Annotated in this window: 50 protein-coding genes and 4 pseudogenes (1 of these 54 only partly in view); 37 read left to right on the forward strand and 17 right to left on the reverse strand. The window is 62.0% G+C overall.

Annotation, left to right across the window (positions count from 1 at the left end; genetic code table 11):
- Positions 1–184: 184 nt before the first annotated feature.
- From DIE03_RS33745 to DIE03_RS33760, 4 genes are all read right to left on the reverse strand, one after another.
- Entirely contained in the window at positions 185–901 is a 717-nt protein-coding gene (locus DIE03_RS33745) for an O-methyltransferase (protein ID WP_124456477.1), read from the reverse strand.
- A gap of 105 nt (positions 902–1,006) precedes the next feature.
- Positions 1,007–1,303, reverse strand: a complete 297-nt coding sequence (locus DIE03_RS33750; protein WP_124456478.1) for a 4Fe-4S dicluster domain-containing protein — start codon at positions 1,301–1,303, stop codon at positions 1,007–1,009.
- Between the two features lie 2 nt (positions 1,304–1,305).
- Positions 1,306–1,614 carry a hypothetical protein gene (locus tag DIE03_RS33755; protein ID WP_124456479.1) on the reverse strand — a complete coding sequence of 103 codons (309 nt, stop codon included), beginning with the start codon at positions 1,612–1,614 and terminating at the stop codon, positions 1,306–1,308.
- A 12-nt stretch (positions 1,615–1,626) separates the two neighbouring features.
- Positions 1,627–2,208 carry an RNA polymerase sigma factor gene (locus tag DIE03_RS33760; protein WP_185658277.1) on the reverse strand — a complete coding sequence of 194 codons (582 nt, stop codon included), beginning with the start codon at positions 2,206–2,208 and terminating at the stop codon, positions 1,627–1,629.
- Between the two features lie 278 nt (positions 2,209–2,486).
- On the opposite strand from DIE03_RS33760, the gene DIE03_RS33765 reads away from it, so the two are divergent.
- Positions 2,487–4,316: a methyl-accepting chemotaxis protein gene (locus DIE03_RS33765; protein ID WP_124456480.1), complete on the forward strand. Its 1,830-nt coding sequence runs from the start codon at positions 2,487–2,489 to the stop codon at positions 4,314–4,316.
- Between the two features lie 96 nt (positions 4,317–4,412).
- On the opposite strand, the gene DIE03_RS33770 is transcribed toward DIE03_RS33765, so the two are convergent.
- Positions 4,413–4,784, reverse strand: a complete 372-nt coding sequence (locus tag DIE03_RS33770; protein WP_124456481.1) for a nuclear transport factor 2 family protein — start codon at positions 4,782–4,784, stop codon at positions 4,413–4,415.
- A 311-nt stretch (positions 4,785–5,095) separates the two neighbouring features.
- A complete protein-coding gene (locus DIE03_RS33780; protein ID WP_124456482.1) occupies positions 5,096–6,100 on the reverse strand; it encodes an AraC family transcriptional regulator in 1,005 nt (334 codons plus the stop codon).
- A gap of 145 nt (positions 6,101–6,245) precedes the next feature.
- On the opposite strand from DIE03_RS33780, the gene DIE03_RS33790 reads away from it, so the two are divergent.
- The 3 genes from DIE03_RS33790 to DIE03_RS33800 are packed head-to-tail and all read left to right on the forward strand — an operon-like array spanning position 6,246 to position 9,903.
- Positions 6,246–7,913: an acyl-CoA synthetase gene (locus tag DIE03_RS33790; RefSeq protein WP_124456483.1), complete on the forward strand. Its 1,668-nt coding sequence runs from the start codon at positions 6,246–6,248 to the stop codon at positions 7,911–7,913.
- A gap of 13 nt (positions 7,914–7,926) precedes the next feature.
- A complete protein-coding gene (locus DIE03_RS33795) occupies positions 7,927–8,694 on the forward strand; it encodes a 3-hydroxyacyl-CoA dehydrogenase (RefSeq protein ID WP_124456484.1) in 768 nt (255 codons plus the stop codon).
- Positions 8,695–8,712: 18 nt separating this feature from the next.
- Complete coding sequence (locus tag DIE03_RS33800; RefSeq protein WP_124456485.1) at positions 8,713–9,903, forward strand: acetyl-CoA C-acyltransferase; 1,191 nt, start codon at positions 8,713–8,715, stop codon at positions 9,901–9,903.
- Positions 9,904–9,984: 81 nt separating this feature from the next.
- On the opposite strand, the gene DIE03_RS33805 is transcribed toward DIE03_RS33800, so the two are convergent.
- Positions 9,985–10,683: a TetR/AcrR family transcriptional regulator gene (locus tag DIE03_RS33805; protein ID WP_124456486.1), complete on the reverse strand. Its 699-nt coding sequence runs from the start codon at positions 10,681–10,683 to the stop codon at positions 9,985–9,987.
- Between the two features lie 320 nt (positions 10,684–11,003).
- On the opposite strand from DIE03_RS33805, the gene DIE03_RS33815 reads away from it, so the two are divergent.
- The 8 genes from DIE03_RS33815 (at position 11,004) to DIE03_RS33850 (ending at position 21,544) form a co-directional block, all read left to right on the forward strand.
- Positions 11,004–12,284, forward strand: a complete 1,281-nt coding sequence (locus tag DIE03_RS33815; RefSeq protein ID WP_124456487.1) for a Zn-dependent hydrolase — start codon at positions 11,004–11,006, stop codon at positions 12,282–12,284.
- A gap of 127 nt (positions 12,285–12,411) precedes the next feature.
- Complete coding sequence (locus DIE03_RS33820; protein WP_124456488.1) at positions 12,412–13,749, forward strand: NAD(P)-dependent oxidoreductase; 1,338 nt, start codon at positions 12,412–12,414, stop codon at positions 13,747–13,749.
- A gap of 53 nt (positions 13,750–13,802) precedes the next feature.
- Positions 13,803–15,119 carry an NAD-dependent dihydropyrimidine dehydrogenase subunit PreA gene (gene preA, locus DIE03_RS33825; protein WP_124456489.1) on the forward strand — a complete coding sequence of 439 codons (1,317 nt, stop codon included), beginning with the start codon at positions 13,803–13,805 and terminating at the stop codon, positions 15,117–15,119.
- 103 nt (positions 15,120–15,222) lie between these two features.
- Positions 15,223–16,731 (forward strand): NCS1 family nucleobase:cation symporter-1, encoded by a 1,509-nt coding sequence (locus tag DIE03_RS33830; protein WP_124456490.1) that lies wholly within the window; start codon positions 15,223–15,225, stop codon positions 16,729–16,731.
- Between the two features lie 63 nt (positions 16,732–16,794).
- Positions 16,795–18,252 (forward strand): dihydropyrimidinase, encoded by a 1,458-nt coding sequence (gene hydA / locus DIE03_RS33835; RefSeq protein WP_124456491.1) that lies wholly within the window; start codon positions 16,795–16,797, stop codon positions 18,250–18,252.
- 254 nt (positions 18,253–18,506) lie between these two features.
- Entirely contained in the window at positions 18,507–19,781 is a 1,275-nt protein-coding gene (locus tag DIE03_RS33840) for a NupC/NupG family nucleoside CNT transporter (RefSeq protein ID WP_124456492.1), read from the forward strand.
- Positions 19,782–19,813: 32 nt separating this feature from the next.
- The gene (gene deoA / locus DIE03_RS33845) at positions 19,814–21,130 is read left to right on the forward strand and encodes a thymidine phosphorylase (RefSeq protein WP_124456493.1); all 1,317 of its coding nucleotides are present in this window, start codon (positions 19,814–19,816) and stop codon (positions 21,128–21,130) included.
- Between the two features lie 24 nt (positions 21,131–21,154).
- Positions 21,155–21,544: a cytidine deaminase gene (locus tag DIE03_RS33850; RefSeq protein ID WP_124456494.1), complete on the forward strand. Its 390-nt coding sequence runs from the start codon at positions 21,155–21,157 to the stop codon at positions 21,542–21,544.
- Between the two features lie 18 nt (positions 21,545–21,562).
- Here the strand turns inward: DIE03_RS33850 and DIE03_RS33855 are convergent, their stop codons facing one another.
- From DIE03_RS33855 to msrB, 4 genes are all read right to left on the reverse strand, one after another.
- A complete protein-coding gene (locus DIE03_RS33855) occupies positions 21,563–22,678 on the reverse strand; it encodes an aromatic ring-hydroxylating dioxygenase subunit alpha (protein WP_124456495.1) in 1,116 nt (371 codons plus the stop codon).
- A gap of 204 nt (positions 22,679–22,882) precedes the next feature.
- On the reverse strand, positions 22,883–23,626 hold the full coding sequence (msrA, locus tag DIE03_RS33860) for a peptide-methionine (S)-S-oxide reductase MsrA (protein WP_124456496.1): 744 nt from the start codon (positions 23,624–23,626) through the stop codon (positions 22,883–22,885).
- 58 nt (positions 23,627–23,684) lie between these two features.
- Positions 23,685–25,574, reverse strand: coding sequence for a cytochrome c biogenesis protein DipZ (locus DIE03_RS33865; RefSeq protein ID WP_124456497.1), 1,890 nt, complete (start codon positions 25,572–25,574; stop codon positions 23,685–23,687).
- A gap of 35 nt (positions 25,575–25,609) precedes the next feature.
- Positions 25,610–26,140, reverse strand: coding sequence for a peptide-methionine (R)-S-oxide reductase MsrB (gene msrB, locus DIE03_RS33870; RefSeq protein ID WP_124456498.1), 531 nt, complete (start codon positions 26,138–26,140; stop codon positions 25,610–25,612).
- Between the two features lie 301 nt (positions 26,141–26,441).
- Between msrB and DIE03_RS33875 the strand changes: the two genes are divergently transcribed.
- Entirely contained in the window at positions 26,442–27,809 is a 1,368-nt protein-coding gene (locus DIE03_RS33875; protein WP_181461640.1) for a site-specific integrase, read from the forward strand.
- Between the two features lie 123 nt (positions 27,810–27,932).
- On the opposite strand, the gene DIE03_RS38485 is transcribed toward DIE03_RS33875, so the two are convergent.
- The gene (locus DIE03_RS38485) at positions 27,933–28,091 is read right to left on the reverse strand and encodes a hypothetical protein (RefSeq protein WP_166677957.1); all 159 of its coding nucleotides are present in this window, start codon (positions 28,089–28,091) and stop codon (positions 27,933–27,935) included.
- Here DIE03_RS38485 and DIE03_RS33880 point away from each other — a divergent pair.
- Both DIE03_RS33880 and DIE03_RS33885 read left to right on the forward strand, forming a co-directional pair.
- A pseudogene (locus DIE03_RS33880) lies at positions 28,068–28,334 on the forward strand (transposase); the annotation flags it as partial. The gene DIE03_RS38485 and the pseudogene DIE03_RS33880 sit on opposite strands and share 24 nt — an antisense overlap.
- A 710-nt stretch (positions 28,335–29,044) precedes the next feature.
- Positions 29,045–29,830 (forward strand): helix-turn-helix domain-containing protein, encoded by a 786-nt coding sequence (locus DIE03_RS33885; protein WP_059623622.1) that lies wholly within the window; start codon positions 29,045–29,047, stop codon positions 29,828–29,830.
- 290 nt (positions 29,831–30,120) lie between these two features.
- Here DIE03_RS33885 and DIE03_RS33890 read toward each other — a convergent pair whose 3' ends face one another.
- Both DIE03_RS33890 and DIE03_RS33895 read right to left on the reverse strand, forming a co-directional pair.
- Complete coding sequence (locus DIE03_RS33890) at positions 30,121–30,894, reverse strand: IclR family transcriptional regulator (RefSeq protein ID WP_059623624.1); 774 nt, start codon at positions 30,892–30,894, stop codon at positions 30,121–30,123.
- Between the two features lie 212 nt (positions 30,895–31,106).
- Positions 31,107–31,523: pseudogene (locus DIE03_RS33895) on the reverse strand (transposase domain-containing protein); the annotation flags it as partial.
- A gap of 186 nt (positions 31,524–31,709) precedes the next feature.
- Between DIE03_RS33895 and DIE03_RS33900 the strand changes: the two are divergent.
- Positions 31,710–32,836 (forward strand): IS3 family transposase gene (locus tag DIE03_RS33900; RefSeq protein WP_124456500.1). Its coding sequence is split into 2 segments (ribosomal slippage): positions 31,710–31,950 and positions 31,950–32,836, totalling 1,128 coding nucleotides; the frame shifts between segments, so codons are not numbered across the junction.
- A gap of 165 nt (positions 32,837–33,001) precedes the next feature.
- Positions 33,002–33,259, forward strand: a pseudogene (locus tag DIE03_RS39115) (hypothetical protein); the annotation flags it as partial.
- Here DIE03_RS39115 and DIE03_RS33910 read toward each other — a convergent pair.
- A complete protein-coding gene (locus tag DIE03_RS33910; RefSeq protein ID WP_111442854.1) occupies positions 33,240–34,196 on the reverse strand; it encodes an NmrA family NAD(P)-binding protein in 957 nt (318 codons plus the stop codon). The pseudogene DIE03_RS39115 and the gene DIE03_RS33910 overlap by 20 nt on opposite strands.
- Before the next feature lie 358 nt (positions 34,197–34,554).
- Between DIE03_RS33910 and DIE03_RS33915 the strand changes: the two genes are divergently transcribed.
- From DIE03_RS33915 to DIE03_RS33945, 7 genes and pseudogenes are all read left to right on the forward strand, one after another.
- Positions 34,555–35,565 (forward strand): 2Fe-2S iron-sulfur cluster binding domain-containing protein, encoded by a 1,011-nt coding sequence (locus tag DIE03_RS33915; protein WP_111442855.1) that lies wholly within the window; start codon positions 34,555–34,557, stop codon positions 35,563–35,565.
- A 26-nt stretch (positions 35,566–35,591) separates the two neighbouring features.
- Positions 35,592–36,998, forward strand: coding sequence for an aromatic ring-hydroxylating dioxygenase subunit alpha (locus tag DIE03_RS33920; RefSeq protein ID WP_059623631.1), 1,407 nt, complete (start codon positions 35,592–35,594; stop codon positions 36,996–36,998).
- A complete protein-coding gene (locus DIE03_RS33925; RefSeq protein WP_221623707.1) occupies positions 36,995–37,552 on the forward strand; it encodes a 3-phenylpropionate/cinnamic acid dioxygenase subunit beta in 558 nt (185 codons plus the stop codon). The genes DIE03_RS33920 and DIE03_RS33925 overlap by 4 nt, the downstream gene beginning before the upstream one ends.
- A gap of 195 nt (positions 37,553–37,747) precedes the next feature.
- Positions 37,748–38,419, forward strand: coding sequence for a fumarylacetoacetate hydrolase family protein (locus DIE03_RS33930; protein WP_124456501.1), 672 nt, complete (start codon positions 37,748–37,750; stop codon positions 38,417–38,419).
- Positions 38,416–39,182: pseudogene (locus DIE03_RS33935) on the forward strand (fumarylacetoacetate hydrolase family protein). Before DIE03_RS33930 ends, DIE03_RS33935 begins: the two are co-directional and overlap by 4 nt.
- Positions 39,183–39,327: 145 nt before the next feature.
- Positions 39,328–39,666 carry an aldolase/citrate lyase family protein gene (locus tag DIE03_RS33940; protein ID WP_241308746.1) on the forward strand — a complete coding sequence of 113 codons (339 nt, stop codon included), beginning with the start codon at positions 39,328–39,330 and terminating at the stop codon, positions 39,664–39,666.
- A 26-nt stretch (positions 39,667–39,692) separates the two neighbouring features.
- A complete protein-coding gene (locus tag DIE03_RS33945; protein ID WP_124456502.1) occupies positions 39,693–41,144 on the forward strand; it encodes an NAD-dependent succinate-semialdehyde dehydrogenase in 1,452 nt (483 codons plus the stop codon).
- 78 nt (positions 41,145–41,222) lie between these two features.
- On the opposite strand, the gene DIE03_RS38490 is transcribed toward DIE03_RS33945, so the two are convergent.
- Entirely contained in the window at positions 41,223–41,519 is a 297-nt protein-coding gene (locus DIE03_RS38490) for a hypothetical protein (protein WP_185658278.1), read from the reverse strand.
- Between DIE03_RS38490 and DIE03_RS33950 the strand changes: the two genes are divergently transcribed.
- On the forward strand, positions 41,429–42,697 hold the full coding sequence (locus DIE03_RS33950; RefSeq protein ID WP_124456503.1) for a nitrate/nitrite transporter: 1,269 nt from the start codon (positions 41,429–41,431) through the stop codon (positions 42,695–42,697). The genes DIE03_RS38490 and DIE03_RS33950 overlap by 91 nt on opposite strands.
- Before the next feature lie 233 nt (positions 42,698–42,930).
- Positions 42,931–44,526: a methyl-accepting chemotaxis protein gene (locus DIE03_RS33955; RefSeq protein WP_166677955.1), complete on the forward strand. Its 1,596-nt coding sequence runs from the start codon at positions 42,931–42,933 to the stop codon at positions 44,524–44,526.
- A gap of 348 nt (positions 44,527–44,874) precedes the next feature.
- Here the strand turns inward: DIE03_RS33955 and DIE03_RS33960 are convergent, their stop codons facing one another.
- Positions 44,875–45,519 (reverse strand): TetR/AcrR family transcriptional regulator, encoded by a 645-nt coding sequence (locus DIE03_RS33960; protein WP_230948488.1) that lies wholly within the window; start codon positions 45,517–45,519, stop codon positions 44,875–44,877.
- A gap of 721 nt (positions 45,520–46,240) precedes the next feature.
- Between DIE03_RS33960 and DIE03_RS33970 the strand changes: the two genes are divergently transcribed.
- The 11 genes from DIE03_RS33970 to DIE03_RS34020 all read left to right on the forward strand — a co-directional run.
- Positions 46,241–46,459, forward strand: coding sequence for a hypothetical protein (locus tag DIE03_RS33970; RefSeq protein WP_111442869.1), 219 nt, complete (start codon positions 46,241–46,243; stop codon positions 46,457–46,459).
- Between the two features lie 383 nt (positions 46,460–46,842).
- The gene (locus DIE03_RS33975; RefSeq protein ID WP_063808307.1) at positions 46,843–48,111 is read left to right on the forward strand and encodes a cytochrome P450; all 1,269 of its coding nucleotides are present in this window, start codon (positions 46,843–46,845) and stop codon (positions 48,109–48,111) included.
- A gap of 2 nt (positions 48,112–48,113) precedes the next feature.
- A complete protein-coding gene (locus DIE03_RS33980; RefSeq protein ID WP_111442870.1) occupies positions 48,114–49,535 on the forward strand; it encodes an aldehyde dehydrogenase family protein in 1,422 nt (473 codons plus the stop codon).
- Complete coding sequence (locus DIE03_RS33985; protein ID WP_059623653.1) at positions 49,532–50,644, forward strand: alcohol dehydrogenase catalytic domain-containing protein; 1,113 nt, start codon at positions 49,532–49,534, stop codon at positions 50,642–50,644. Before DIE03_RS33980 ends, DIE03_RS33985 begins: the two co-directional genes overlap by 4 nt.
- Before the next feature lie 20 nt (positions 50,645–50,664).
- Entirely contained in the window at positions 50,665–51,627 is a 963-nt protein-coding gene (locus tag DIE03_RS33990; RefSeq protein WP_111442871.1) for a PDR/VanB family oxidoreductase, read from the forward strand.
- A gap of 340 nt (positions 51,628–51,967) precedes the next feature.
- A complete protein-coding gene (locus DIE03_RS33995) occupies positions 51,968–53,197 on the forward strand; it encodes a dienelactone hydrolase family protein (protein WP_059623655.1) in 1,230 nt (409 codons plus the stop codon).
- 60 nt (positions 53,198–53,257) lie between these two features.
- A complete protein-coding gene (locus DIE03_RS34000; protein WP_059623657.1) occupies positions 53,258–54,046 on the forward strand; it encodes an SDR family oxidoreductase in 789 nt (262 codons plus the stop codon).
- 30 nt (positions 54,047–54,076) lie between these two features.
- On the forward strand, positions 54,077–55,318 hold the full coding sequence (locus tag DIE03_RS34005) for a styrene monooxygenase/indole monooxygenase family protein (protein ID WP_059623659.1): 1,242 nt from the start codon (positions 54,077–54,079) through the stop codon (positions 55,316–55,318).
- A 1-nt stretch (position 55,319) separates the two neighbouring features.
- Entirely contained in the window at positions 55,320–55,814 is a 495-nt protein-coding gene (locus DIE03_RS34010; protein ID WP_081057362.1) for a flavin reductase family protein, read from the forward strand.
- Between the two features lie 317 nt (positions 55,815–56,131).
- Positions 56,132–57,049, forward strand: a complete 918-nt coding sequence (locus DIE03_RS34015; protein ID WP_059623661.1) for an SDR family oxidoreductase — start codon at positions 56,132–56,134, stop codon at positions 57,047–57,049.
- A 9-nt stretch (positions 57,050–57,058) separates the two neighbouring features.
- On the forward strand, positions 57,059–57,186 hold the 5' end (the start) of the coding sequence (locus tag DIE03_RS34020) for a MaoC/PaaZ C-terminal domain-containing protein (RefSeq protein ID WP_111998760.1). The gene runs 739 nt beyond the window's last position; 128 of the gene's 867 nt are visible here — the first part of the coding sequence; its start codon is at positions 57,059–57,061; the stop codon falls past the right edge of the window.

A 57,186-nucleotide genomic window follows, 5' to 3' on the forward strand; every position in this document is an offset into this window, starting at 1 on the left:
GACCGTGAAACGACTCTACGCCGATGATAGTGCGGATTCCCGTGTGAAAGTAGGTAATCGTCAGGCTCCCTAAGCCAGAAACCCCCGCCCGAAAGGCGGGGGTTTTTGCATTGGCGCGAAGGAAATGCGCGCCGAATGGCTGGTGACGACGCATCCAGCACCCACCTTTTGACGACACCTCCACTCAAGAAACGACAACCGTAAATTCGATGCCCGATTCAAAGTCCAGCGTCGTGGTCGAAAATCGCGGATCGTCGTCGAGGTAGTGCTTGTACGGTCGAACGGCGTCCTCGGCTGTATACATGTTGTCGGCCAGTACCACCGATCCCGGGCGCAGCAGTCGCTCGATCTGCTTGAACAGTTTCAGATAGGCGTCGGCCCATACGTCGATAAATACCAGGTCGAACGTACCGTCCAGCTCGGCAACGGTGTCGAATACGTTGCCCTCCCGCATGTCCACATAGGCGTCCAGGCCCGCTGTTCTGACGTGCGCGCGCAGATGTGCACACTTCAGCGCATCGCACTCGGTCGCCACGACCACGCCTCGGCCCAAGGTACGCAGCGCCTCGGCGAAATACAGGGTGGACACGCCGCGGGAGCTGCCGAGTTCGAGGATTCTCGCCGGCCGTCGCGAAAGCACCATGTTGCGCAAGAATCTTCCCGTTTCCGCCGACACGGCCAACGATAGCGGACTGCCTTCCGAGGTCGCGAAGTCGTCGGTGGACAGCCCGAGATTCTCGAGAAACCGTCCACGCAGCCGAGGCGCAAGCGCCTCGTATTCATCGCCAAGCGACAGGAACGCTTCGTCCGATCCCTCGAACTGCGCGCGGGCGCGCGCGATGATTTCCGCGCGGCTCTCCTCATGAAGCCGTTGCAGAAGAGCAATGGTGGATGAAGCCATAAGTTTCCCTTGAAGAGATTGATGAAGTCGACGCGGTATCCGGCGATCGCCCGCTCCGCCAGGCTTCCTGTACTGTCGTTCCGTCATCGATGCGCCCAGGCGGCGCTACGACCTGCGGGCGAGCGTGATGGCGCGTTCGGGACACGCCGTCACGCAAAGTCCGCATGAACGGCAGGCTTGCGCATTCGGCGTGTAGGCGACTGTCATTCCGTGCACGCGCTGCTTCAGGCGATGCATCAAACCGAGGCCGAGGTAATCGGCGTTGTCGATGCGCCGGATCTCGAACACGTTCTCGGGGCAAACGGCAACGCAATCCCCCTTGCCCTCGCAACGTTTCAGATCGACGATCGGCGCAATCACCCCCGGCTTCTGCTTGCAGTCGCCTGTCGAGTTCTCGCGCATGCTCACTCTCCCGCACGCGGGTTGCTGTCCGATCGCCATGCGGCCCGAAAACGCTCGCGTTCTTCCGGCGTCATCGATTCCCACTTGCGCCAGTGGCGCCGGCCGTGCCAGCCGCGGTGCCCGCGGAATCCGCCGAACAGAATGCGGCTCAACACGAGCAGGCCCAGCGCATGGGCAAAGTCGATCGTACGGGCGCCGACGAACAGGGCCGGCATCACCCAGTTCCACAGCATCATGACGACCCATCCGAGCACGCCTATGGCGATCACCACGAGCAGCGCCTTGCCGGCACATCTGATTCGAAAATTCATCCGTCGACTCCGTTAGTTATCCAGTTCGTCATAAATGGGCTGCAGTCGGGCGCGCAGATGCAAGACCGCATAACGTTTGCGCGCGAGCAGGGTATTGAGCGCGATACCGCTTTGCGCGGTCATCTCCTTGAATGACTGCCCTTCCAGTTCATGCGCGATGAAAACCTCACGCTGATTGGGTGGCAACTCGTCGAGTGCATCCTGCAAGGCCTTGAGCACCAGCGTGCGCGCGTAGCGTGCTTCGGGGCCGGCATCGTGCGCCGGGAGCGCGAGGTCCAGTCGATACTCGCTGTTCGCTTCGTCCTCGGCGTCGAGCAATTCGGTCAGCGGCTGCTCTTTCTTCTTGCGAAAACGATCGATGATGCGGTTGCGCGCAGTACGGAAAAGCCACGCGCTCGCCTGTTCGATGGGGGCAGGCAGGCGATAGGCCTGCACGAATTCATGAAACACATCCTGCAGGATGTCTTCGGCATCGTCCGGGTCGCGGATCCGGCGCCGGATGAAATTCACTAGTCTCGTTCGTTCACGCATCACCGTCGCCGTGATGTCGCGGTCTGGGTCGGTCATCATGTGCGAAGTGGGTGGCGATTCCATGCCTGTGAAGACGTTTCAGGCGCCGGAATATTGTGGCGCGTGTGAAAATTCGCTGCCGGGCACATCTCTGCCATGCGCCACCGACAGTCGGCACGGTAGCCCGGTCTTGCCGAATCGGTCCCGTCTTCCTCCCGCGACTCCGCAACCCGGCCGGTCCCTTATCCGAACTGGTCTGGCCAGTCAGGCCTTAAGTTCTCCCGACCGCTGTCGTTAAACAGGACGTTGCCGGCCTCCGGCGACCCCATTCAAATAACGCGGTAATGGAGATCGAAGTCATCATGCTGTCCTCGATTCGTGCTCGGATACTTGCGACCTGCGTCGCCATCGTGGTCACGGCGCTGGCCGTGACGGGGGGGCTGGTCTATTACGTCGTCAAGAACCACAACGACGAGGCCATCGACCAGAATCACAAGTCGATCCTCGCCGGTCACGCGCTGGCGATCAACGAATGGGTGGCCAGCAGAGCACGGGAAACCCAGGCACTCGCCGACACGATCGCGATCGGCGAAGGCGACCCGCTGCCGGCGTTGAAGCTGCTCGGCAAGTCGGGCGGTTTCGAGGTGCTGACGCTCGGCCTGCCGGACAAGACCGCGTTCTCGAACGTCCCGCTCGCGCCCGGCTACGACCCGACCGCACGCCCCTGGTACAAGCAGGCCGTCAGCGCGGGCCAGCTGGTCGTGACGGCGCTCTACCGTGATGCAACGACGGGCAAGCCGGCGGTTGCGTTTGCGGTGCCCGTGGTACGCGACGGCACGGTGAAGGGCGTACTGGCCGCCAGCCTGTTCATGGAGAGCGTGAGCGCGATCGTCACCTCCGTTCACCCGACACCGGCGAGCTTCGCATTCCTGGTGGACAAGAGCGGCCGCGTGATCGCGTCGGCCAAGACCGACCTGATCATGAAGCCCGCGACCGGTCTTTCGCCGGTGCTCGATTCCGAACACCTCGGCGCGCTGCAGTCGGCATCCGCGCCCGTCGCGGTCGACGTCGACGGGGCCACCAAGCTGGTGCGCGCACAGCCGATCGCCGGCACCGACTGGTCGCTGGTGCTCGCGCTCGACAAGGCGGACGTGACGGCCGGCATGCGTGCGGTCGCGACGACGACGCTGGCTGCCATCCTGATCGTTGCCGTCATCGCGGCGGCACTCGTCGGCGCGATGACGAACGCGGCCTTCAAACGCATTCTGCTGGTTCGCGATGCGCTCACGGACGTCTCGAGCGGTAGCGGCGACCTGACGAAACGCCTGCCTGCCGACGGCGCGGACGAAGCTGCGCAGATCGCGCATGCGTTCAACCTGTTCGCCGAAAAGATCAGCACGATCCTGCTGCAGATTCGCGAGTTCAGCGAGTCCGTCAACCTGGCGAGCGCCGAGATTGCGCAGGGCAACCAGGATCTGTCGAGCCGGACCGAACATGCGGCGTCGAGCCTTCAGGAAACGGCCGCCGCGCTCGAGGAAATCGCCGGCACGGCCCGCAACTCGGCCGATGCGGCAAGCCAGGTGAGCCGTCTGGCGGAATCCGCGTCGAACGTCGCGCTGCGCGGCGGCTCGGTCGTGAGCGAGGTCGTGTCGACGATGAACGACATCACGCAAGCGTCCGGCGAGATCGCCAATATCGTCGGCGTGATCGACGGCATCGCGTTCCAGACCAACATCCTCGCGTTGAACGCCGCCGTCGAGGCAGCACGCGCGAACGAGCACGGCCGTGGCTTCGCGGTCGTCGCGGGCGAGGTGCGTGCACTCGCGCAACGTAGCGCGCAGGCCGCCAAGGAGATCAAGCAACTGATTCACTCGTCGGTCGAGAAGATCGAAGGCGGCTCCGGACTCGTCCAGACGGCCGGCGCGACGATGGACGAAATCGTCGCGGGCGTGCGCAGCATCACGGGCGTGATCGCCGAGATTACCGTCGCGGCAAAGGAGCAGAGCACGGGTCTCGAACAGGTGAATCAGGCCGTGTCGCATCTCGACGATGCGACGCAGCAGAATGCGGCGCTCGTCGAGCAGTCGGCCGCCGCGGCGACGTTGCTGCGCGAGCAGGCCGCCAGGCTCGCGCAGACGGTCGGCGAGTTCAAGCTCGAGGACCATCGTGCATCGACGTCGCAGCCGGCCTGACGAGGCGCGATACCGGCTGCGTCCATCCGCGACATGGGCGGGCGCAGCGTCCTTCGCGCGTGCGTGACTGTCCGGTCAGCCGGAATCGCGCGCAGCCTACATGACCTGCGAAGCATGTCCGGCGACGACGCGCCAGCCGGCGCCCGAGCGGCGCCAGAGACGCGTATAGGCGAACGTGCCGTTGAACGCCGCGCCATCGAAATGGCCGGCGAGTGTCGCTTTCGTCGTGGTCAGGATCATCGCTTCGATCGCGCATGCGCGCATCTCGTGGACGTCGAGCTTCTCCAGGCGCAGAAGCTTCGAGCGATGCGCGGACAGATCGTCCTCCTTCGAGATGACCTGGCCGGTCGGGACGGTGAACACCAGCTCGTCGTCCAGCAGCGCGTCGAGCGCGTCGATATCGTTGACCAGCATCGCCGCGCGTAACGCGGTTTCAAACGGTTCGATGACGGTACGGATTGCTTCCATGTCGGATCCTCGCTGGGTTGTGACTGCACACGCAATGGCGACGGACAAAGCCTACCGCGCATTCGACAGTGCCTGGCTACGGACGAACCGGCGAGCCGGCTCGGCGGTGCGGACGTGTCGCGGATCGTTGGCCTGTCGCTGACGTCGCTCGTCCATGACGCGGGCCGCAAGCCGTTCTCGCGGCCGCTGCGAGGTGCCGCGGCGAGCGTCGACCGGATTGCCCGGAGAGTCGGCGCCCGGTTGACGTTACAGCGTGAGCGTCCGCAGGCGTTCGACTTGTGCTTCGAGCCCGAGGTCATGGGCGGCGTGCTTCACGGCTCCGCCTTCGCCGCATGCACGTCACGCCGGAACGCGCCGGGGCTCGTGCCCGTCCATTTGCGAAACGCGCGATGGAACGCGCTCGGCTCGGTGAAACCGAGTTCGGCCGCGATCTCCGCGACGCTGAGCGCGTGCCCGCGCAGCAGCGACTGGGCCAGCGCGCCGCGCAGCTCGTCCTTGATCGCCGCGAAGCTTTGTCCTTCGCTGCGCAAGCGCCGCCGCAGCGTCGCCGGCGTCGTGCCGAGGCGAACGGCCAGCGCATCGAAGTCGGGCCACTCGGCGGCTGGCAGCGCTTTCAGGTGCGCGCGCGTCTTCGCGACCCAGCCGGTATCGTGCCGGTAGCGGACCAGCAGGTTGCCGGGCGCGCCGCGCAGGAAGGCTTTCAGCGCCTGCGCGGAGCGGATCGTCGGCAGCGCGAGGTACGCGGCGTTGAACGCGAGCCGGCTGTCGGGCCGGTCGAAATGCACGGGCACGCCGAAGAACTGGTGATAGTCGCTGCGCTGATCGGGGCTCGGGCACGCGAAATCGATACGCTGCAGCGGAATGCGCCGGCCGGTCAGCCAGCACGCCACGCCGAGCAGGATCAGCCAGAACGTCCGGTACGCGAACGCCGGATACGGCGCGCCCGACTGCGTCAGCACGATCTGCGCCTGCCCGTCGGCCACGACGAGCTCGCCATGCGGCTCGTCGAGCACCACGCGCATGAACTGCAGCGCACGCCGCAACGCCTGCTCGAGCGTGCCGGCGTGCAGCACCGCGTGGCAGAGCAGCGTGAAGCTGCCTTGCCGCATCGGGCGCGCGGCGAGGCCGAAGAATTCGTCGTCGAGCGTGCCGGCGATCGCCAGCCACAGCCGGCCGTACTGCTGCGGCGTGACGGGCTCGTGCACGGTGGCCGGCAGGCCGGCGGCGCGCAGCACCGGTTCCGTCGGCAACCCGCGCCGGCGCAGGCACGCGAGCGCATCGTCGACGAAATCCGGCGAAATCATCTGCGGCCCCATTTTTTTGCATCCTCCCGACATGGCAAAAGCGATCACGATTCTAGATTCTGTTTGTCATTGATTGCAATGTGCGGGCTGTCTACTATCGAGATATCCCCCGTCGCGCCCCTGGCTCGCCGGCGGCTATAACACACAGGAGACACGCATGCCTGATGGAGCTACCGCCCGGGCGGTGCCGGCCTACGCCGACGCCGTGGCCCGGTTCAGTATCGAGACCGCCGCCGCGCAGTTGCACGGCGACCTGGAGCGCGGCCTGAACGCGTGCGTCGAATGCTGCGACCGGCACGCGACGGCGGACGCGGTCGCCCTCGACTGGATCGACATCGGCGGGCAGCACCACCGCTTCACGTTCGCGCAGATGCAGGCGCTGTCGGCCCGGGTCGCGAACCTGCTCGTCGCGCAGGGCGTGAAGCCGGGCGACGTCGTGGCCGGCATGCTGCCGCGCACGCCCGAGCTCGTCGCGACGATCCTCGGCACGTGGCGCGCGGGCGCCGTCTATCAGCCGCTGTTTACCGCGTTCGGCCCGAAGGCGATCGAGCACCGGCTGCGTATGAGCCATGCACGCGTCGTCGTGACCAACGTCGCGAATCGCGCGAAGCTCGACGAGATCGCCGATTGCCCGCCGGTCGCGACGGTGCGCGAAGCAGGCGAGACGCTGCCGGCGCACGACATCGATTTCCGCGCGGCGCTCGATGCGCAGGCCGATACGTTCGAACCCGTGCTGCGCAAGGGCACGGACCTGTTCATGATGATGTCGACGTCGGGCACGACGGGCTTGCCGAAGGGCGTGCCGGTGCCGTTGTACGCGCTGCTCGCGTTCGGTGCGTACATGCGCGAGGCGGTCGACCTGCGCGCCGGCGACCGGTTCTGGAACATCGCCGATCCGGGCTGGGCGTACGGCCTCTATTACGCGATCACGGGCCCGCTGCTGCTCGGCCATGCGACGACGCTCCACGAGGGCGGCTTCACGGTCGACAGCACGTACGACGTGATCGAGCGGCTCGGCATCACGAGCCTGGCCGGCTCGCCGACCGCGTACCGAATGCTGATGGCCGCCGGGCCGGAGGCGGCCGCGCGCGTGAAGGGCAAGCTGCGCGTGGTGAGCAGTGCGGGCGAACCGCTGAATCCGGAAGTCGTGCGCTGGTTCGACGCGGCGCTCGGCGCGCCGATCTACGATCACTACGGCCAGACCGAACTCGGGATGGTCGTGAACAACCATCACGGTCTTGCGCACGCGGTGCATGTCGGTTCGGCCGGCTTCGCGATGCCGGGCTACCGCGTCGCGGTGCTCGACGAGTCGGGTCGCGAGCTCGGCCCCGGCGAACCCGGCAACCTCGCGATCGACATCGCGCGCTCGCCGCTGCTGTGGTTCCACGGCTACTGGCAGCAGGACACGCCGGCGATCGCGGGCGGCTACTACCGGACCGGCGACAACGTCGAGCTGGAGCCGGACGGCACCGTGAGCTTCATCGGCCGCGCGGACGACGTGATCACGTCGTCCGGCTACCGGATCGGCCCGTTCGACGTGGAAAGCGCGCTGATCGAGCATCCGGCCGTCAGCGAAGCCGCGGTGATCGGCGTGCCCGATCCGGAGCGCACGGAGATCGTGAAGGCGTTCGTCGTCCTGTCGAAAGGCTTCGACGGCACGCCGGAACTGGCCGAGGAATTGAGCCTGCATGTGAAGCGGCGGCTGTCCGCTCACGCGTATCCGCGCGCGATCGACTTCGTCGACGCGCTGCCGAAAACCCCGAGCGGCAAGATCCAGCGCTTCGTACTGCGCAAGATGGAAGCCGAGAAGGCCGCTCAACCCTGAATACGGACTGCGAATGAATATCAAGGATCGCGTTTTTCTGATTACGGGCGCCGGTTCGGGCCTCGGCGCCGCGGTGGCGCGCATGGTCGTCGAGCAAGGCGGCAAGGCCGTGCTGCTGGACGTCAATGACGATGCGGGCACGAGCCTCGCGCACGAACTCGGCACGGCCGCACGCTTCGTGAAGACCGACGTGACGAGCGAGGCCGACGGCCAGGCGGCCGTCGCCGCCGCGCGCGACGCGTTCGGCCGCATCGACGCGCTGGTCAATTGCGCGGGCGTCGCGCCGGGCGAGAAGGTCGTCGGCCGCGACGGCCCGCACTCGCTCGACCGTTTCGCGCGTGCGGTGTCGATCAACCTGGTCGGCACCTTCAACATGATCCGGCTGGCCGCCGAAGCGATGTCGAAGCAGGACGCCGATGCGGAAGGCGAGCGCGGCGTGATCGTCAACACCGCATCGGTCGCGGCGTTCGACGGGCAGATCGGGCAGGCGGCGTATGCTGCGTCGAAGAGCGGCGTGGTGGGCATGACGCTGCCGATCGCGCGCGAACTCGCGCGCTTCGGCATTCGCGTCGTGACGGTCGCGCCGGGCATCTTCGCGACGCCGATGATGGCCGGCATGCCGCAGGACGTGCAGGACGCGCTCGGCAAGAGCGTGCCGTTCCCGCCGCGGCTCGGCCGCCCGGAAGAATTTGCGGCGCTGGTGCGCCACATCGCCGAGAACACGATGCTGAACGGCGAAGTCATCCGTCTCGATGGCGCGTTGCGCATGGCACCGCGCTGACACTGGAGGAAGCGAATCATGACGACTCAGGATCCGATCGTAATCGTTGGCACGGCGCGTACGCCGATGGGTGGCTTTCAGGGCGACCTGGCGGCAGCCAGCGCGAGCGACCTCGGCGCGGTGGCGATTCGTGCGGCGCTCGAACGCGCGAACGTGCCGGCCGAACGCATCGACGAAATCGTGTTCGGCTGCGTGCTGCCGGCCGGCCAGGGCCAGGCGCCGGCGCGGCAGGCCGCGCTGAAGGCAGGGCTGCCGCTCGGCGCGGGCGCGACCACGGTCAACAAGATGTGCGGTTCGGGGATGAAGGCCGCGATGTTCGCGCATGACCTGCTGCTGGCCGGTTCGGCGGCGGTAGCCGTCGCGGGCGGGATGGAGAGCATGACGAATGCGCCGTACCTGCTGCCGAAGGCACGCGCGGGCATGCGCATGGGTCACGGACAGGTGCTCGACCACATGTTCCTCGACGGGCTCGAGGACGCGTACGAGAAGGGCCGCCTGATGGGCACGTTCGCCGAGGATTGCGCGCAGGCGTACCAGTTCACGCGCGAGGCGCAGGACGCGTTCGCGATCGCGTCGCTGACGCGCGCGCAGCGCGCGATTGCCGAAGGGCGCTTCGTGTCGGAGATCGCACCGGTGACCGTGAAGGCCGGCAAGACGGAAAGCGTCGTGTCGATCGACGAGCAGCCGGGCAACGCGAAGCTCGACAAGATTCCGACGCTGAAGCCGGCGTTTCGCGAAGGCGGCACGGTGACGGCAGCGAACGCGTCGTCGATCTCGGACGGCGCGGCCGCGCTCGTGATGATGCGCCGCTCGGAAGCCGAGAGCCTCGGCCTCACGCCGAAGGCCGTGATCGTCGGGCATTCGACGTTTGCGGACAAGCCCGGCCTGTTCGCGACCGCGCCGATCGGCGCGCTGCGCAAGCTGTCGGAGAAGACCGGTTGGAGCCTGCGCGACGTCGACCTGTTCGAGATCAACGAAGCGTTCGCGGTGGTGCCGATGGCCGCGATGCGCGACCTCGACCTGCCGCACGAGAAGGTCAACGTGCACGGCGGCGCGTGCGCGCTCGGGCATCCGATCGGCGCATCGGGTGCGCGCGTGATGGTGACGCTGCTGGCCGCGCTCGAAACGTATGGATTGAAGCGCGGCGTCGCATCGCTGTGCATCGGCGGCGGCGAGGCGACGGCGATCGCGATCGAGCGCATCGCGTAACGCATCGCGGATCACGCACGCTGCAACGCGGGCGACGGGTATCGTGCAAGGCGGACTTGCGCGATACCCGTCGCCCGATTTTCATTCCGGAGAACCAGGCTTCGGCGACACCGCGCCGCACGCACGAATCACGAGCTGCACGACCTGCTCGGTCTTCTCGTCGAACGTCTTCTTCGTGAACGTGCGCTTGCCGCTCAGCGCGCGGATCTGCGCATCGAAATCCGCGTAGTGCTGCGTGGTTGCCCAGATCAGGTACATCAGCGCATGCGCGTCGATCGGCGCGAGCAGCCCACGTGCGATCCAGCCGTCGATCACGCTCACGCGCGTGTCGAACCACGGCTTCACGCGTTCCGACAGGATGTCCTGCATGTGCTCGGCGCCGTGGATGATCTCGTTGGCCCAGACCTTCGAGCCGAGCGGGCGCCGCTGCGACAGCGCCATCTTCGCGCGCACGTAGCCGCCGATCGCCTCCACCGGATCGTCGCCGCCTTCGAACGAGCCGGCCGCGCGATGCCAATCCTCGAACAGGTCTTCGAGCACGCGGCGGTACAGCGCGAGCTTCGTCGGAAAGTAGTAATGCAGGTTCGCTTTCGGCAGGCCGGCGCGCTCCGCGATCATCGCGGTGCTTGCGCCGTCGAGCCCGCGTTCGGCGAACACGGCCTCCGCACAGGCGAGCAGATGCGCCTCGTTGGACTCGCGGATGTGTGCCTTGCGTCGCCGCATCGGGGCGGACGTTTCGTCGCTGTCGGTGGCTTCGGCTGCCGCCTCGTCATGTCTCATCGTTACCCTCGCGCGGCGGGCATGCCGCGTTGGGCTTCATTCTAGCTGCTGATCCGCGTCGAACGCACGCGTGCGGATACCGCGCATCCGCTGCGATGCTGCGTTGCGATGGCACGTTTCTCGCTCTGTCGATTCCCTGAAGAAAGACATTGCGCTGGTCATTTTGATCGTCTAAAACCTGTCCAATCGGACAGGATTCAACGTACTTCGCGAGCGACCGCGGCATGCACCACCCAAGGGCGGGCGTGCGCCGAAACAGGCATGACATGCACCGGCACAGACCGGCTGACGACATCACCGACCCCACAGGAGCGATACGAATGAATGCGGTATCGGAAACAGTGAAGCGGGCAGTGTTCGACACGTCGATCAAGGTCGACGGGAAGCGGTTGTGGGACAGCCTGATGGAGGTGGCGAAGATCGGCGCAACGCCGAAAGGCGGCGTGTGCCGCCTCGCGCTGACGGATCTCGACAAGGCCGGCCGCGACCTGATCGTCGGCTGGGCGAAGGACGCCGGCTGCACGGTGACGGTCGATACGATGGGCAACGTGTTCATGCGGCGCGCAGGCCGCGTGGCCGACGCGGCGCCGGTCGTCACGGGCTCGCACGCGGATTCGCAGCCGACCGGCGGCCGCTTCGACGGCATCTACGGCGTGCTTGGCGGCCTCGAGGTGATTCGCAGTCTCAACGATCGCGGGATCGAGACCGAGCATCCGGTCGAGGTCGTGATCTGGACCAACGAGGAGGGCTCGCGCTTCGCGCCCGCGATGGTCGCATCCGGCGTGTTCGCCGGCGTGTTTTCGCTCGAATACGGGCTGTCGCGCAAGGACGTCGACGGCAAGACGATCGGCGAGGAGCTGGCGCGCATCGGCTACGCGGGCGAGGTGCCGTGCGGCGGGCGCAAGCTGCATGCGGCGTTCGAACTGCATATCGAGCAGGGGCCGATTCTCGAAGCGGAATGCAAGACGATCGGCGTCGTGACCGACGCACAGGGGCAGCGCTGGTACGAGGTCACGTTCACTGGCCAGGAAGCCCATGCGGGGCCGACGCCGATGCCGCGTCGACGTGACGCGCTGCTCGGCGCGTCGCGCGTGGTCGATCTCGTCAACCGGATCGGCCTCGATCATGCGCCGTTCGGCTGCGCGACGGTCGGCATGATGCAGGTTCACCCGAACTCGCGCAACGTGATTCCGGGCCGCGTGTTCTTCACCGTCGATTTCCGGCATCCGGACGACGCGGTGCTCGCGAAGATGGATGCCGCACTGCGCGACGGCGTCGCGCGCATCGCGGCCGACATCGGGCTCGAAACGGCACTCGAGCAGATCTTCTATTACAAGCCGGTCGCATTCGATGCCGCCTGCGTTGAGGCCGTGCGCGGCGCGGCCGATCGCTTCGGCTACTCGCATCGCGACATCGTATCGGGCGCCGGGCACGACGCGTGCTATCTCGCGCAGGTCGCGCCGACGTCGATGGTGTTCGTGCCGTGCGTCGACGGCATCAGCCACAACGAGATCGAGGACGCGACGCCTGCATGGATCGAGGCCGGCGCGAACGTGCTGCTGCACGCGATGCTGTCGCGCGCATGCGAGCCGGCTTCATGACGCATCGACCGTAGCAGCCGTAAGGCTGCGTATCGCCTGATTGCAGGATTCCTCAGCATGACCGCCCCGACTGTGCATTCGCAGCCGGCGGGGACGGCTTTGTCTCCACTCAGTCGAAGGAACGCGTATGACCACCAAGCCAACCGGCGATATCGCCGCGCATCGCCTGTCGTCCACGCAACTCTCGTGCGAATTCGCCGATATCGCGCCGCTGCTCGATCCGACTGCCGCTGCCGCCGCTGCAAGCCGCTGCCACTACTGCTACGACGCGCCGTGCGTGCAGGCGTGCCCGACGCAGATCGACATCCCGAGCTTCATCCGCAAGATCGGCAACGGCAACCTGAAGGGTGCCGCGACCGACATCCTGTCCGCGAATCCGCTCGGCGGGATGTGCGCACGCGTATGCCCGACCGAGATCCTGTGCGAAGGCGCATGCGTGCGGAATCACCAGGATGCGCAGCCCGTCGCGATCGGCGCGCTGCAGCGGCATGCGACCGACTGGGCGATGGAAACCGGTGCGGTGCAGTTCCGGCGCGCGCCCGACACGGGCCGCCACGTCGCGGTGGTCGGCGCGGGGCCGGCCGGGCTCGCGTGCGCGCACCGGCTCGCGCTGGCCGGGCATCGCGTCACGCTGTTCGACGCGCGCCCGAAGGCCGGCGGCCTCAACGAATACGGGATCGCCGCGTACAAGACCGTCGACGATTTCGCGCAGCGCGAAGTCGAGTGGCTGCTGTCGGTGGGCGGCATCACGCTGGAAACGGGTGTCGCGCTCGGCCGCGACGTGACGCTCGACGCGCTGCGCGAGCAGCACGATGCGGTGTTTCTCGCGATGGGCCTCGGCGGTGTGCGGGCGCTCGCGATCGACGGCGAGCAACTGGGCGGCGTGATGAACGCGGTCGACTTCATCGAGCAGGTGCGGCAGGCCGACGGGCTGGAGAACGTGCCGGTCGGGCGGCGCGTGGTCGTGATCGGCGGCGGCAATACGGCCATCGATGCATCCGTGCAGAGCCGCAAGCTCGGCGCCGAGCGCGTGACGATGGTGTATCGGCGCGGCGTCGACGCGATGAGCGCGACGTGGGCCGAGCGCGAATTTGCGCAGAAGAGCGGCGTGGCGCTCGTCACGCACGCGAAGCCCGTGCGCATCGCGGGCGCGAACGGGCAGGTGACGGGCGTCGAATTCGAGACCGCATCGGGCGAGTGCTTCACCGTCGATGCGGACATGGTGCTGAAGGCGATCGGCCAGACGCTGGCGCCGGACGGTGCCGCGGCCGCGTTGCTGACGGCCGACGGCACGCGCATCGCGGTGGCCGCGGACGGGCGCACGGCGCTGCCCGACGTATGGGCCGGCGGCGACTGCGCGGCGACGGACGGCATCGACCTCACGGTGCAGGCCGTGCAGGACGGCAAGCGCGCGGCCGCGTCGATCGACGCGGCGCTCGCCGCCCGCGACGCGAAGGCGGCCTGAACGCGCGGCGTACCACGCACACCGAACACGACCCCATTCTCACGGAGCCGACCATGGCCGACCTTCGCTGCACCATCGCAGGCATCACTTCGCCGAATCCCTTCTGGCTGGCGTCGGCACCGCCGACCGACAAGGCCTACAACGTCAACCGCGCATTCGAGGCGGGCTGGGGCGGCGTCGTCTGGAAGACGCTCGGGCTCGATCCGCATGTCGTCAACGTCAGTTCGCGCTACGGCGCCGTGCAGTGGAACGGCCAGCGCATCGCGGGGCTGAACAACATCGAGCTGATCACCGACCGTCCGCTGGACGTGAACCTGAGGGAGATCGCGCAGGTGAAGCGCGATTGGCCGGACCGCGCGCTGATCGTATCGCTGATGGTGCCGTGCAACGAACGCGACTGGAAGTGGATCCTGCCGCTCGTCGAGGATACCGGGGCCGATGCGGTCGAACTCAACTTCGGCTGCCCGCACGGGATGAGCGAGCGCGGGATGGGTGCGGCCGTCGGGCAAGTGCCCGAGTACGTCGAGATGGTCACGCGCTGGGTGAAGGAAGGCACGAAGCTGCCGTGCCTCGTGAAGCTCACGCCGAACATCAGCGACATCCGGATGGGGTCGCGCGCCGCGTACAAGGGCGGCGCGGACGGCGTGTCGCTGATCAACACGATCAACTCGATCGTCGCGGTCGATCTCGACCAGATGGCGCCGATGCCGACCGTCGACGGCAAGGGCACGCACGGCGGTTATTGCGGGCCGGCCGTGAAGCCGATCGCGCTGAACATGGTCGCCGAGATCGCACGCGATCCGGAAACGCCGAACCTGCCGATCTCGGGCATCGGCGGCATCTCGTCCTGGCGCGACGCGGCCGAGTTCATGGTGCTCGGCGCCGGCAGCGTGCAGGTGTGCACCGCGGCGATGCATTACGGATTCCGGATCGTATCGGACCTTGCCGACGGGCTGTCGAACTGGATGGACGAGAAGGGCTATGCGACGCTCGACGACATTCGCGGCCGCGCAGTGCCGAACGTGACCGACTGGAAATACCTGAACCTGAAGTACGACATCAAGGCGCGCATCGACCAGGACCGGTGCATCCAGTGCGGGCTGTGCCATATCGCGTGCGAGGACACGTCGCACCAGGCGATCACCGCGACGAAGGACGGCGTGCGGCACTTCGAAGTAGTCGATTCGGAGTGCGTCGGGTGCAATCTTTGCATGCATGTGTGTCCGGTCGAGCAATGCATCACGATGGAGCGTGTCGATTCGGGCGACTACGCGAACTGGACCACGCATCCGAACAATCCGGCGAGCGCGGATGCCGGAGCCGGTGCGGGCACCGCGGCGCCACCGGAGAAACACGCGAAGGCGGCCTGACCGGCGTTCGGCGGCGCGGGAGATCCGGTGCCGCCGCTTTTCGTTGTCCCCTGGGCCGGCATCAGGCGATGCCGGTACTGACGTTTCTCGTGGAGTGCGATCGATGACATCCGCAGCGAATCCCGCCGATCCCGACAGCGCCGCGGCGCCGGGCGGCAGCCTGTACAACGACGACCTCGCGCCGACGACGCCGGCGCAGCGCACGTGGAAGTGGTATCACTTCGCGGCGCTATGGGTCGGGATGGTGATGAACATCGCGTCGTACATGCTCGCGGCCGGGCTGATCCAGGAGGGCATGTCGCCGTGGCAGGCGGTGATGACGGTGCTGCTCGGCAACCTGATCGTGCTCGTGCCGATGCTGCTGATCGGCCATGCGGGTGCGAAGCACGGGATTCCGTACGCGGTGCTCGTGCGTGCGTCGTTCGGCACGCAGGGCGCGAAGCTGCCTGCGCTGTTGCGCGCGATCGTCGCATGCGGCTGGTATGGCATCCAGACCTGGCTCGGCGGCAGCGCGATCTACACGTTGCTGAATATCCTGACCGGCAACGCGCTGCACGGTGATGCGCTGCCGCTCGTCGGCATCTCGTTCGGGCAACTCGCGTGCTTCCTCGTGTTCTGGGTGCTGCAGCTGTACTTCATTTGGCACGGCACCGATTCGATCCGCTGGCTCGAAAGCTGGTCCGCGCCGATCAAGGTCGTGATGTGCGTGGCGCTCGTGTGGTGGGCGACGTCGAAGGCAGGCGGCTTCGGCTCGATGCTGTCGGCGCCGTCGCAGTTCGCGGCGGGCGGCAAGAAGGCCGGGCTGTTCTGGGCGACGTTCTGGCCGGGCCTGACCGCGATGGTCGGTTTCTGGGCGACGCTCGCGCTGAACATTCCCGATTTCACGCGCTTCGCGCATTCGCAGCGCGACCAGATGATCGGGCAATCGATCGGGCTGCCGCTGCCGATGGCGCTGCTGTCGGTGGTGTCGGTCGTCGTGACGTCGGCGACCGTCGTGATCTACGGCAACGCGATCTGGGATCCGATCGACCTGACGAGCCGGATGACGGGTATCGGCGTGGGCATTGCGCTCGTGATCCTCACGCTCGACACGATGTGCTGCAACCTCGCCGCGAACCTCGTCGGCCCGGCATACGATTTCTCGAGCCTGTGGCCGAAGGCCATCTCGTACCGCGCGGGCGGGATGATCACCGCGACGATCGCGATCGTGATGATGCCGTGGAAGATCCTCGCGACGACGGACGGCTATATCTTCACCTGGCTCGTTGGCTATTCGGCGCTGCTCGGGCCCGTCGCGGGCATCCTGATGGTCGACTACTTCCTGATTCGCGGCACGCAGCTCGATACGCGCGCGCTGTTCGACGAACGCGGCGGCTTCAGCTACGCGCGCGGCTGGAACCCGGCCGCGCTGGCCGCGCTCGCGGTCGGCGTGCTGCCGAACCTGCCCGGCTTCCTGCACACGGCATTCCCGGCGTCGTTCCCGAACGTGCCGGCGTTCTTCAACACGCTTTATACGTACGCGTGGTTCGTCGGCCTCGTGCTGGCATCCGGCGTGTACGGCACCTGGATGAAGTGGCGCGCCGGACAGCGCGCGCAGATCGCGAGCGCATGACGCACACGGCATGCGATGCAGGCGCGGCATGCGGCACCCGACAGTCAACGAGGAGGCAACCAAATGGCAATCCTGATTCGCGGCGGCACCGTGGTCGATGCGGACCGCTCCTATCGCGCGGACGTGCTCTGCGCGGACCCGCAGGACGGCGGCACGATCCTGCAGATCGCCGAGAAGATCGACGCGCCGGCCGGCGCGACCGTCGTCGACGCGCACGACCAGTACGTGATGCCGGGCGGCATCGATCCGCATACGCACATGGAACTGCCGTTCATGGGCACGAGGGCGAGCGACGATTTCTACTCGGGCACGGCCGCCGGGCTGTCGGGCGGCACGACGAGCATCATCGATTTCGTGATCCCGAGCCCGAAGCAGCCGTTGATGGACGCGTTCCTCGAATGGCGCGGCTGGGCCGAGAAGGCGGCGTCCGACTACGGTTTCCACGTGGCCGTGACATGGTGGGACGAGAGCGTGCACCGCGACATGGGCACGCTCGTGCGCGAGCACGGCGTATCGAGTTTCAAGCACTTCATGGCGTACAAGAACGCGATCATGGCCGACGACGAGATTCTCGTGAACAGCTTCACGCGTTCGCTCGAACTCGGCGCGCTGCCGACCGTGCATGCGGAGAACGGCGAGCTCGTGTTCCAGCTGCAAAAGGCACTGCTCGCACGCGGGATGACGGGGCCGGAGGCGCATCCGCTGTCGCGCCCGCCGGAGGTCGAGGGCGAGGCCGCGAATCGCGCCATCCGCATCGCGCAGGTGCTCGGCGTGCCCGTGTATATCGTGCACGTATCGGCGAAGGACGCTGTCGACGTGATCACGCGGGCGCGCAGCGAAGGGCTGCGCGTGTTCGGCGAGGTGCTGCCGGGCCACCTGGTGATCGACGAGGCCGTCTATCGCGATCCGGACTGGACGCGCGCGGCCGCGCACGTGATGAGCCCGCCGTTCCGCTCGGCCGAGCATCGCGAGGCGCTGTGGCGCGGGCTGCAGTCGGGGCAGCTGCATACGACGGCGACCGATCACTGCGTGTTCTGCGCGTCGCAGAAGGCGATGGGTCGTGACGATTTCACGAAGATCCCGAACGGCTGCGGCGGTGTGGAGGATCGCATGTCGGTGCTGTGGCATCACGGCGTGAATCACGGGCGCATCACGCCGAACGAGTTCGTGCGGATCACGTCGACGAACGCCGCGCAGATCTTCAACCTGTATCCGCGCAAGGGCGCGGTGCAGGTCGGCGCCGATGCCGATCTCGTCGTCTGGGACCCGGCCGCGACGAAGACGATTTCGGTGAAGACCCATCACCAGCAGGTCGACTTCAACGTGTTCGAGGGGATGACCGTGCAGGGTGTGGCGACGCACACGCTCACGCGCGGTGCGCTCGCATGGGCCGACGGCGAGTTGCGCGCGGTGCGCGGCGCGGGCCGCTACCTGAAGCGCCCGCCGGCGGCCGGCTACTACGAGGCCGCGCGGATCGCGAACCGGCTGCGCGAGCCGCATCCGGTCGAGCGCGCGGGCTGAACGACGCGTGTCATGCGGGGCGTGTCCGTTCGGGCGGAGAACGGCACGCCCCGCGTGCGTTCATACATGGTAGATAGAACAACTGAACAAGCTGGAAAAGCGCGAAAGAAGCAACGATCGATGCAATTGGACGCCGCGATTTTGACGTCATTGCAGGCGTGCGTATCGAGCGAGTAACATCCACCAACCCCACGCCGGGGCCGCGGGCCAGGGCCGCCCGCCGGACAGTTCAAATAGTGAGAAAGGAGCACAAGGTGGATATTCTGCGCAGTCTCCTCGGTATGCTGTTCCTGTTGCTGGTTGCTTATCTGTTGTCGAACAATCGCCGTGCGGTCAGCGGCCGGACCATGATCGCCGCGCTGCTCACGCAGTTCGCGATCGGCGCGCTGGTGCTGTTCGTACCGTCGGGCCGCGCGGTGCTGGCTGCGGCCGCGAACGGCGTCAATCGTGTGCTCGACATGGGCAATCACGGTATCGCGTTCGTGTTCGGCGGACTGGTCGACGCCCGCATGTTCCAGCTGTTCGGCGACGGCGGATTCGTATTCGGCCTGCGCGTGCTGCCGATGATCATCTTCGTCACCGCACTGATCTCCGTGCTGTACTACATCGGTGTGATGAAGTGGATCGTCGCGATCCTCGGTGCGGGGCTCGCGAAAGTGCTCGGCGTGAGCCGCATCGAGGCATGCTCGGCCGTCGCGACGATCTTCCTCGGGCAGAGCGAGATGCCCGCGCTCGTGAAGCCGTTCGTGCGGAACATGACGAGCGCCGAGATCTTCACGGTGATGGCGAGCGGCATGGCGTCGGTCGCGGGCTCGGTGCTGGTCGGCTACGCCGGCCTCGGCGTGAAGATGGAGTACCTGCTCGCCGCGTCGTTCATGGCGGTGCCGGGCGGGCTGCTGTTCGGCAAGCTGCTGTTTCCGACCGTCGAGCCGAGCCGCGTGGTGGTCGACGGTCTCGATTTCGATGACAAGCGGGCTGCCAACGTGATCGAGGCGGCGGCGTCCGGCGCGTCGGTCGGCCTGCGGATCGCGATCAACGTCGGCGCGATGCTGATCGCGTTCGTCGGGCTCATCGCGCTGATGAACCTCATCGTCGGCGGCGCGGCCGCGTTCGCGGGCTTTCCGCAGGTCACGCTGGTGGGCATCATCGGCCACCTGTTCGCGCCGCTGGCGTGGATCATCGGCGTGCCCTGGCACGATGCGACGCTCGCCGGCAACTTCATCGGCGAGAAACTGATCTTCAACGAGTTCGTCGCGTACGGCGACCTGTCGCCGTACCTGAAGGGCGGCGAGCACGTCGCGGCGGCCGGCCTGCAGGTGCTCGACCCGAAGACGCTCGCGATCGTGTCGTTCGCGCTGTGCGGCTTCGCGAACTTCTCGTCGATCGCGATTCTCGCGGGCGGCTTCAGCGCGGTGGCACCCGAGCGCCGCTCGGACGTCGCGCGGCTCGGCTTGCGCGCGCTGACGGCCGCGACGCTGTCGAACCTGATGAGCGCGGCGATTGCCGGCCTGTTCTTTTCGCTGCATTGACGTAGACTGCGACCGTTCGAAGAGAGGCAACGATGTTTCTACCGCAGGAATTCATTCGCAGGAAGCGCGACGGGCAGCCGCTCGATCGTGACGGGATTGCCGCGTTCGTGCGCGGCGTGACCGACGGCAGCGTGACCGAGGGCCAGGTGGCGGCGTTCGCGATGGCCGTGTTTTTCAACGACCTGAGCACCGACGAGCGCGTCGCGCTGACGCTCGCGCAGCGCGATTCGGGCGACGTGCTCGACTGGCGCGCGCTCGATCTCGACGGGCCGGTGATCGACAAGCATTCGACCGGTGGCGTCGGCGATGTGGTGTCGCTGATGCTCGGGCCGATGGTGGCCGCCTGCGGCGGCTATGTGCCGATGATCTCCGGGCGCGGGCTCGGCCATACGGGCGGCACGCTCGACAAGCTCAGCGCGATTCCCGGCTACGACGTGATGCCCGCGACGGATGCGTTTCGCCGCACGGTGCGCGACGTCGGCGTCGCGATCATCGGGCAGACCGCGCGGCTCGCGCCGGCCGACAAGCGCATCTATGCGATTCGCGACGTGACGGCGACCGTCGAGTCGGTCGCGATGATCACCGCGTCGATCCTGTCGAAGAAACTCGCGGCGGGGCTCGACGGGCTCGTGATGGACGTGAAGGTCGGCTCCGGCGCGTTCATGCCGACCGCGGAGAAATCGGCGGAACTGGCCCGCAGCATCGTCGACGTCGGCAACGGCGCGGGCATGAAGACGACCGCGATCCTCACCGACATGAACCAGTCGCTCGCGCCTTGCGCGGGCAATGCGCTCGAGGTCGCATGCGCAATCGACTACCTGACCGGCAAGGCGCGCCCGGCGCGCCTGCATGACGTGACGATGGCGCTGTCGGCGGAACTGCTCGTCACCGGCGGGCTGGCACGCGATGTCGCCCACGCGCGCGAGAAGCTGCAGCAGGCGCTCGATTCGGGCACGGCGGCCGAACGCTTCGCGAGAATGGTCGTGGCGCTCGGTGGCCCTGCGGACCTGATCGACGTGCCGTCCCGGCACCTCGCGCGGGCGGCGGTGATCGTGCCGGTTCCGTCGCCTTCGACCGGCGTGGTGCAGCGGGTCGATTGCCGCGGGCTGGGGCTGACGGTCGTCGCGCTCGGCGGCGGCCGTACGCGCGCGGAGGATGCGATCGACGTCAGCGTCGGCCTCACGGCGCTGGCGGAGATCGGGCAGCGCGTCGAGGCCGGCGAGCCGCTCGGTTACGTGCATGCGCGCGATGACGCGTCCGCGGCGCATGCGGTGGACGCGGTCCGGCGCAGCTACGTGCTCGGCGAGACGGGCGACGTGCCGCCGACCCTTTACCAGCAGATCAGCTGACCCTACTCCGGAGGCACCTTCTCGATGGAACGAGACGAACTGATCGAACAGGCCAAGGCGGCGCGCGAACGCGCGTATGCGCCGTATTCGCGCTTCCAGGTCGGCGCGGCGCTGCAGGCGCGTGACGGCACGGTTTTCCACGGCTGCAACGTCGAGAACGCGTCCTACGGATTGTGCAATTGCGCGGAACGCACGGCGATGTTTTCGGCGATCGCCGCCGGCTATCGTCCGGGCGACTTCGCGCGGCTTGCGGTCGTCGGCGACACGGATGACCCGATCGCGCCGTGCGGCGCGTGTCGTCAGGTGATCATCGAAATCGGCCTGCCGGATATCGAAGTGATCCTGGCCAACCTGAAGGGGGCCGTCGAAGTCACGACGGCCCGCGCATTGCTGCCGGGCGCATTCAGCCTGTAACGGCGCGCGCCGCACGCGTCATGCGCCGTCGCGCGTTTCGCGGATCGGGATCACGGTGCGCGCGCCGCACTGGCGCAGCAGGTCGCGCAGCTCGTTGATGACCGGAAACACCTCGTGGTTCCAGTCGGCGCCTTGGGCGTCGTGTGCTTCCTGCTCGCGCTCGACGATCCAGCGATCCTCGCGGAAGATGCGCTCGGTGAACCACACGAGCAGCGGCCACGCGAGATCGAGTGCGAACGGGATGCCGGGCTTGTGGATCGACAGCAGTCCGAACGTGCGGTTGGTGCGCTGTTCGGCATCGAGCGGCACGTAGACGATCCACAGGTCCATCACGAGCGTGCCTTCGCTCGAGCGGATCTGCAGCGTCTGGTACGGGTAGCCGGTGCGTACCGTCATCACGCTCTTGTCGGACTGGTCGGCCGGCTTCTTGCTCGCGCCGAACACGAGCGCCTCGCCGACCGGCTGCTTGCCTTCCATCCGCGCGAACGTGTAGTCGACCTCGACCCAGTCGTCGCCGCGGCGCCGGCCGACCGAGCGCGCGCGCATTTGCCCCATCTGCTTGCGGTGCAGGAACTGATGGTTCATGTCCATCAGGTTCTCGTGCATGAACGAGTAGTGGCACTTGACCTCGCGGCCGAAGCGGCGTGTCTTGTACGCGCGGTTGTCCGCCGATTCGAGCGCGGGGAACGGCCGCGAGTCGGCAAGTGTCGCGTCGCCCGGAAACACGAAGATCAGCCCGTGCGCCTCGCGGCACGGATATGCACGCACGCCGTTGGGCAAGCGCTCGCGGCCGAGGTAGGGCACGTCGACGCAGCGGCCGCTGTCGCACGCGTAGGTCCAGCCGTGATAGCAGCAACGCAGCGTTTCGCCGCTGACGACGCCCGCGTGCAGCGGCACCTGGCGGTGCGCGCAACGATCCTCAAGCGCATACACGGCGCCGGACTCGGTGCGTACTAGCACGATCGGGTCGCCGGCGAAGCGCACGCCGAGCGTCTTGCCGCGCTTGAGCTCGCGCGACCATGCGAGCGGATACCAGTGATCGGGGTGAATCGGCACGCGGCGCAGATCGCGCACGGTCGCGCCGGAGGACGATTCTCCAACGGTGTTGCTGTCAGGCAAGGGTACTGCGAGCATGCGTGACGCCTCCTGGCTGGGCGGGTGGTCCGGACGCCGCAAGAAGCGGCGGGGGATCAGGAGAAGTCTACGCGAAGTTGCCCGCCGCGGCGGCCGCGATGCGGGTTTGCCCCGGCATCGCGGCCGCGGTTTCGTTGATGCGGCGCAAACGGGGCCGCAGGCGGCGCGCGCCGGGCGATAACCCGTCGCGCGGCGGGTGGGCGCTCAGGAGCGGGCGTCGCGCCACAGCACTGCGTCGGAACGGTACAGCGCCGGGAAGCGCTGCTTCAGCCCGGCGACCTTCGGCAGGTCGTTGAACGCGATATAGGGCGCGTCGGGATGCAGCTCGAGGTAATTCTGGTGATAGGTCTCGGCCGGATAGAACCCCTTGTAGTCCTCGACGCGCGTGACGACGGGCGCCGCAAACACGTGCGCGGTGCCGAGCTGCGCGATGTACGCGGTCGCGACCGCGCGCTGCTGCGCGGTGGTCGGGAAGATCGCAGACCGATATTGCGACCCCTCGTCGGGACCCTGCCGGTTGAGTTCGGTCGGATCGTGCGCGACCGAGAAGAACACCTGCAGCAGCCGGCCGTACGTGATCTGCGTCGGGTCGTAGACGATGCGCACCGATTCCGCATGCCCCGTCAGCCCCGAGCCGACGAGCGCGTAGTGCGCGGTTTCGGAGGCGCCGCCCGCATAGCCTGCCGTGACCTGCTTCACGCCCTTCACGTGCTCGAACACGCCCTGTACGCCCCAGAAGCAGCCACCGGCGAGCACGGCTGTCTCTTCGTGCGACGCGCCGGCGGTTTCGTCGAGCGTCGGCGCGGGCACGGTGCGCATCGGCTCCGCCGAATTGACGATGCGCTGGTAGCCGAACACGGCGGCGGCCGCGACGGCGACGGCGCCGATGCGGCGCAGCAAAGTCGCGCGCCGTTGCGCTGCGGCATCGCGGGTGGAGATCGGGATCATCTTCTGCTCCTTTTTGAACGGGTCGGAGAACGCGGCGGCCAGGTGGCGGCGCACGCGATCAACCGAAAGTGAATGCGTACGCATCGACACCGGCATCGAGAAACTCGATCGCGAACGTGCGATCGGCGATCGCCCCCGGCTGCCGGACGAGCTGGTAAAGGCGCTGGCCGGTGACCGTGCCGTAGCCCTGCGCGTCGACGTCGGCGCCGTGCGCGGCACCGGGCGCCGCGCCGTCGAGCGTCACGCGAAAGCGCACGGGCTGGCCGTTCGCGCCCGGGCCGAGCACGAGGTGCAGGTCGCGTGCATGGAACCGGTAGACGATCCGGCCGTCGGGGGCGGCGAGCGACGCACGCTCGCCGCCGACATTCCAGGTGCCCGCGAGGCCCCAGTCGTTGAGGTCCGGCCGGGCCGGCGCGTCGTAGCGGTGCACAGCATCGCGCACGGCGCCCCCCGGCGACGCGAAGCTTTCTGCGCGCGCATAGCCGACATAGGTTTCGGGCGAGCGGACGTCCGCGCTGTCGGCTGCCGCGAGCGCGCCCTTCGCAGGCGCTCCGGCGAGCCCGAGCGGCACGTTCAGCGCTTCCGGATGGCCGGCTTCCGCGAGCAGCGACTGGATCGCGCGCTCCGACTGCGCGTATTCGCCTTCGCCGAAGTGGTGATGGCGAACGCGTCCTTGCGCGTCGATGAAGTAGTGCGCCGGCCAGTATTCGTTGTTGAAGGCGCGCCAGATCGAATAGCCGTTGTCGATCGCGACCGGGTAGTCGATGCCGAGGTCGTGCACGGCCTTCTTCACGTTGCCGATGTCGCGTTCGAACGCGAACTCCGGCGCGTGCACGCCGATCACGACGAGCCCGTACGGCGCGTACTTGCGTGCCCACGCGTTCGTGTACGGCAGCGTGCGCAGGCAGTTGATGCACGAATACGTCCAGAAATCGACGAGCACGACCTTGCCGCGCAGGCCGGCTGCGGTCAGCGGCGGCGAGTTCAGCCACTGCACGGCGCCGTCGAGCGACGGCAGCGTGCCTTCGACGGGCAGCGCGGACGGCGTCGTGACGGCCGCGCGCATCATCGCGCTGCCGGCCATCGCACCGCCGCCGGCCGGTGCCTCGTCGGCTGCCGCGGCCATCATCGCGCCGCCGGTGGCGTTGTCGGTGGTGTTGCCGGTTGCGGCCATCGCGGCTGGTGCCGCTGGTGCTGCCGGTTCTGCCGGTGCGCCGTTCGAGCGTCCGCCGAGGCGCTCGACGAGCTTCGTCTCGAGGCCGCCCGTCGTGACGGTCGACAGCTGCGCGAGCGCGCCGGTGTCGAGGCCGAGTGCGATCGCGCCGACGCCGGCCAGCAGCGCCGCGCCGATCCCGCGCCGGATCCATTCGCCGGCGCCGAGCGAGCGCTTCATCGCGGCGAACACCTTGCCGCCGATCACGAGCGCGACCGCGAGCGACGTCGCCGCGCCGGCCGCATACGCGACGAGCAGCAGCGTGGTCCCGACGCTCGCGCCGCGCAACGCGGCGCCGGTCAGCACGAGGCCGAGGATCGGGCCTGCACACGGCGCCCACAGCAGGCCCGTCGCGACGCCGAGCAGCAGCGACGACGCAGGGCCGGCCGCGCGGCCGTCGCGCTGCGAGAACCCGGTGAGCCGGTTGCCGGCCGCGACGAGCGGGCGTGTCAGGTGTTCCGCGAAGCGCGGCATCAGCAGCGTCAGGCCGAACACGGCGAGCAAGACGATCGCGATCCAGCGGCCGGCCTGGTTCGCCTGCGCGACCCAGCCGCCGCCGACGGCGGCGAGCGTCGCGACGACGGCGAACGTGAGCGCCATGCCGGCGAGCAGCGGCAGGCCGGTGCGCACGAACGGCTGGTCGGCGCGGGCGAACACGAACGGCAGCACGGGCAGGATGCAGGGGCTCAGGATCGTGAGCACGCCGCCGAGATAGGCAAGGACGATGAGCAGCATGGTGCGTTCTCCAGTCGGTCGGGAGTGGGGCCGGATCAGGCGGCAGCCGGGTGGAAGGTGAGCGCGAGGCCGTTCATGCAGTAGCGCAGGCCGGTCGGCGGCGGGCCGTCGTCGAACACGTGGCCGAGGTGGCCGCCGCAGCGCCGGCAGTGCACTTCGGTGCGGACCATGCCGAACGTGGTGTCGGTGTGGGTGTCGACTGCGTGGTCGAGCGGCTTCCAGAAGCTCGGCCAGCCCGTATGGCTGTCGAACTTGGCGGCGGACGAGAACAGCGCGAGGCTGCAGCCGGCACAGGCGAACGTGCCGGTCCGGTGCTCGTCGTTCAGCGGGCTGCTGTACGGCCGCTCGGTGCCGGCTTCGCGCAGGATCGTGTATTGGGCGGGCGTGAGCCGGCGATGCCATTCGGCATCGCTGAGCGTGACCTCGAAAGGGGCCGCCGTGGGTGCGCCGACCGGCGGCGCGGCAAATGCGCGGCCGACCAATGCGCGCCGGCCGGCGGACGACAGCGCGGCGAGCGCGGCAAGGCCGGTGGCGCCGGCGAACAGCAGATGTCTGCGGGTAGGCATGACGGGCTCCTGGAAGCAGGTGCTGAAAACATGCGCCCATCGTAGGCAACGGCCGGTGTCGAAGTCCTCACGGAAAGTTAAATGAATTGTGATTGTTTTTTGGGGAATCCGGCCAGGTCCGGTGAAATCCTTCAAGGCCCGGTCTGACAAGGGTTTGCCGGGTATTTGTGGTTTGTCCACTTCCGTGGAAATCCCGCACGAGCCGCAACTTTTTAGTGTTTTTTTAGTGTTTGCGATGTGGAGTAGGCTCTGCGTAGAGATGCGCGGGCCAACCTGGTTGCAATATCAAAGGAGGGCGATCATGGGTGCTCTGACGGTTAGACAAATCGAAGCCGCGAAGGCGACCGGGAAGTTGTATTTCCTCTCGGATGGGCGCGGACTGTTCCTGCGCATCGGCCCGGATGGCTCGAAAACCTGGCTTGTTCGCGTCAGCATCAATGGCAAGCAACACGACAAGCCGCTCGGCAAGGCGTGGGGGCGCATCATGACTGAAGGACGGCTGTCGCTAGAGGAGGCACGCGCAGCCGCGGCGACGATTCGTTCGTATGCGCGCGACGGTGTGGACTATCTCGAAGCGAATAAGCGTGAACGTCAGGCCAAGGTTGAAAAGGCGGCGACAGCGGAACTCACGTTCGGCGATTTGTTCGATACGTGGTTCGCGACCGTCAACAAGAAGCGCGGTAAGAAAGGCCGAAAGGATGGTGGTAGGATGCTTCGAGGTGCGATGGAAAAACATGTGTTGCCGGCTCTCCGTACACACAAGATTGCAGGCGTGTTTGCGTCGAACGTTCTGCCGTTGCTTACCGCGATTTCCGACGCGGGATACAACCGGCGCTCGGTCGAGGTGTTGGGGGCCGTCCAGCAAATGATTCGATGGGGCGAGCGCAACCAGCCGTGGAAACGCTTGCTCATCGATTGTGATGTGCTCGCGCTCGCAAAAGAGGATGTCGTTGCAGGTGATTACGACCCGGTACGTGACAACGAACGCCATCGCACGCTGTCGGACGACGAAATTCGCTCGCTGGGTGAACTTATGCCGGCTGCACGGCTTCCGCGATCCATTGAGTCAGCGGTATGGGTGATGCTTGCTTGCGGAACGCGCGTCGGTGAAACACTCGTGGCTCGATGGGCTGATCTTGACTTCAAGGCGCGGACATGGACGATTCCAAAGGAACGTACAAAGTCAAGCGCGGCGATTACGATTCATCTTTCAGATTTCGTCCTTGCGCAGTTTGCGGCACAGCACATTGTGCGCGCTGGATTGCTCGAGGACGACGTGCGTCGCGAATATGTATTTCCGTCGCAACAAGGCAAGATTCCGCACGTCACTATCCACACAACGTGCAAGGCGATCCGTGACCGGCAACGCGGGAAGGGTGCATCGACCGAAGGTCGCACGACAGCAACGGATACGCTTATTGTCTCGGGTGGTCAATGGAAATGCCATGACCTGCGTCGTACCTGCGGAACGATGATGCAGTCGCTTGGTATTGCTGAGAGCATTGTGCATCGATGTCTGAATCACGCGCGTAACGATCCGCTTGATCGGATCTATCTGCAGTTCAACTACGACGAGCAGATGCGCGATGCATGGAGACGATGGGGCGACCGTCTGTCGGAATTACTGGGCGAAGATACTAGAAACGTACGCTTCCTGTTCAAATCATAATCCGCGGCCTCAATCAAACCAGGCATTCATATCCGGCCGACTGGCAGCTTATCGGCCAGTATCTATCTAGTGCCGAACCGGATTTGCTTTATCCACCGGTCGCTTGCCGTCGGTGGGGTAAGGTCAGTCGGAGCCGCGCATTACGTACGCGAGCTCGTCGATTGTCCGCACGCCGTGAAACGATTCGGCTGCCAGCATGAAGCGAGCGGCGACGTATGCGCTGCCCGCGAGCGCTATCCCGAACGGCTCGTCGTAGAACTGCAGCGACGCTATCGACAACACGTACGGCGCCAGATCCGGGCGTGGCTGAACGAAGCAATGTCGAAGATGAACGCGAAGTTCTCGGCGATGTACGAAGTCGACGTGAAGGGAGGCCTACCGAGCATCGTGCCTGAGAAACTGATGCGGGCGATGCTGTTGCAGGTGCTGTACAGCATCCGCAGCGAGCGGCAACTGGTCGAGCAGATCTCGTACAACCTGCTGTTCCAGTGGTTCGTAGGCCTGTCGATCGAGGATGCGGTTTGGAACCACTCGGCTAACGCTGTTATTTTGACCGGTTATATTGAAATCCCGTGGCATCAAACAGGCAAATCAAGAAATATGCGAACGATGAGAACGCTGGGCCCGTTTGGGAGCGTGTCCGCCGGGCTTATTCGGACCGCCGTTGAGGTTAAGCATGGGGGCTGTCCCAAGCTTCTACATAGCGCTGTTGCGCTGAATGATCTCCCAGAGGGCACTGCGTTGCGATCATTGGAATTTTCCTCGTCCAGTACGCTATACCCGAACTGTGGCGGACGTATCAACGCTGAACGCCGGAGCCATTGCCTCAGAAGTCCACCAGGAGGTCGTCGATGTTTCGGTAAACTTGCCTGCGTCGTGATTGGGCGAACCCCAAACAAAAAGCGCTTCTTGCCTTTCGCCAGACGAATTGTGTGATGCGGATGCTGAGCGTCCAGCTCAATGCTGGGGTGGGGGGCGCTTGCCCGGTCCGCAGGTTGCTGCAATGACAGGTGCGCCGGTTGTCCGGTGTGTGGATCGTAACCAACCGGATATTGATACTTTCGGAGAGCGGCGCCGTGAGCTGGGTTGGGGCTTATACCAACATGATGGCCGCCAGATGGACATCAAAATCAGAAAATGCTAGCTTGTGACGTGACAGACTTGTGGAAGATTTGGCGTCCGAAGGCATGTTTCTGTCATCGTGGAGCACATAAGTGTATTCGTGGAGATATGTGATGAGTGATGCCACCATTCGAAGCTTCCTGCGTGGTTTGGACGTCCTGAAGGCTCTGAATACTACCAACTACCTGACGGCGCTAGAGCTGAGCCGCGCCGCGTCGCTGCCAAGGCCGACTGTCTACCGGGTGTTGGAGACGCTGATGCAAGCCGGTTATGTCGTTCGCGATGAGGTCACCGACGTCTACAGTCTGACCGAAAAGGTCACTGCTCTGTCTTGCGGCTATGGGCGGAGCGCACATGTGATCGAACTAGCAAAGCCGTTGGTCAAGGAATTCAGTGAAGAAATCTGCTGGCCTTCTTACCTTCACGTACGCGAAGAAGGGGAGATGGTCACGCGGGCCATCTTTCGCTCGCCTCGCGCACTGACCTATCCGAGGATCGGGAAGCGCCATTCACTCGCAGGGAGTGCCCCGGGACGAGCGTATCTTTCGTCTTTGCCTACGGAGGAGCGGCAGCGATGGTTGGTGGTTCCCGGCGCGGCGGCGCGCGACGCGACTGCTCAGCAGTGGGATCTCAATCAAATGAACAGCCTCATTCGTGATGCGGCCCTTCTTGGCTGCGGATTTCGGGAGGGTGGCATCGTTCCACGGACGTGCTCGATATCGGTTCCTATCCGCAACGGAAACGACGCCGCAGTCTACTGGACTATCGTGATGATGAGTTCAGTTCTCACGGTAAACAAGGCGATTTCGAATTACCTTGCGGGGGCGCAGGCCGTTGTAGAGAAAGTCGAGCGGATGGTACGCTCGACTGATCGGCAATTGGCCCCCGAGCTCCATTGAGAAATTCAGTGAGTTGAGCTTTGCTGGTTGTACTGGTTAGTTGTTCAAGCCCATTACACGACTCAGTCGCGCTTCTTTGCATGCGCGGAGGTGGAATTCCGGACGTCCTTCCGGCGCATGATCGAATACAAGTTTCGAAGGCGAAGGCACGCCTGTGACATCTAGATGCAATACATCTGAGGATACTGGCGCCGGTCTTTAGTCGGCTGTTGCGACTCACCCTTGAATTGAATTCGGTGAAAGCGTTAGAGCGCCTTCAAGAGGGCAGCCTGTAGTCACCGCCCTTGATGTCAAACTTGCTCAACGAGCGATTGGAATCCGATCGTCCGTGAAAGGTGTGCGGCCTCGGTCATAAGCAGGGTCGAAAAGTGCTCCAGCTTTTTCGCATCAAACCGAACGCTTGGCCCGTACAAAGCGAGGGAGCCGGCAACACCGCCGGACGCGTCAAAGAAGGGTGCGGCGATGCTCGTGGCTCCTTGGATTTGCTCGTCTTGACTGATCGCGTAGCCAAGTGTCCTGGCTTTTTTGAGTTCCTTAACAAAGGCTACTAGGTCTAAATCCGTGTTCAGGGTCATTTGTCTCAATTGGCGGGGTTCCAAGGACGAATGAGCCAAAATTACTTTTCCGCTCGCGCCGAGTGCGATCCTATCCTGGAAACCTACGCCCCTACGAAAACTGAGTGGCTGACCACTCGGAATCTCGGCGATACATATCCGATACCCTCCTTGCCGGACATAAAGCCCCACTGTTTCGTCGGTTACTTCCCACACCCTCCGTATCATCGGCATCGCCGCAGCTGCCGGGTCATTGCTGGATGCCCACACGTGAGCAAGCCGAGCGACAGACGGCCCTAGTCGAAACCTCTGCGGGTCTCCGCACGATACCAGGAACCCGCGCGCCTCCAGCGTGTATAGCAGCCTGTAGAGCGTGGGACGGCTCAAGCTAACGCGCTTCAACAATTCGGTCGGCGAGAGCTCGAAATCGGCAGGACTGAACGCCAAGAGGACTTCCAGCGCTCGTCCCACGGCTCGAACGCTTTCGTTGCCTTTTTCCGTATTGGTCATCTTTTCCTCTTACTTATCCGTCATCGGCGATATCCACCACTCAAACATCGCGTCCGCCAGTTGGATTGAATCCGTCATGGTGAAATGTAGCCTGTGACCATCACCGAATGGAAGCGAATCGTCCAAATTCGACAAATATGTTCGCATGGCGGACATTGCGTAAGCACTCGCCCAGCACCGTAGCGTAGGTCGTTGACGACGGGAGCGCGATGCTATCGGATGGGTTCGACGTGGGCAGTAGACGGCAGCGCCGACGCCACGTTCCACGGCAACAACTCGTCGATGCGGTTGATCGGATGGTCAGCGATGCGCTCGAGAACATAGGCGAGATATGCCTCGGGATCGAGGCCGTTCAAGCGCGCCGGGCCGATCAAGCTATACATCGCGGCAGCACGTTCGTCACCGGAGTCGGCGCCGGCGAACAAGTAATTCCGTCTGCCGAGGGCGACGCCGCGCAGCACTCGCTCGGCGATCAGGTTGTCGATTTCCGGGCGCCCGTCGCTGCAGTAGTAAATGAGCGTCGGCCAGCGATTCAGCGAATACTGAATCGCCTTGGTTGTGTCGGATTTTGCAGAGAGCGTCGCGAGCGTTGCTTCACCCGGTCGATGACCTCGCGCCCGTACTTGACGACGACGTGGAACAGGTCGAAATTTGGAACATGGATTTGTTGCAGATTCACTGTTCGATGTGGGACGCTTTGGACTCTGACCGTCGTTGACAACTACACATGGGAATGTTTGAGCCACCGAGGCCGTGACCTGCTCCCCGCGTTTAGTACGGTGACGGTGTAGAGTCCGTTCCAGAGAGGAACGGCAATGAAAAAGCGATTCACCGAAGAACAAATCATCGGCATCTTGAAGGAAGCTGAGGCTGGCCTGAAGCCGGCGGAGCTGTGCCGCAAGTACGGCATATCGGAAGCGACCTACTACAACTGGAAAGCGAAGTTCGGCGGGATGACGGTCTCCGAAGCGCAGCGCCTGAAGGAACTGGAGCAGGAGAACAACAAGCTCAAGCGCCTGTTGGCCGAATCGATGCTCGACAACGCCGCGCTAAAGGACCTGCTGGCCCGAAAGTAGCAAGCCCGCAGGCCAAGCGCGAAGCGGTCCGAATCTTGATGACCGAACGCGCCATGGGTGTTACCCGGGCCTGCGGGCTGGTAGGGATTTCGCGCTCGCTGTTCCACTACGAATCACGCCGCCGAGTTGACGACGAAGCGCTGACTGGCCGAATGATGGCCATCGCCGCGCAGAAGCGCCGATACGGCTATCGCCGGATTCACGTGCTGTTGCAGCGTGAGGGCTGCTTCGCGAACCACAAGCGCATCTGGCGCCTGTACAGCAAAGCGGGACTGAGCGTGCGCAAGCGGCGACGCAAGCGTATTGCGGCTGTCGAGCGCACGCCGCTGCCGTTACCAACAGGCCCGAATCAGAGTTGGTCGATGGACTTCGTTTCTGACGGGCTGGCCTATGGTCGGCGGTTTCGATGCCTGAACGTGGTCGACGACTACACGCGCGAGTGCGTGGCCATCGAGGTCGATACTTCATTGCCGGGCCTACGCGTGCAGCAAGTGCTTGAGCGGCTCAAGGAGATGCGAGGCTTGCCCGCATCCATCACGGTCGACAACGGGCCGGAGTTCGCTGGTAAGGTGCTGGATGCATGGGCCTACGAAGCCGGTGTCACGTTGTCGTTCATTCGGCCTGGCAAGCCGGTGGAGAATGCCTATATCGAGAGCTTCAACGGGCGCTTCCGCGATGAATGCCTGAACGAGCACTGGTTCGTCTCGATGCGCCACGCCAAGCGGGTGATTGAGGAGTGGCGTATCGAGTACAACACCGAGCGGCCTCATAGTTCGCTCGGCTATCTGACGCCTGCGCAGTTCGCCCGGGCGCACGACACGAAGCAGCAGTTTTTAACCTCGGACTCTAACTGCAGTTCGGACTAAAACCGGGGGCAGGTCAGCCGGACAAATTCTGAAGGGCAGCATGTGGTCCAAGCGCCGACGTGTATTACTGGCATGCGCGGACACCGCGCCATGATCAAGGTCGACAAATGCAGCGAGCTCATCTCGAAGGCAATGGATCGCTGAGCCTACGAACATGGAGTTGAACAGGAATTCAGCCCGCCGGACACGCCCACTGACAACGCCACGGTCGAAAGCTTCAACAGGCGCTTCCGTCAGGAAAGTCCGTCCATCGGGCTTCAACAACTAATTCGTGATTACGGGCGTGAAAATCAGATGGTCGCGGAGATGGTCGTTGCCAACCACCGCGAGCGATCAAAGTCCCCTCATTTTCTGTCAAGAATTCACGGGAGAGTGCGAGCAATAGTGGCTCGCACTCCTGCGATCAAGACTTTGTCGAGCTAGCCGCAACGGGTGAAAGGCTGGCGGCGTTGGCACGAATCCATGAGCGCAGCGTAGCGGGCGTGCGTTTCAGTAGCATGCCGAGGGAACTCGAAGTACATACGGCCAACTCGTGTAATTGTTCGAAGCGATAGAATTCCAAGTAGTAGTCTGCGCCTTTGGGCCCGAAGAGCTGTTTGTACCTCGGGCCTACCGTCTCCAGCCATCGTGTGATGCTGTCGTCATAGGCTATCGGATAGTGCAGGACATCGCTCAGAATTTCGGCGACTTGCTTGAACGTGAAGATGTCCTGACCACTCTCGACATTGAAGTACTGGCCGGCATAGCGACTATCCTCGCTGAGGATGATACGGGCCGCCGCTTCACCGACCTCCGCCGGGTCGGCCCAAGCTACTCGACGCTCGTATGGCATGAGCAGCGCTGCTTGCTCCCTGATCGGGCCACCCCAGCGCAACAGATCATCCATTAGATACGCGCTCATGTTGAGATATGTGACCGGGAGGCCGCTGGCATCGAGGATTTGGCGAGCTAGCAAGTGTTGCGTGGCGGTACCCCCACCAAAATCGCGCAACTCTGGGGTGAGGTTGGCCGGCGTGACGTTAGGTAGATTTCCGACAATGCGGACGATGGTGCGCAGGTTTTTCGACTGCCGCGCGCCATTGACCAAATTGGTCATTGCGCGCTCCTCGTCGAGAAAGTCCGGTGTAACAACGAATACTGCAGTGACGTCAGCAAGAGCCTCGGCCATCGACGAAGCATCTAAATAATTTGCCGAAATCAACTCCGCCTTAGGGAATTGCTGTGCAAGCGATCGCTTGCTGGTGTCGCTACGCGTGGCGAGGCGAAGTAAGGTTTGAGGTGAGCGGTAGTTGATCCAACGTGCAACTGGTAGGCCGAGATGTCCGGCCGCACCGAATATCAGTACGCGATTAGCTGTCATGGGATTCCTTTCGTGGACTCTGAACAATCCGAACTCTTGGCTCAGAAGTTGGATAGAGATTTGGCCGAGGTGTGTCGCTTGGCAAGCGCAAATACTACTGCGACGGGGCTACCAGTCTGCGCGCCTGGGCATCCGCTACACCGAAGCGCACCTATATAAGCGCCAGACCCTATCTATCTCGGGTCGTCATCCGAAATCTAACGCTCCACTCATACGGGCTTATCGCGAACGTGTGACATGTCCGAACTGCGGACATCTGCAGCATCGGTTCGGCTGCGACCCGGCACATCGCTATGCTTTGAGACATCGGTCCGAAGGGCGGACAAAAGTTTCATCTCAATGAGTTCCGGGTCTCAATATGTCGATCCCAATCCAGCTTGTCTTTTCCGACGGGCAAACCAACACGCTCTTGCTCGAAGAAGGGGCAAGCATTTTGGCTGGGGCTCGCGATTGCGGGCTTTCCTTGCTCGTGGACTGTGAGCAAGGAAACTGTGGGACTTGTCAGGCGCAGGTGTCTCGCGGTTCAGTCGATATGGACGAGTTCAGCCCCTATGTCCTCTCCGAATCCGAACGCGCCGGCGGCGTTGTGCTCGTCTGCCGGGCGAAGACGACGCAGCCTGCCGTCATCGAGCTGCCTTACTCCGGTGATGACGCGCTTGCCGCTTCCGCGCCCGGATGCCTGGCAATTGTTGAAAGCATGAAACCGGTAGCCGAGGACACGATTTGCTTGACGTTGCTGACGGAGGAGGTGGTCTCGTTCCTGCCAGGTCAGTACGTCAACATCGCACCCAAAGGTGGAGCCTTTGAGCGATCGTTTTCGATGGCGAATGCCCCAGGCTCGAAGCGACTGGAGTTCTATATCGCATTGCGATCTAACGGGCAGTTTTCCAACTGGTTGACTTCGGAAGCGCGGGCTGGAGATAGCGTCAATCTAGGCGCGCCGCGCGGCACATTCTATCTGCGTGGGGATGCCGGGCCGAAGGTGATGGTGGCTGGTGGAACGGGACTTGCCCCGTTTTTGTCAATGTTGGAACAGATCGCTCAGGACGAGCGCCCTGAGCATCGCTTGGCGCCCGTCATTCTTTTCATCGGCGCACGGCATGAGAGCCAGCTGTTCGAACTGGAGCGAATTGAACACTTCAAGGATCGGCTTGCGAGCCTACAGATCCATGTGTCGTGCGATGACGCAAACCCCGGTTCGTTCTACGGCAAGGGGCGCGTGACGCAACTCTTGGATCGGCTCTCGATCGACCGAACGTCCTCGATCTATGCGTGCGGTCCGCCGCCCATGGTCGACGCCGTCAGAGGCATCCTGAAAACCAAGCAGATTCCAGCCCGACAACTCTTTGCCGAGAAATTCACAGGCTAGCAGTGACTCACGAGGAAACCAGACTCATGAAACAAGACGCACCTTTTGTCCAGTGCATCAGTGCCGACTCGATTGGACGCAGCCGGTTTGCGGAATGCGTGGATCGAGATGCAGGATTGATCAGCCGCGAGATCTTTTCCGATGACGCGGTCTTCAAGGCCGAGCTCGAACGGATCTACACCAGGGCATGGCTCTTCGTAGGCCACGAAAGTCAGGTGAAGAATCCGGGGGATTTTTTCACCTCGCGCATGGGAAACGAGTCGGTCATTCTCTGCCGCGATCAGAAGGGCAAGCTTCATGTCTTCTTGAACACCTGTCGCCATCGCGGCATGAAAGTGTGTCAGTACGACGAGGGCAACACGAAGCAGTTCACGTGTCCGTATCATGCGTGGAGCTATACCACCGAAGGGAAGCTTTTCGGCGTTCCCATGTACGGCTCGCTCTACGAAGAGCACCTCGACAAGGACGCATGGTCGCTGATCGAAGTGGCACAACTCGAGAACTACAACGGAACGATCTGGGCGACTTGGGACAAGGAGGCGCCACAGTTGCTGGAGTACCTCGGCGACGCAAAGGAACACCTGGATCTTGCTATCGATGGCCTTAATGGCGTGCCGGGCGACACGGAGGTGTTCGTGGGTGTCCAAAAATGGATCATTCCGGCGAACTGGAAGATCGGCGCAGAGAACTTTCTGGGCGACACGTACCACAACCCCAGTCACCGCTCCGTAGACGACATTGGGATCGGGCCCAGTGCCCAAGCGGGTAAAAAGGGCCGCCGCGATGACGAGCTCTCTGGTGCACAGCATGTCTGGGTCAACTTCCCGGCGGGGCATGGCGCTCATAGTGCAATTCAGCCGGAGATGCTTCCCTACGCTGAAGCCTACCAAGACAATCCTGAAGTCGAGCAGTATTTCCGGCGTTGTTACGAAGAGCGTCAGCAGCGTCAAGGCGAAAATTCCCGCCTGCTTCCGTTCGTGTGCACGATTTTCCCGAACACCAGCTTCAACGGTCGCCAGCCGCGGTCGATTACCGTGTTTCATCCGCACGGACCCATGCATACGGAAATGTGGCGCTGGTATCTCATCGACAAGGACGCTCCTGCAGAAGTCCGAGACCTGCTCCGCCATTTCTATATGCGGTACCAGGGCCCTGCAGGCATGACCGAACAGGATGACATCGAGAACTGGCAGATGGCCACGGAAGCAAGCGCCGGGGCTATTGCACGGCGCTACCCATACAACTACCAGCAATCGCTGGGACGCGCGGGCTCACACGAGACGCTCGCCGGCAATGTATCGACGCAAATCTCTGAGGAAAATCCGCGAACCTTCTATACGCGGTGGTCGGATTACATGGACGGGAAGCCTTGGGATCATCTGATGGGTGATCACGATCCCGTATTCAGCAGCTTGAAGGAGGGCAAGTCGTGAGCGCAGTCGAGAAATTTGCGATGGACAACGATCAATTGCGCGAACTGACCTGGCAGGCCGAGCGATTTCTTTATCGTGAGGCAGATCTTCTTGACAACCGCCAATACGAGGAATGGCTCGAGATGTTGCATGCCAACCTGGTCTATTTCATGCCGATCCAGCGCAATGCGCGACACAGCGAGCTATCGGAAAGAGAGGCGACGAAGGAAGGGGTCGATATCAGCTGGTTTGAGGAAGGAAAGTGGACGCTTGCCAAGCGTATCGAGCAAATCCGTACCGGTGTGCACTGGGCAGAGGAGCCGGTTTCCAGAATGGCGCATCTGGTGTCGAACATCTACGTTACGTCGGTGAACGAGGTCGAGGAAGATCTGGAAATCGAGGTGTCGAGTCGCATTCTGGTGCGCCAGAACCGAAATCAGTACGAGAACATGATGCTTGCCGCGCGCCGTAAAGACGTGTTGAGTCGTTCTTCCGATGGCTGGAAGCTTCGACGGCGGGAGATCACTCTCACTGAGAACGTGCTTACCGTAAAGATGCTGACTACCTTCCTCTGAACGCGGGTGAGTCTATGCACCCCAGGCATGCGTCATGCGGGCGGCATGTTGCTCCCGTTGAGTGTTCCCCATCAATCGGGACACTTCAGGGCGTACTGGTCGGGGACTCGGGGGCCGTGGCGGAAGTGAATGGAATGGTCGCCGCTGCGACATAGGTCCTCCTGAAGCCCTGGATCATTTTTGAGAATTAGGACGATGAGCGGACCGTTCCTGTTGTTCGATGAACAGCCATATAGCTTGTCGGGCATCGTCTATGGCACGCTGCTGAACCAACGTGACGCACTAGACAGCATTGGTGACGCGGCCTGTCAGCCACCATACAATGCCCGGCCCAAGGCACCTGTGCTTTATGTGAAACCACGTAATACGCTGTCGTACAGCGGCCAGTCGATGCCGATGCCGGAGGAGATTGATGTTCTGCTGCTGCGCGCTACGGTGGGCATTGTGATAAGCCGCCCGGCAAGCCGAGTGACGCCAGTTGAGGCCTTGGCGCACGCGGCTGGCGTGACGTTGATTGCGGACCTGTGCCTGCCACACGAAGGCTTTTATCGTCCGTCGATGCGTTTTGTCGCTCGCGACGGCTCGTGCTTCGTCGGTCCCCGCATTGCACCGCTGTCGATAATCGGTGATCCCGACGCGATATCGATCGCAGTCGAGATCGACGGCGAATACCGGCTGACGACGACTATGGGAGGAATGATCCGTCCGACCGCTCAACTTCTGGCGGACGTGACGGAGTTCATGACACTTTCGCCCGGCGATATCCTGATGTTGGGTGCCTGTGCATGCATGCCATACGTGCGCAAGGGTCAACGCTTTGAGGTGAGTGCCAAGGGGATCGGCGAACTGCAGGGGGCGATTGTATGAAGAGCGCACGTGTTGCTTACGGCGGAGCCATCCACTGTGCTACGCCGCATGAGAAGGGCTTGAAGCTCACCGATGGCCGCGTGGTCAGCTAGGATGCCGTCGTATGGTTGACGCCGTTAGAGGTGGGTACGGTCGTCGCACTCGGCCTGAACTATGCCGATCACGTCAAGGAGCTTTCGAAGGAACTGACGGTGACGTCAAAGGACGAGCCACAGGTGTTCATGAAGGGGCCTGGCACCTTGGTTGGTCATAACGCACAGACGCGGCGACCGCGAGATGCCACCTTCATGCACTACGAGCGAACTGGCAGCAGTCATCGGCAAGCCGGCCAAAGGCGTGAAGGTAAGCGAGGCGATGGCGTATGTAGCTAGCTACACGGTATGCAACGACTGTGCGATCCGCGACTACTTGGAGAACTGGTATCGCCCGAATTTTGCGGGTCAAGAATCGCGATACCTGCACGGTGCTCTGACCGTGGTTCGTGGATGCCGCCGATGTGCCGGACCCGCATGTGCTGCAAATGCGTACGTTGGTCAACGGTGAGGTGGCGCAGCGCGGTACAACCGCCGACATGATCAATGATATCCCGGCGTTGATCGAGCACCTCAGCAGTTTCATGACACTACTTCCACGGGACGTGATTCTGACGGGCACGCCGGACGGTGTCGTTAACGTTAATGAGGGTGACGAGGTAGTGTGCGAGATCGATTGTATCGGTTCCCTGCGCGGCACTATCGTCGGCGACTCAGCGTTTGGTCGATAAGGAATTTCATTGTGCGGATCCAACATCTGATCGACGGCAAGGCCGTCGAGAGCAACCAATACTTCGAGACAGTTAACCCGGCGACGCAGGAGGTGTTGGCTGTGGTCGCCGCGGGTCGGCAGGCAGGCAGAGATACAGGCGGGGGGTGGACAACCTAGATGTGATCATGGTGGTACAGAGAGTCGACGGGGTGTGTTTCGTACCAGCTGATCTTTCGGCCGCTATGGGCTACCTCGGGCAGCCAGATCACCCCGAGGTCCAGCGAGCCATCCTCGACGGGATTGGCGCAGTGCGTCGAGCAGGCAAGGCGTTCTGCCGCCTGACGGTAGAGCGTGTATTGGCAAAGCGCTACGTCGAAGGCGGTGCGTTGTTTGCGGCTGTTTGTGTGGACACTGCGCTTCTAGCCCGCGCGGCCCGGGAACTGGCCGCTTACTTCGACAAGCATGAATCATCCGGAGAGGTTAAAACCTCGTCGGTGTACTAATAACATTCACTATTTTTTCCAATCCCATGATTAAACTGAAGGATGCAGATCTGCTGAAGACAGAATGTCTGCTAGATGGAAAATGGACCGGCGCGGAGAGCGGTGCGCATATTGAAGTCATCAATCCGGCAACCGGTGAATTGGTCGCGACCGTTCCAAGCATGGGCGAGGCCGAAACGCGTCGAGCGATAGCGGGTGCTGAGCAAGCGCTGCATGCATGGCGAGCTCGAACTGCTGAGTCGCGCGCAGAAGTGTTGCATGTCTGGTTCCGGTTGATGATGGAAAACCAGGAAGACCTGGCTATTCTGATGACTTCCGAACAGGGCAAGCCTCTGGCCGAGTCACGCGGCGAAATCGCGTACGCCGCATCATATATCCAGTGGTTTTCTGAAGAGGCTCGCCGTGTATACGGGGCTACAATCCCTTCGCCCTGGCCCGACAAGCGCATAGTCGTCACCAAGGAGCCTGTGGGGGTTTGCGCCGCAATTACGCCGTGGAATTTCCCAGCGGCGATGATCACGCGGAAGGTGGCGCCGGCTCTCGCCGCGGGTTGTACCATCATCGTCAAGCCAGCTCAGCAAACGCCACTGTCAGCGCTCGCCATGGCGGAACTTGCAGTTCGTGCGGGTGTTCCCGCTGGCGTATTTAGCGTGTTGAGCGGCAGTTCACGTGTAATCGGTGGTGTGCTGACGGCTAGCCCCATTGTTCGCAAGTTGACCTTCACAGGCTCGACGGAAGTCGGGCGGCAGTTGGCCGCCCAATGCGCGCCAACACTGAAGAAGATGTCGCTGGAACTCGGTGGCAACGCCCCCTTCATTGTGTTCGAGGATGCAGACCTGGATGCGGCCGTAGAGGGCGCAATGATTTCAAAGTACCGCAACACCGGACAGACTTGTGTCTGCGCGAATCGGATGCTGGTTCACGACAGCGTCCATGATGCCTTCGTCTCGAAGCTCCATGCCACGGTTCGGGCGCTTCGCGTGGGTGACGGGATGGAGCCGGGTGTTGCACAAGGACCGATGATCGATGCTGACGCGCTTCGCAAGGTCCAGGAACTGGTTGACGATGCTACCCGCCGCGGCGCACGTGTGATCACTGGCGGCAAAGTTCATGCCTTGGGCGGTACCTTTTACGAGCCAACTATTATTACGGATGTGCTGCCGGAGATGCGTATTGCAAAGGAAGAGATTTTCGGTCCAGTGGCGCCTGTATTTCGGTTCCATACAGAAGACGAAGCCATTCGCATGGCGAACGACACAGAGTTCGGATTGGCTGCGTATTTCTACACCGAAAGCGCGCGCCGTACGTGGCGTGTTTCAACGGCCCTCGAATATGGCATGGTCGGAATCAATAGCGGCCTGATCAGTACGGCAGCTGCGCCGTTTGGTGGTGTCAAGCAATCTGGTATGGGGCGCGAGGGTTCCTACCTTGGTATCGAGGAGTATCTCGAAACTAAGTATTTATGCATGGCTGTCTAAGAAAATTATCGGATTATTTTAAGCAATTATTTAAATCGAGATTTTAAATATTCTGGATATGTCAAGAGTAGTAGTATTTTATTTCCGCACGGCACACGATGTGCCGGCGGTCTGGCCGGAATGGTAAGTTATTCGAATGCGAAAATGCACGCCGCAGGCGAGTTCTGCCGCAAAGTTCAGTGGGGAGAGTTTCGCCGGCACGACATTCAGAATATTAATATTGGATTTTCGCGCGTCAAGCGGCTCGATATGTTTACACGCATCTAGCGTAATGGAGGGGAATAATGGAATCAACGGCGACTGGGTCACGAAATATTTCTGATGCTCCCCCGGAAAATTCTGCGTCGACGCCAGAGGGAACAGAGCAATCACCATACCGTTGGGTTATTCTCTTAGTTGTCTGGATGTCTTTTCTGTTGAGTTGCGTTAGTAGAGCTGCTTGGAGCACCGTGTCAGCACCAGTCGGACATTCTCTCGGAATATCAGTTGCAATGCTGGGTGCCTTTGTGACCGCGTTTTATGTTGGATATGTCGTTGCGAATGTTGGGGGTGGCTTTCTGACCGATGTGATCGGAGGCCGACGCACCCTGACGTACACATTGATTCTTCTCGGAATATCGACGTTTGCATTCGGGTATGCGAATGATTTGAGAACTGGGTTCGCAATTCAGACGATCATGGGGCTGGCTGCGGGAGCTGACTACCCCACGGGCGTCAAAATAATAACGTCGTGGTTCGGAAAGGATCGTGGCCGTGCTCTCGGCCTCTACACGACAGCCACGTCTTTCGCCGTCGTCATAGCTAACGCAACGATTCCGTTGTTGTCGAATGCATTCGGGTGGCAGAACGCATTCAGGGCCCTTGGGCTTTGCACTTTTGGTTGGGCTTTCGTCTCGAGCCGTGCACTGAGAGACGCTCCGACAAAGGCAGCCTTTGCCCACATTACCACGGACGAAATCAGAGCGTTGGTCAAGAACAGGAATCTGGTGCTGCTCGCATTGGCCGGTCTTGGCGCACTCTGGGCGACTGTAGGTTTCACTGCGTGGGGAAATGCGCTGATGATCAAACAGTATGAAATCGATCCGGTAACGGCAGGCCGGATCTTTGTGCTGTTCGGTGTAGGCGCTGTTCTGACGAAACCGTTGCTGGGTTGGCTATCAGATCTGTTTGATGGCGCAACAAAGCTCCTTGGAGTGCTCTCGCTGGCTTGTTTCGCCGGGATGCTTCTCGTGTTCAGCCGTTGTTCGACCGCGCAGGAATTCTATATCGCGGCCCCGTTTCTCGGAGCGGTTGCCTTCGGTTACACGCCGGTGCTCGTAGCGCAGGTCACGCAGACTTCAGGGGCGAAGGCAGCTGGTCTGGCGGCAGGATTGACAACTGCGGTCTGGCAATTGGGCAGTGCGATGGCGCCGCTTGTCGTCGGAGCAGTATATGCGCGATCACACTCCTTCTCGTATCCGCTGCTGACGCTTGCAGCAGGGCCAGTGCTTGGGGCATTGATATTGATTTTTATCCGTCGTCGCTCCAGTAACGTTGCTGCCGTTTCTGCATAGATGATTGGCTCTTTCCCTGGGAGAGTTCTAACCCGATCGGGTCCAGAGGGGAGTTGGAATTAATGTTGATGGGCGGGTTATAAAATTAAAAATGTGTCATTTTTTAAGGTCGATGTAAGGTCCGTGGCTGAAGATAACGAGATTGTTCGCCGGTGGTGATATCGATTTGAGCTGTGATATCGTCAGAGTCGGTCGCGATATGTCGAGAATAATCAAGAAAAGTGGATCTAATGATGAATGCCGGGAACTTGAAAATTGGCACTCGGATGGGGTTGGCAGCTCTGCTATTCCTTTCCGTTTATGCCCTCTGCACATGGTTTGGGATATCGGGATTGAGACTAGTAAGTGTTGAAAATAGTTCGATTATAAATGACGGGTACCGGGGCGCGGCTTATTCTTACGAAATAATTGATATAGTAAACCGTAATGCAAGAAGTATGCGGAATACGCTTATTTTTGATGATCCTTTGAGTTTTGAGAGGGAGAAGGTTGGGATATTAAAAAATAATAGCGAGAACGACGATAATTGTTCAAGGCTGAAGGTCTCTATAAATTCGGCGCGCGGTAAGGATTTGCTTCGGATCGTTCTGGAGACCAGGGATTTGTATGGGGTTTCGCAAAATGAGTTCATGGAACTCGTTGCTTCTGGAAGGAAGGCCGAGGCCAAAGAGTTACTGCTGAACAAATTGAGCACGGATCAGCGAAACTATTTTGATGCACTCAGGGAGCTGATCAGGTATCAGACAGAGCGCGTTCGAGTGAGCGGCGAGCGCGCTGAAAACGTCTTTCAGACTACACGGGCGAAATTGCTGGGCCTCGCAGTTTTGTCGGTTGTGCTGGGCATAGGTGTGTCAGCGTGGCTCAGCTTTTCCATCATCCTTCCCCTGAGGCAGGCTGTGAAGATTGCCGGCACAGTGGCTAGCGGAGATTTGAGCAGCCGGATAGAAGTAAAAACAAGAGATGAGACCGGCCTTCTTTTGAAATCTCTCAAAGAGATGAATGACAGTTTGGTCAGGGTCGTCTCGGAAGTGCGATCCGGTGCCGATACGATTGCTACTTCGACAAGCCAGATTTCCGCGGGCAATCAAGACCTTTCAGTTCGTACTGCTGAACAGGCTGCTTCGTTGGAGCAAACTGCTGCGAGCATGACCGAGCTGACCGAGACAGTCAGGCAAAACGCTGAGAATGCGAGGCAAGCAAACTCGCTGGCTGTCAGTGCTTGCGAGTTGGCTGGCACGGGGCGCCGTGACGTCGATGTCATGGTGGAGACGATCAATCAGATCAACGCCGATTCCGCACGAGTGGCGGAGATCACCGGCATGATCGAAGGAATTGCCTTTCAGACCAATATTCTGGCGCTCAACGCTGCGGTGGAGGCAGCCCGTGCGGGTGAACAGGGACGCGGTTTTGCGGTGGTCGCTGGGGAGGTTCGGTCGCTTGCGCAGCGTGCTTCTGCGGCAGCCAAGGAAATCAAGGACCTGATCGAGGTATCCACGCAGAAGGTTAGCCAAGGTACGCGTCGGGCTGGCGAGGTCAGCATTGCTATGGATCATATTCATCAGGCAGTCTCGCGAGTCTCTGATGTTGTCGCCGAAATCTCAGCTGCTTCTCTGGAGCAGACACAGGGCATCGAACAGGTGCATCAAGCGATCGACCAGATCGATGAAGTGACCCAGCAGAACGCCGCACTGGTGGAGGAATCGGCAGCAGCAGCACAGTCGATGCAGGAGCAGGCCGGCAAGATGAAGGAAGAGGTCATGTTTTTCAAGCTCGGAGTTGAATCAGGCGAATCTCAACAATTCTCAGTTGCTCAGGCTGCGCCGATATGAATGGCAGCGCTGGGGCGCGGCGACGACCCGGCTGGGTAATCCGTAAGCGGTCATTGGGCGATACCCTCTCGTCGCGAGACCTAATCACGGCGGCGAACTTTCCATGTTGTACGAACGTGGACACGCTTATATGAACGAACAAGCGGAGAGAAACAGGGCCGGCTGGTCACGGATCGTAAGCGAGATGGCAGCGCAAATACGACGAACTCGCTAAGCTTGAGGTGATCGAGGGATGCTTGAAACCTGGTGTCACGATAGCTGGAACGACCGTGGACCATGGGTCAATCCGAACCTTACGCTGACGTGGATTACTTAGCTCGCAATGGCGTCCTGAGAGCCGATCGCGTCCTACTCGTCAACATTGCCGAACCCGCTCCAGACGACCTTGGTAGCCTTGTGGAAGCGATGCCGCTTTGCGGCGTCGTCCTCATTCCAGCGAAGAAATACGATCAGGCCTTCCAAACTGGTCATGATGAGTGCGCCGCGCAATTCGCATTCTTCTGCCGAGAGCGCAGGATTGATCTCTTCGACAAGCTTTGCAAAGAGGCGCGTGAACTGTTGCTGTATGTCGACGGCAATATCGCGCGCGAACGGCTCATGCAGTCCGAGTCCCCAGCATTCCAGGACGGATGCGGGAAGGCCGGGTTTGGCAAATTCTACGAAAGCATCGTCAATGATCGCTTCGAGCCGTGCCTGGGGAGAGCGCCTCTTATTTTCGGCGAAGCCTCGAAAGCGTTCGAAATAGCGTTTGGCGATCTCCTCGAGCGTTGCGCGCAGCAGCGCTTCCCGATTCGAAAAATAGTGCTGTAACGTACTCAGGCGAATGCCCGCATCGTTGGCTACGCGATTGATCGTATACCCCGCATATCCTTCTGCGATCAGGACGTTGATCGAGACGTCGATGATCTCGGGTACGCGACTTTTCCGATTGCCACGCCGTCTTGCGGGCTCGTCTGCCAGTGGATCGAAGATCGCAGCAGAAGGAAGGGTCATTTTTCTCACATGGTCTCCGTACCGGCGCGATGAGCATCTTCTCTTCCGCCGCAATCAAGGTTTGCCCTCAGGTCGTGAGCGTTGGCTCGCGATCCTAGTCCCGCAAGCATCCATCTTGCCAGTTCGCCGCCTTTCGACCAGTGCACTGCTGGCCTCTGTGCGACGTTATCCGGGAAGTAGTGCCAGAAAGCAGGCTAAATAACCTATTATAAATATAGGTTGCGCTGCCGTGAGGGCAAGGGTGTATCTAAATTTATCATAAAAAACAATGTAATAGACGGTTAATCGTTTACCCTCGTCTAGCATGTGCGATCTTGCTTTATAGGTTGATTAACCTATAATTTGCGTGTGAGGAGATCAACCGACAGTGCGTTGTTCCCGCGATGCACAGGGGGCATGTCGGAAGCGTGTGCGATGAGGGGAATGGGAAATGAACTCCGGCAATAGGTCCTTGCGTTCGCTGGTTATCAAGTGGTTCGGGTCAGCGTCTGTGGCCCCGATCTGCGTGACGGAGTTCAGTCGAACTCGAACCGACCGAACGCGCTATGTGCGCATCGGAATAGCTCGGCCGCAGGGCTGGTTCGCAATTGTTTTCTTTCGGCACGATGACGGCTCATGGAATGTGTTTCCGCCAAATGTGAGGGGGCAGGCGCTTGGTGCGTACCGGCATGCCGCATGAGAGGCATGGTGAGATCGCGTTCGCGTTCTACAGGGGAACGTAATGAATGTTTTCGAGTTGGCAAGGGATGCGGGAATGCTGGTCGTGCTGGACGGCAGAATCGGTCGCACGGAGTATCGATGTGTCCACGGAACCCTGGACGCATTGGAGCGGTTTGCTCAAGCGCTGGAAATTGCGGTGATGAACGAACGGCTCGAAGCGGCTGCCCTTGATCGCGCCTCGAGCGGGTCCAGTGATGCTCGCTCAGAATTGTCGAACTGAGCATCTGACCACGCGCCGCAGTTCGCTTGTAGGTATCGAGCTGCACCTGGCGTTCGAGTCGGGCTGTGAGCGTTGGCCGAGAACTTTAAGGAATCGCCTGACTGCCATGCTCGCCCTGTGTGCCCAGAATCGAGTTCGGACCGAGGCCCAGACACACTTCCTACGCTTCCTCGACAGATCGCCGATTCTTCGGCGTTCGTGCGCCTTGACCGCCGTAGTGCGCCTGACGCGAAGATTAGATTGAGTCGGAATGTCCGCAACGTGGACATTGCGTACGAAGGAGGGGGGCGCCGCGTTCGCCGCCGTAGCATGAGCAGGAGCCACATTCTCGCATTCTTGTGCAGAGCCGGCTTTCCTTTGCAACGTAGCAGAGCAGAGCAACCATGAATACATCAAATACTTCTCAAAGCGAGATTATCGATCTCCCTCCGCTTCCCGCGACCCTCAATCCGTTTCCAGAATATGCCAAGCTGGCGGAGCGAGGTCCCGTGGTCCGGGTCAGGACGCCTGTTGGAACGGAGGTCTACCTGATCACGCGCTGGGCGGAGGCGATCGAGGTTCTCTCCAATCCCCTGATTGCAAAAGGTTCAGACCATATTCAGGCAGCCCTCGCCGCGCAAGGCCGCAGTGGGCCGGGCGCAGGGACCCCGATCGCCGGCTCTCAGGCTGGAAACCTTCTCAATACCGATCCACCCGATCACACGCGTCTGCGATCCTTGGTGATGCTCGCGTTCACGCCCCGGCGCCTCGAACAACTGCGGGCTACGGTGGAGCAACTGGTAGATCGTCTGATCGACCAGATGCGTGAAGGTCCCGAGGCAGATTTGATCGCGGATTTTGCCTACCCCATCGGTATCACGACGATCTGCACCATGCTCGGCGTACCGGAAGGCGACAGGTCCAATTTCCGGCAATGGGCCGAGTGGGCGATGACGCCTGGCCATAAAGAGCAGGACCATTGTATGGAACTGCTGCGAAACTATCTTGCGACTCTCATCGAATCCAAGCGTGAGGTACTGGCAGACGGCGCTGTTCCCGATGAGCAGCCTGACCTGCTAAGTGCCATGATTGCCGCGCGCAATGCTTCGAACGCGCTGACAATTGAGGAACTTCAAAGCATGTCGTATTTGCTTCTCATCGCTGGTCACGAAACCACGGTGGGACTGATCGGCAATGCGCTGTTGCACCTTATGCTGAATCCGGATCAGCAGCGGCTACTGGTCGAAGATCCTACGCTGATTAAAAACACCATCGAGGAGACGCTGCGTTACGACGGTTCAGTGCCATACACGACATTCCGGGCGACCACGGCAGATGTGAAAATTGGAGATACGGTGATTCCGGGCGGCAGTTTTGTACAGGTCGTGCTGCCTGCCCTCAACCGTGATCCTGAGAAGTTTGAAGATCCGGGCATCTTCGATATCCGCCGCAAAATCAAGCAGCACATGGCTTTCGGGCATGGCGTCCATTTTTGTCTTGGCTCTCACCTTGCTCGCCTGGAAGCGCAAACTGCGGTGGGGCGGCTCATGCAGGCATTTCCCAACGTCGAACTCAGCTGCGACCCAGCGGACATTCCTTGGCTTGGCACGGTGATCCGCGGTGCGCGATCGCTCCCGGTTCGCATCAACGGACAAGAATATAAGGAGTCCTGATAATGTATCGCGGATTCAATGTCAGTGCGGGGCGCCGCGACGTAGCTACGGAATGGTACGCTGTCGAGGACCCTGCCGTCCTCACGCCAATAGCAGAAGCGCCGATAACCACGCCGCAAGCGCTCGACGATGCCGTTGCCTCGGCTGCAGCCGCTCTCGGCAGTTGGGCGTCGGACCTCACGGCCCGTCGCAATGCTCTGAAGCGGTGCGCTGCGTTGCTGGCTGCCAATCTTGAGGAATTTGCCATCCTGCTCAGTCGGGAGCAGGGAAAGCCGCTGCTGGCGGCGACACGAGAACTTCTGTCTGCCAAAGGTTACCTGGAATATTTCGCCGAGAAGAGTGCGCATCAGGAGATCATCCGGTCTGATCCAGGCCGAACGGTTGTGGCAGTGAGTGCCCCGGTTGGGGTCGTGGGGATTATCGTGCCCTGGAATTTCCCTATTGTGCTTCTGATGATGAAGCTCGGCCCCGCACTGTGGGCAGGGAACACCGTGGTGGTCAAGCCAGCACCAACGACGCCGCTGACGACCTTGGCCATCGCAAACCTGTTTGCCGATTGCCTGCCGCCGGGGGTGCTGAACACGGTGACGGGTGGCACGGATGTTGGTGCGTCCCTGGTGAGTCATGCTGGCGTGGCGAAGATATCGTTCACCGGATCGACGCCGACCGGAAAGAAGATTATGGCCAGCGCCGCACAAACCCTGAAACGACTGACGCTCGAGTTGGGCGGCAACGACGCAGCCATCGTCCTTGCGGACGCGGATATCGACGCGTCCGTACCCTTGCTGTTTGAACGATCGTTCATGAACGCTGGCCAAGTGTGCTGCGCGGTTAAGCGCTTGTTCGTGCATCGATCGCTATACGAGCCGCTGGTGGAGAAGATGGCGTCGATCGCAAAGACATGGCGTGTCGGTCCTGGATTGACCGATGGCGTGCAGATGGGGCCTCTACATAATCGCCAACAGTTCGACCATGTGAAAGCGCTCTTGGACGATGCCGTTGCGACGGGCGGTCGGATTGTCACAGGGGGGACGAAGCCGGACGAATGGGCGGGTCACTTCCTGCGACCGGCAATCGTCGTGGATGTTTCGGACAGCAGTCGACTCGTGCGCGAGGAGCAGTTTGGACCGGCGCTGCCCATACTGACTTTCGACGATGAAGACGAGGCAGTCTCCCGGGCGAATGCCTCGGAGTTTGGTCTGGGCGGCTCAGTGTGGTCTACCAATATCGGACGTGCGACGGCATTGGTCCGCCGGCTGGAAGCGGTGAATCTGTTCGTGAATCAGCACGCAACTCCTCCCGATCCTGCGATTCCTTTCGGGGGAATGAAGTCGAGTGGCTTCGGGTACGAATTCGGTGAATGGGGTCTCGATGAATTCGTAGTGCGAAAAGTATTGCACAGCCAGACGGGAGGTTTGGCATGAGCAGGCTGATGAGGGCGGCTATTCTCGAAGGGGTAGGTCGACCCCTGCGCATTGCCGATGACGTGGAGATCGATGACCCGCGGGCCGGCGAAGTGTTGGTGAGAATCACGCATTGCGGGGTCTGCAACACGGATCTGGCGCTCGCCGACGGCAAGGTGGGCTACCCCGTGCCAGCGGTGCTGGGTCACGAAGCAGCGGGCACGGTCGCGGCACTTGGTGCGGGGGTAACTGATCTCGCTTTCGGTCAACGGGTCGTGGTCTCCATGCGACCGGCATGCGGAACTTGTTACTTCTGTGTGCGCAATCAGCCTGTTTTGTGTGTCGCGGCCGAGAGCCCTTCCCGTACGGCGGGACCCGCCGGCCACGATGTGCGCGTTCGGCATCGAGGGACACCGGTGGCTCGGGGACTTCGCCTGGGGGCGTTCGCGGAGTACGTGCTTGTGGAGCGCAGTGGTGTCGTTCCGGTCCCTGACTCCATTTCGTTGACGCACGCAGCGACGATGGGATGTGCAGTGCAAACCGGTATGGGATCGGTGGCAAACGTGGCCGCAGTGCCGGAAGGCGCCACCGCTGCCGTCGTGGGGCTCGGCGCGGTGGGGCTCTCGACGATTCAGGCGTTGCGAATTGCACGCGCAGGACTGGTGGTGGGTCTTGATTTCAATGCTGACCGACGCATTCACGCGCAGAGGCTTGGGGCGAACGCAACGTTCGACAACTCGGCCGCTGGATTTGAAGACCCCTGTCGGACGCTGACGGGGGGGATCGGTTTCGACTTCGTATTTGATGGGGTCTGTAGTCCTGACAGCTTGAATCTGTGTGCTTCCCTGGTGCGCAAGGGGGGGGTGATCGTCATGATCGGTGTCGCCAAGCCAGCGGAATCGGTGTCGATCGGAGCGCTGGACATGGTGTTGCGGCAATTGCAGGTCAAAGGGTCCTACCTTGGTAACTGTCATGCACAGCGAGACCTTCCGCGATATTTCGATCTGTGCTGCCATCGAGCGCTGGACCTGAGCAGCCTGGTCACGAACGTGAGGCCATTGGAAGAAGTTAATGAGGCTCTTCAGGATCTCCGCGATGGCGTTGGCATCCGGACGGTGCTGACAATCTGATTCAAAGCGGGGAAAATCTGATGACTCAACTCAAGATGCGAGTGGCCAGAAAAGAGCGGGAGGCAGACGGAATCTGCAGTCTCGAGCTCGAATCGATCGACGGCCAGGCGCTGCCGCCGTTTCGCGCTGGCGCACATATTGATTTCCATTTGCCGGGCGGCTTGATACGCCAATACTCGCTGTTTGGATCTCCTTTCGATCAGCGGCGTTATCGCATTGCCGTATTGTTGGACGCCAATTCTCGTGGTGGGTCCAAGGCGGTTCACGAGAGCGTCCATGCGGGAGATGAGGTGATCATCTCGTCGCCACGTAATCACTTTCCGCTTGTCCCGTCCGAGAAGTCGATTCTGATTGCGGGTGGCATCGGGATTACTCCAATGCTCTGCATGGCTGAGGAATTGAGCGTTGAGGGAAAGGCGTACGATCTGCATTACTGTGTTCGTACTGCAAATCGCGCAGCCTTTCTCGGTCGACTTGGCGCAGCTCCGTTCGTCGAAAACACTCACGTCCACTTCGACGACGCCTCCGGATCGCAGGGGCCACTTGATCTGGACGCTCTCCTTGCACACCCGAGGCAAGGTGTCCACCTCTACGTGTGCGGACCGAGCGGGCTTATCGATTCAGTTGTTGAAGGCGCGAAGCGCCACAACTGGCCTGACGATCACGTTCACTTTGAGCATTTCGCTCCGCCGCCATCGTCTCAGAAACAGGGGGGGCATGGCTTCGAAGTGCGCATCGCAAGCACGGGTCAGACTTTTCTCATCCTGCCAGAGGAGTCTGTTGCACAGGTCCTGGCCAGAAATGGCATTGATATCCCGGTTTCTTGTGAGCAAGGCGTGTGCGGAACTTGTGTCACAAGAGTCATTGAAGGTGAGCCCGACCATCGAGATCTCTTTTTGACAGAGGCCGAGCAGGCGGCCAATGATTGTTTCACGGCATGTTGTTCTCGTGCTCGCGGACCCCTGCTCGTTTTAGATCTCTAGTGCGTTCGTTCGCGCCGGTCAGCTCGATCTGTCCGCACCCCGAACATGTACGTGTGATTCGTTCGGAAAGAAAAATGATAGACGTATTCTTGGTTCTATCGCCATCGTCAATTTGATGACAACAAGACTCGGTCGGCTACCGAGCGCGTTGTCCGACAGATCAGTGCACTAGGCGTAATAGCCATTGATACCGCCGAAGGCATAACTGACGGCGTAACGGTGGCACGGATTATCACCTGGGCAGGGGATATCGTGCGGATCGAGTGCGTTGGCGACAACGCGAGGGTCTCGAGCGATCGCTTGCCTAATTGACCATGACAACATCAAGGAGAGATAGGCCATGGGCCAGACCATCCAGATCGGCTGCGCAGACGGCAGTTTCAGCGGATACCTTGCCACCCCGGCTGCAGGGAGGGGGCCTGGGATTGTGCTGTGCCAAGAGATTTTTGGTGTCAATGCCAATATGCGCAAGGTCGCGGATTACTACGCCGAAGAAGGTTATACCGTGCTGGTGCCTGATCTGTTCTGGCGCCTCTCGCCCGGCATCGAATTGGAAGACCATGGTGAAGATTTCCAGCGCGCTTTGGGGCTGTGCCAGCAGTTTGACGAGGCCAAGGGTGTGCAGGACGTCGGCGCAGCACTGACGACGCTGCGGCAACGTCCGGAATGTGTCGGCCACACTGGTGTGCTGGGTTTCTGCTTGGGAGGCAAACTGGCTTACTTGGCAGCATGCAGGCTCGAAGGCGTCGCGTGCGCGGTTGGCTACTATGGCGTGGGTATCGAGCATGCATTGAGCGAGGCTGCCAATCTCAAGGGCCGGCTGGTGCTGCATATCGCCCAGAATGATGGTTTCTGTCCGCCGGACGCGCAGGCGGCCATCGTGGAGAGCCTGGGTGGCAAGGAGAACGTCGAACTGCACGTTTACCAAGGGGTTGATCACGCCTTCGCCCGTGCCGATGGTGCGCACTTCGACAAGTCTGCGGCCCTGATCGCGCACCAGCGCTCGATTGCAGCACTGCGTGGAGAGATGGGTCCGCATTACGATCTTTCGGCGCTTTGGGACAAGCACTGCGAGCACGAATTCTTTACTCGCGACGTGGATGCCACCATGGCCACCATGGTCTCCGAGCCGTACGTCAATCACATCCCGACCATGACCGGCGGCGTGGGCTATCGGCAGTTGAAGCGCTTTTATCAGCATCACTTCGTGCACGGCAATCCGCCCGACATCAGCATGATCCCGATCTCGCGCACGATCGGCGCGAGCCAGGTGGTTGACGAGAGCCTGCTCTGCTTTACCCATACCACTGAAATCGACTGGATGCTGCCCGGCGTGAAGCCGACCGGCAGGCGAGTGGAAATCCCGCTTGTTGGCATCATCAAGTTCCGCGGTGACAAGCTATACCACGAGCACATCTATTGGGACCAGGCCAGCGTGCTGGTGCAGATCGGTCTGCTCGATCCCGAGGGTTTGCCGGTGGCCGGAGTGGAGACGGGGCGCAAGCTGCTGGATGAGTCGCTGCCTTCGAACACGCTGATGGCGCGCTGGAAAGAAAGCGAAGGGAAGTAGGCTGACTGGCATCTCCGCCAGAGCGGGGATGCCGAGATTCACCAAGAAAGAGGAACCATCATGAAAGGACTGCAGGACAAGGTCGCCATCATCACCGGGGGCGCGACACTTATTGGTGCCGGTGTGGCCCGCGCGTTCGTCGCGGCAGGCGCGAGCGTGGCGATCCTCGACATCGACGTGGTCGGCGGGGAGCGCGTGGCCGCCGAGTTGGGAGAGAAGGCAATCTTCATCGCCACGGATATTACCAAGGACGATCAAGTCAGCGCAGCGGTCGCCAAGGTTGTGAGTCGTTTCGGAGGCGTGGACTTTTTGGTGAACCTGGCCTGCACGTATTTGGACGACGGCTTCAAGTCTCCCCGCGCTGATTGGCAGACTGCCCTCGACGTCAACGTGGTGTCCGGAATCATGTTGGCCCAGAAGGTTCATCCAGAGATGAAGGCGCGTGGGGGCGGTGCAATTGTCAACTTTACGAGTATCTCGGCAAAGGTTGCCCAGACGGGGCGTTGGCTCTATCCGGTTTCCAAGGCGGCAATTTTGCAGCTGACGCGCAGTATGGCGATGGACCTCGCGCCAGACCGCATTCGTGTGAACGCGGTGTCCCCGGGCTGGATCTGGTGCAGGTTGATGGACGAAATGAGCGGTGGCAATCGAGCGGGTATCGACGAACTCGCCACACCGTTCCATCTGTTGGGACGGGTTGGTGATCCGGACGAAGTTGCGCAGGTGGTGCTGTTTCTGTGCTCCGACAATGCCAGTTTCGTCACCGGCGCCGACTACGCCGTGGACGGGGGGTATTCGGCGATGGGCCCCGAACAGAATGTCCCGCCATACGGCAAGCAGGCCGGCTAAAAATTAACGATATCCTCCAGGAGATATATCATGAGTCAACGTATCGCCATCGTTGGAGCCGGGCAGTCCGGGCTGCAAATGGCCCTCGCTCTGCAGTCCAAGGGCTACCAAGTGACCTTGGTCACCAACCGCACACCCGATCAGATCCGCGCTGGCAAGGTTATGTCCAGTCAGGGCATGCTTCACAGTGCACTGCAGATCGAGCGCGATCTTGGGCTGAATATGTGGGACGACACGTGCCCGCCTGTGCAGGGTGTAAGCCTGACGGTGTTGCAGCCGGGGAAGCCCGGCGAGAAGATGCTTGAGTGGATGGCTTCTCTGGAGCACCCGGGCCAGTCTACGGACCAGCGCGTGAAGATGCCGATCTGGATGGAGACCTTCGTCCAGCGCGGGGGCGATCTGCGCATCGTCGACGCAGGTTTGGAGGAGCTAGAGGATCTGGCGCAACACCACGATCTTGTGCTGCTGGCTGCCGGTAAGGGCGAGATCGTCAACCGTTTCGAGCGCGACGTCGCAAACAGCCCGTTCGATGTGCCGCAACGTGCGTTGGCACTGGCCTACGTGACCGGTATGACGCCGCGTACGCCGTTCTCACGCATTGGCTTCAATGTGATTCCTGGCGTGGGCGAGTACTTCAGCTTCCCGGCACTGACGTTGTCCGGCTTATGCGACATCATGGTTTTCGAAGGTGTGCCGGGCGGCCCGATGGATCGCTGGGCAGAGGCCCGCACGCCGGAGCAACATCTGGCCGAATGCCTGCGTGTCGTGCGTACTTATCTGCCGTGGGAAGCCGAGCGATGCGAGCAGGTCGAGCTGACCGACGAAAACGGCATTCTCTCTGGGCGCTTCGCACCGACCGTGCGGAAGCCGGTCATGACCCTGCCGTCGGGACGACATGTGTTCGGAATGGCAGATGCGGTGGTGGTCAACGACCCTCTTACGGGGCAGGGCTCCAACAACGCTTCCAAGTGCTGCAAGGTCTATCTCGACGCGATTCTTGATCATGGCGATCGACCGTTCGACGCGGAATGGATGGAAGCCACCTTTGCCCGCTATTGGGAATACGCGCGTCACGTTGTCACCTGGACCAATTCGATGTTGGCGCCTCCGCCCCCGCATATTCTTAAACTGTTCGGCGCGGCCAGCGAGTCGCCGGCGTTGGCGGCACGCATCGCTAATGGCTTCGACAACCCGCCGAGCTTCTTCCCTTGGTGGACGGAGGCGCAAGCGTGCGAACAGATGATCGAGCAATACGTTGGACAGGCAGCCTGACATGAATGAATTACCGCAAATTGCCCCTGAGCCGCAAGCGCTGCGCCGGGTGTGCGGACGCTACGCAACTGGCGTGGCGGTGATCGGAGCCTGCGGACCTGAGGGGCGGTTGGTCGGCATGACGGTCAATTCGTTTGCTTCGCTTTCGTTGACGCCGCCGCTGATCCTGTGGAGCCTCGCATTGCATTCGCCGAACGCTGCACTGTTCGCGCCGGGGGAACGCTTCGGTGTGAGCATCTTGCGAGCTGGGCACGGCGAGCTAGCTCGGCACTTCGCAAGATCGTCACCCGATAAGTTCACTGGCGTTCCGCATCAGCGTTGCGAGCGAGGCGTTCCCTATCTTGAAGAGGCGCTGGCACAACTGGCTTGTCGGGTAGAGCGCGCCGATCCGGTCGGAGATCATCTGCTGATCGTCGGTGAGGTCGAGAGGGTGGCTGTGTGTGAAGGTGAACCATTGGTGTTCTACGGCGGCGACTTTGTCAGCCTGGCGGCTTGATCAAGAAGCGCAGGAATTTCGCAGAAGGACCACCCGTGAACTCGCACGCTCGTGCGAGTTCCGGCTTCCCTCTATCGAATGTTGCCTCGACCGTCGAGTCCTGTTTTTACAGATGCTTTAGGGTCGGCCCTGCCAGGGGTGTCGTCTCGTTCCGGCGAGCGCCGGCATGTGCTCGTGATGTACGTTTGTAGCATGAGGAGACACGATCTGTCCGGAGTCCGAACATGCATGCAACTTCTGAGCGTGGTGCGAAACACCCAGCATACGCTTGATTGTCACTCTATTCACGCTTTCAAATCCAAGCTCGAAGCAATCATATGAACAAGATTCTGGAAGACAAAGTTGTCGTAGTCACGGGCGCAGGCCAAGGTATCGGCCGTGCCATCGCAAAGCAGGCCGCCGCCGCCGGTGCCCGCGTTGTCGTCGCGGATATTGCCGTCGCTAAACTCGACGACGGCAGCACTCGATCGGTCGCGGAGAGCGTCGTTGAAGAGATCGTCGCACTCGGTGGAAAGGCCGTCGCTTCCACGGAGGATATCTCGGAATCCGCGGCGGCAAGTCGAATCGTTGAACAGGCGGTCGACACGTACGGGCGAATCGATTGCGTTGTCAATAACGCCGGCATTCTGCGGGACCGCATGTTTTTCAACATGGATGACGCGGAATGGGATGCAGTCGTCAAGGTCCATCTGTACGGGTACTACAACGTATCACGTGCGGCCGCACCGCATTTCAAGGAGCAGAACTCCGGCAGCTATGTCCACTTTAGCTCGTCATCCGGAATTATCGGAAACGTTGGGCAAGCCAACTATGCCGCCGCCAAGATGGGGGTGGTCGGACTTTCCACCAGCATCGCGTTGGACATGGCCCGGTTCAACGTGCGGTCGAATGTGATCGCCCCATGGGCCTGGAGCCAATTGCTCGAGAGTGTTCCGATTCGCACTCCAGAGCAGGGTGAGCGGATGCGCAAGATGAAAGAGACCATGAGAGCCGAACAGATTGCCCCGCTTTGCGTGTTTCTCGCGAGCGATCTGTCTTCGTCTATCTCGGGGCAAATCTTCGGGGCCCGTGGCAACGAAGTCTATTTGTTTAGCCAGCCGAGAATCGTTCGATCCGTGCAAAGATCCGACGGATGGGATGCCGAGAGTCTTGCCGCCACGATGCTCCCGTCTTTCAAGAATGACTTCTTGCCTGTCCAAACGCATCGCGACGTCGTCGGCTGGGATCCGATCTAAAGGCCGAAAATGCTCAATCTGGAACAAATCAGGAATCTCCCGGACACAGAGATTTCGCTCGACTACACCGAAAAGGACGTCGTCCTATATGCCCTAAGCATTGGCTTGGGGCACGCGGCGAACGAGGAGCTGAAGTT

Source organism: Burkholderia sp. Bp8992 (assembly GCF_003853705.1).
Taxonomy (GTDB): domain Bacteria; phylum Pseudomonadota; class Gammaproteobacteria; order Burkholderiales; family Burkholderiaceae; genus Burkholderia.

Coding starts and splice junctions, on each gene's coding strand:
- DIE03_RS33955 (WP_166677955.1), top strand. CDS start 42,931: ATGAATGCCGGGAACTTGAAAATTGGCACTCGGATGGGGTTGGCAGCT.
- DIE03_RS33995 (WP_059623655.1), top strand. CDS start 51,968: ATGGGCCAGACCATCCAGATCGGCTGCGCAGACGGCAGTTTCAGCGGA.
- DIE03_RS33975 (WP_063808307.1), top strand. CDS start 46,843: ATGAATACATCAAATACTTCTCAAAGCGAGATTATCGATCTCCCTCCG.
- DIE03_RS33795 (WP_124456484.1), top strand. CDS start 7,927: ATGAATATCAAGGATCGCGTTTTTCTGATTACGGGCGCCGGTTCGGGC.
- DIE03_RS33755 (WP_124456479.1), bottom strand. CDS start 1,614: ATGAATTTTCGAATCAGATGTGCCGGCAAGGCGCTGCTCGTGGTGATC.
- DIE03_RS33820 (WP_124456488.1), top strand. CDS start 12,412: ATGACCACCAAGCCAACCGGCGATATCGCCGCGCATCGCCTGTCGTCC.
- DIE03_RS33960 (WP_230948488.1), bottom strand. CDS start 45,519: ATGACCCTTCCTTCTGCTGCGATCTTCGATCCACTGGCAGACGAGCCC.
- DIE03_RS33950 (WP_124456503.1), top strand. CDS start 41,429: ATGGAATCAACGGCGACTGGGTCACGAAATATTTCTGATGCTCCCCCG.
- DIE03_RS33830 (WP_124456490.1), top strand. CDS start 15,223: ATGACATCCGCAGCGAATCCCGCCGATCCCGACAGCGCCGCGGCGCCG.
- DIE03_RS34015 (WP_059623661.1), top strand. CDS start 56,132: ATGAACAAGATTCTGGAAGACAAAGTTGTCGTAGTCACGGGCGCAGGC.
- DIE03_RS33805 (WP_124456486.1), bottom strand. CDS start 10,683: ATGAGACATGACGAGGCGGCAGCCGAAGCCACCGACAGCGACGAAACG.
- DIE03_RS33800 (WP_124456485.1), top strand. CDS start 8,713: ATGACGACTCAGGATCCGATCGTAATCGTTGGCACGGCGCGTACGCCG.
- DIE03_RS33990 (WP_111442871.1), top strand. CDS start 50,665: ATGACTCAACTCAAGATGCGAGTGGCCAGAAAAGAGCGGGAGGCAGAC.
- DIE03_RS33765 (WP_124456480.1), top strand. CDS start 2,487: ATGCTGTCCTCGATTCGTGCTCGGATACTTGCGACCTGCGTCGCCATC.
- DIE03_RS34010 (WP_081057362.1), top strand. CDS start 55,320: ATGAATGAATTACCGCAAATTGCCCCTGAGCCGCAAGCGCTGCGCCGG.
- msrA (WP_124456496.1), bottom strand. CDS start 23,626: ATGATCCCGATCTCCACCCGCGATGCCGCAGCGCAACGGCGCGCGACT.
- DIE03_RS33970 (WP_111442869.1), top strand. CDS start 46,241: ATGAATGTTTTCGAGTTGGCAAGGGATGCGGGAATGCTGGTCGTGCTG.
- DIE03_RS33930 (WP_124456501.1), top strand. CDS start 37,748: ATGAGCGGACCGTTCCTGTTGTTCGATGAACAGCCATATAGCTTGTCG.
- DIE03_RS33910 (WP_111442854.1), bottom strand. CDS start 34,196: ATGACAGCTAATCGCGTACTGATATTCGGTGCGGCCGGACATCTCGGC.
- DIE03_RS33850 (WP_124456494.1), top strand. CDS start 21,155: ATGGAACGAGACGAACTGATCGAACAGGCCAAGGCGGCGCGCGAACGC.
- DIE03_RS33890 (WP_059623624.1), bottom strand. CDS start 30,894: ATGACCAATACGGAAAAAGGCAACGAAAGCGTTCGAGCCGTGGGACGA.
- DIE03_RS33760 (WP_185658277.1), bottom strand. CDS start 2,208: ATGGAATCGCCACCCACTTCGCACATGATGACCGACCCAGACCGCGAC.
- DIE03_RS33920 (WP_059623631.1), top strand. CDS start 35,592: ATGAAACAAGACGCACCTTTTGTCCAGTGCATCAGTGCCGACTCGATT.
- DIE03_RS33770 (WP_124456481.1), bottom strand. CDS start 4,784: ATGGAAGCAATCCGTACCGTCATCGAACCGTTTGAAACCGCGTTACGC.
- DIE03_RS33980 (WP_111442870.1), top strand. CDS start 48,114: ATGTATCGCGGATTCAATGTCAGTGCGGGGCGCCGCGACGTAGCTACG.
- DIE03_RS33780 (WP_124456482.1), bottom strand. CDS start 6,100: ATGGGGCCGCAGATGATTTCGCCGGATTTCGTCGACGATGCGCTCGCG.
- DIE03_RS34000 (WP_059623657.1), top strand. CDS start 53,258: ATGAAAGGACTGCAGGACAAGGTCGCCATCATCACCGGGGGCGCGACA.
- DIE03_RS33815 (WP_124456487.1), top strand. CDS start 11,004: ATGAATGCGGTATCGGAAACAGTGAAGCGGGCAGTGTTCGACACGTCG.
- DIE03_RS33985 (WP_059623653.1), top strand. CDS start 49,532: ATGAGCAGGCTGATGAGGGCGGCTATTCTCGAAGGGGTAGGTCGACCC.
- DIE03_RS33915 (WP_111442855.1), top strand. CDS start 34,555: ATGTCGATCCCAATCCAGCTTGTCTTTTCCGACGGGCAAACCAACACG.
- deoA (WP_124456493.1), top strand. CDS start 19,814: ATGTTTCTACCGCAGGAATTCATTCGCAGGAAGCGCGACGGGCAGCCG.
- DIE03_RS33885 (WP_059623622.1), top strand. CDS start 29,045: ATGAGTGATGCCACCATTCGAAGCTTCCTGCGTGGTTTGGACGTCCTG.
- DIE03_RS33865 (WP_124456497.1), bottom strand. CDS start 25,574: ATGCTGCTCATCGTCCTTGCCTATCTCGGCGGCGTGCTCACGATCCTG.
- DIE03_RS33855 (WP_124456495.1), bottom strand. CDS start 22,678: ATGCTCGCAGTACCCTTGCCTGACAGCAACACCGTTGGAGAATCGTCC.
- msrB (WP_124456498.1), bottom strand. CDS start 26,140: ATGCCTACCCGCAGACATCTGCTGTTCGCCGGCGCCACCGGCCTTGCC.
- DIE03_RS34005 (WP_059623659.1), top strand. CDS start 54,077: ATGAGTCAACGTATCGCCATCGTTGGAGCCGGGCAGTCCGGGCTGCAA.
- DIE03_RS33875 (WP_181461640.1), top strand. CDS start 26,442: ATGGGTGCTCTGACGGTTAGACAAATCGAAGCCGCGAAGGCGACCGGG.
- DIE03_RS33790 (WP_124456483.1), top strand. CDS start 6,246: ATGCCTGATGGAGCTACCGCCCGGGCGGTGCCGGCCTACGCCGACGCC.
- DIE03_RS38490 (WP_185658278.1), bottom strand. CDS start 41,519: ATGGTGATTGCTCTGTTCCCTCTGGCGTCGACGCAGAATTTTCCGGGG.
- DIE03_RS33750 (WP_124456478.1), bottom strand. CDS start 1,303: ATGCGCGAGAACTCGACAGGCGACTGCAAGCAGAAGCCGGGGGTGATT.
- hydA (WP_124456491.1), top strand. CDS start 16,795: ATGGCAATCCTGATTCGCGGCGGCACCGTGGTCGATGCGGACCGCTCC.
- DIE03_RS33745 (WP_124456477.1), bottom strand. CDS start 901: ATGGCTTCATCCACCATTGCTCTTCTGCAACGGCTTCATGAGGAGAGC.
- DIE03_RS33945 (WP_124456502.1), top strand. CDS start 39,693: ATGATTAAACTGAAGGATGCAGATCTGCTGAAGACAGAATGTCTGCTA.
- preA (WP_124456489.1), top strand. CDS start 13,803: ATGGCCGACCTTCGCTGCACCATCGCAGGCATCACTTCGCCGAATCCC.